Source organism: Azospirillum sp. TSH20 (assembly GCF_003115935.1).
Classification (GTDB): domain Bacteria; phylum Pseudomonadota; class Alphaproteobacteria; order Azospirillales; family Azospirillaceae; genus Azospirillum.
Window position 1 is genome coordinate 1 of sequence record NZ_LGQU01000013.1, and the last position, 57,671, is coordinate 57,671.

Genomic DNA, 57,671 nt, shown 5'->3' on the forward strand with positions numbered 1-57,671 from the left:
TGATCAGCGCCACGAAGGCGCCGATCATGTAAATCTCGCCATGGGCGAAGTTGATCATGCCGATGATGCCGTACACCATCGTGTAGCCGATCGCGATCAGGCCGTAAATCGCCCCAAGCGACAAGCCGTTGATCAATTGCTGGAGAAAATAGTCCATGTCCTCATCCCACCTTCAGCGCGGCGCAAAGGCAGGGTGCGGCGGCACGGGCACACTCGGCACACCGGTCTCGCAACAGCAGCCCCCTGTCTGGTGCAGCCCGTCCAGTCACCAAACGGAATGCCGGTTCATCGGGAGTTCCGTCTACTGGTCTGACGGACCATGATTTTTCCTGTTCGGAGGATGCCCCTGCAATCCGGCCGGGCCGTCGGGCAGGTGCCCCTCCTGACCTTTTCGGTAGTACCAGCCTGACGGATTTTTGCAAGACAGATTTGTGCTGTCCGCATGCGTGATCCTCCGGGACAACCGGAGCCTGAAATGAGAAACGCCCCGCCGGCGGTTGCCGGCAGGGCGTTTCTCGCAACGAACCAGAGATCGTTGAAGCGTCAGCGCACGGCGACCGACTGCTTGGCCGGGGCGGCGGCGACCTTCTGCTTCGGCTTGGCCGCAGCGGCGGCCTTGGCCGGCTTCGCCTTCGCGGTCGTGGCCTTGGGCGCCGCCGGGGCGGGCGTGGCTGAAGCGACAGCGAAGACGGGATCCGGATTGCTGACCGTCTTCACGTCGCAGAGCGGACGGCTGGCCAGATGCATCAGGCCGGCGCCCTTCTCGTCGGTGGTCAGGGTGCGCAGGTCGTCGGGCGTCAGGTCCTTGGCGGCGACCGAACGATCGACGAAATTGGCGCAGTATTGCGGAATGCCGATGGTGGCGGCGCGGCGGCTGATCTCGTTCGCCAGCTCCGTCCGGAACATGTCGAACTGGCGCGTGGCGTTGCCGCCGCCCGACCGCTTGTAGAAGGCGATCAGCGACGCTTCCGAGTTGGACAGCATGGCGCGGTTCTTGACCGAGAAGTCCTGGTAAAGGTCGAAGGGCTTCTTGTCCGGCGTGACCGTGCGGCAGGTCAGGCCGACGATCATCATCTCCGTGTGCAGGCGCATCATCTGCTCGGCCGCATATTCGGAGCGGTTGTAGCAGGCGGGCGTGGCCGGGCCGCTCGACTTGGCCGGGCGCGCCTTCGCGGCAGCCGGCTTCGCAGCGGCCGCCTTCGCAGCCTCCTTGGCGGCGGCACTCGTGGGCGCGGGCAGGGCGAGCAGCGCGCCGAGGACGGCGGCGCCGGTCAGGGCTTTCAGGGACAGGCGGAGGGCGGCGCGCTGGCGACTCATCAGGGGCTCCGGTGGCGCGGTACGATAGGACGGGTTCGGGCGGAGATGGGCGGCGCCCGACAGTCGGCGACCTTCTACCCGAACGCCCGGGCTGGTCAATGGGATTTGCCCGCCGCTCGCGTTTTGTCCCATCACCGCGGCGGAGAGGCAACGCAGGTCCGGGCGGCTCCCGGCGACAGGGTCATGCCCCTCCGGACAGGGGTGGCGCCCGCCGCTGGACGCGGCGGGTCCGGCGACGCTATGGATGGACGTAGGACAGTTGGACAGGTGACAGGGCATGGCAGCCACCGGATCGCAATCGGTCCGAACGGGGTTCGGAACAGAAGAGTATGCGGGCGGGCACCGCATCGGCATCGACCTGGGCGGGACCAAGACCGAGGGCATCCTGCTCGACCGACAGGGAAACCAGTTGGCGCGCCATAGAGTTCCCACGCCGAAGGGAGATTACGACGGCACGGTCGCGACCATCCGCGATCTGGTCGCCCGCCTGGAAGATAAAATCCCCGGCGGGCACAAGGCGACGGTCGGGCTTGGCATTCCGGGCACCATCTCTCCGGCGACCGGGCTGGTCAAGAACGCCAACTCCACCTGGCTGATCGGGCGCGATTTCACCCGCGACCTGACCCAGGCGCTCGGCCGGCCGGTGCGGATCGAGAATGACGCCAATTGTCTGGCGGTTTCGGAGGCGACCGACGGCGCCGGGGCCGGCTGCGGCGTGGTGTTCGCGGCGATCCTCGGCACCGGCTGCGGTGCCGGCATCGTCGTGCATGGCCGGGTGCTGGGCGGACGCAACGCCATCGCCGGGGAATGGGGGCACAACCCGCTGCCCTGGCCGACCGATGCCGAGCGGCCGGGACCGGCCTGCTATTGCGGCAGGCACGGCTGCCTGGAGACCTTCGTGTCCGGACCCGCTGTGGCGGCGGACCATCTCGCGGCGACCGGCGAAAGGCTCGACGCCGCGACGATTCTCGCCCGCGCAGCCGATCCGTCCGCCGCCAACGACGGATGCAGGTCGACGGCGGACCGGCTGGTCGGCCGCCTCGCCCGTGGTCTGGCGGCGGTCGCCAACCTGCTGGACCCCGACGTCATCGTGCTGGGCGGCGGCCTGTCGAACGCCGAGCTGCTGTACGAGCGGCTGCCGGCGGCGATGCAGCCCTGGGCCTTCAGCGACCGTCTGGACACGCCGGTGCGCCGCGCCCGCCATGGCGATTCCAGTGGCGTGCGCGGCGCTGCATGGCTGTGGCGGCCCGGAGAGCTGCCGGACGGGACCTGACGGAAGGAGCTTAGTCGGTCCGCGCGGTGCGCGGGGCCGGCGGGACATCGGCGCTGCGCGGCGGAGCAGCGCCGCGCCGGGCGGCGGCGGGGTCCACCGGCGGCGGCGTCAGCGAGTGGGAAGCGGAATAATGCTGAGTCGTCCGCTTCACATCGGTGCCGTAGCGCGTCATGCCGGCGCGGTCCTTGCCCGCCTTGATCGCCCCCCAGTGGGACGGGGCCGGGCCGGGGATCGGCTGCGCCTGATCCATGTTGCGCAGGAGCGGGCCGGTCGGGACCATCTGGTCATACACCCAGGGTGCATACTCCTGCTTCTGGGCATGGGCCGGCAGCGACAGCGTCACCATCGCCAGCGTGGCGGCCACGGCGGAGAGGGCGAATTTGACGGCGGTTTCGGCAGAGGAGGCAACGCGGGTCATCGAACAGGCGCCTTTCGTCCGGAAAAACGGATCGGAAGGGTCAGTCGAGCGGAAAGCGCCCGCGCCGTCCAATGCGGAGGCGCGTTACCCACCCCGGTTGCGGCATCCCCAAGCGGAGCAAACCCCCGTCCTTCCGATACGGATCGGAAGGCGGGTTATTGCGCCGGCAGCCGGTAGAGCGTCAGATGCAGGCGCTTGCCGGTGTTGTAGTTGAAGCCCGACAGCTCCGCCAGCGGCAGCGGCGTCGCCGTGCCGAGGCTGTCGAGGAAGGCCGGCGCCTCCCGGTCCTCCACCAGGGCCAGCCCGCAGGCGCGGTCCGCCGTCAGATGCGCCGCCGCCGCCGGCCCATGGACCAGCTTGGTCGGCGTGCCGAGCAGGAAGACCAGGCTCGGCTCCGAATAGCCGGCGGAAGCCACCACGCTGTCCGGACAGGGCCGGACCTGCGCCACCGCGCGGGCGGCCTGCCGGCTGACCCACACGCCGTCAATGTTCGGCAGCACGGCGGCATAGGTCCCGGCATAGAGCAATGCCGCGGCGCCGACCCCGGCAGCCAGCCCGGTCCGCCGTTCGCCCCGCAGAAGCGAGCGCAGGGCAAGGGCGAAGAGGCCGCCCACCGCCGGCACCAGCGCGACCCCGACCGGATCGATCCGGCGGTCGACCAGCCAGGGGATCACGGCAACGGCCAGGGTGAGGGCGCCAAATCCGATCACGCCCAGCGCCACCGCGGCGGCGACCAGCCAGCGGCGCGGCCGTTCCCGGCTGCGGTCGAAATTGTCGATCAGGGCCGCGGCGGCGACTGCGGCAATGGCCGGGAAGACTGGCAGGGTGTAGTGCAGGAGCTTGGTCGGCACCGCTTCGAACACCAGCCAGCTCGGGACGATCCAGGCGATGCAGAAGCGCACCGCGTCCAGCCGGCGCCGCGCCCACACCCAGGGAACCGCCAGCAGCGCCAGCAGCGACCAGGGGGCGAAGGTCACCCAGAAGGTGCCGAGATAATAGCCGGGCGGCAGCCCCTTGCCCTCCTGCCCGCCCGACACCTTGCCCAGCATGTCGTGGCCGACGGATTCGGCGAAGAAGGCGCCCTTGCTCTTGATGGCGATGGCGATCAGCCAGGGGGCGGCGATGGCGACGACGATGCCGAGCCCGGCCAGCGGTTTCAGCCGCTTCAGCCACCCGGCCTCGCGGTCCCACAGGGCGAGCACCAGCGCGGTGGTGCCGGACACCAGCAGGACCATCGGCCCCTTGACCAGCACGCCGACGCCGGCGGCGATCCAGAAGACCAGCGGAACCGTCCAGGCGGCGCGCCCGGCGGGGACCGGATCGCGGCGGCCGAGATAGAGATGGGCGAGCGCGGCCTGTCCGATCACCACGGTGGCGAGCAGGACGGCATCCGTCTTCCCCATCCGCGCTTCGACCCCCAGCACGACGCAGGACGCCATCATCAGCCCGGCGATGAAGCCGGCCGGGCCGCCGAACAGGCGCGCGGCCGTCCAGGCGCTGGCCAGAACCGCCAGGATCGCTCCCAGGAAGGAGGGGATGCGGTAGGTCCAGATGACCTTGTCGGCCCCGACCGGAATCCCGCGCAACGCATCGGCCGCCGCGGTGGCGGCGCTCTGCAGCCAATAGATTCCGACCGGCTTCTTGTAACGCGTCTCGTCCTGGAAGCGGATGTCGACGAAGTTGCCGCTGTCCAGCATCTGGGAGGAGGCCTGGGCGAAGCGGGCCTCGTCACGGTCGAAGGGCGGCAGCACCGTGAAGCCGGGCAGGAACAGCGCCGCGGCGATCAGCGCCAGCAGTGCGTAGGCCCAGATCGGCAGACGGCTGGGCCGCGGAGAAATTGCGGTCACGATTTGCTCGGCACCGCGCCGTCGGCGCCCTGCGACTTCTTGTGGCTCCAGACGAAATAGACGTTGCGGGCGTAGATCACCAGACCCATGCCCTGCCCCAGCATGAAGACCGGGTCGAAGCGGTAGAAGGCATAGGCGAACAGCAGAACGCCGCCGCCCAGCGAGAAGTACCAGAACAGCTCCGGCACCACGCTGCGGCGCGCCTTTTCGCTGGCGATCCACTGCACGAGGAAGCGCATGGTGAACATGATCTGCGCGAATACGCCGACCCCGACCCAGATCAGGTCGGTGGTGCTTTGCCCCTGGAACCACGCTGCGGCGCGCTCGATCATCGTAAAATCCTGTCCCGAAAGGGTCGCTAGACGTCAATCAGAGGCGTTCGGAGACCGGGGACAGCTTCGTCCGCCGCTTCAGCCAGTAAACGCCCAGCAGATCGACCACGCCGATCAGCCCGCGCCGCCAGTTGTTGTATTTCGACACGCCACGCTCGCGCGGGCGATGGTTCACCGGCACATAGGCCACCGGATGGCCGTGGGCGCGGAACAGCGCCGGCAGGAAGCGGTGCATCGCCCCGAAGAAGGGCAGGTCGAGGAAGGCGTCGCGGCGGAACAGCTTCAGCCCGCAGCCGCTGTCGGTGCAGCCGTCCTGCAGGAAGGACTGGCGCACCGCATTGGCGATCTTGGAGGCCCATCGCTTCGACAGCGTGTCCTGCCGCTTTTTGCGCAGGCCGCCGACCAGGACCGGCGCACCGGCCTCCCCGGTCGACACCAGGGCGTAGAGCGCCGGAATGTCGGCCGGATCGTTCTGGCCGTCGCCGTCCAGCGTCACGACGAACTCGCCACGCGCAGCCTTGACGCCGCTGCGCACCGCCGCGCTCTGGCCGGAGCGGCGGACATGGCGCAGCACGCGCAGCCGGCCGGCATCCACCGCCGCGGCAAGGCGCGCCTGGGTGTCGTCGTCCGACTGGTCGTCGACGAAGATGATCTCGAAACCGCCGACCGGAATCAGCGCCCGCTCGATCTCTTCGAGCAGCGGCAGCACATTCTCGGCCTCGTTGAAAACGGGGACAACGACCGACAGCCGCACCGGCTGGCCGTTCTCCGGATAAATGCTCACGGTTTGCCATCCCATTCGCCGAACGGGCGGCAAATTACTCTCGCGGCGCGGCGAACGGTAGCGGAAAAGGATGAGACGGAAGCGGGGCAGATCCCCGCTTCCGTCCGATCCGGTTCCGCAGCGGCCGGATTACCCCTTCCGCCCACTGTTGGAGGGGGACAGCGGAAGCGGGACATAGCGCAGGTCGCCGCCGCGGCTGACCAGCATCAGCAGGGTCTTGCGCCCGTCTTCCTTCGCCTTGGCGATGCGGGATTCAAGGTCGGCGGGGGTCGCCACCGGCTCCTGCCCCGCTTCGACGATGACGTCGCCGAGATCGAGCCCGCGCTGGGACGCGGCACTGTCGCGGTCGACCTCCGTCACCACCAGCCCGTCGACATCGTCCGCGATGGAGAAGGTCTGGCGCAGGCCGGGGGTCAGCGGAGCGAGCTTGAGGCCCAGCGCCGACTTGCTCTCCTCCGGTTGGGCGGAGCGGGGGGCGCCGCTCGATCCGGACAGCGCCACCTGCTGCGGCTCGTCGCGCAGTTCGCCGATCGTCACCTGGACCGATTCCTCCTTGCCGCCGCGCAGCAGGGTCATCGGAACGGTGCTGCCGATCCCGGTGGAGGCGACGAGGCGGGGCAGCTGGCGCATCTGTTCCAGCGGATCGCCGTTGAAGGCGGTGATGACGTCGCCCTGGCGCAGGCCGGCCGACGCGGCCGGGCTGTCGGGGGACACGCTGGTGACCAGCGCGCCGCCGGTGCCGTCCACGCCCAGGCTTTCGGCGATGTCCGGCGTCACGCGCTGGACCTGGACGCCCAGCCAGCCCCGCCGCACCTTTCCACCGTCCTTCAACTGGTCGATGATCGGCTTGGCCAGCGAGGACGGAATGGCGAAGCCGATGCCGACCGACCCGCCGGTCGGCGAATAGATGGCGGTGTTGATGCCGATCACCGCGCCGTTGGCGTCATAGAGCGGACCGCCGGAATTACCGCGGTTGATGGCGGCGTCGGTCTGCAGATATTCGTCGTAGGGACCTTGCTGGATGTCGCGGGCGCGGGCGGACAGGATGCCGGCGGTCACCGACCCGCCGAGACCGAAGGGATTGCCGATGGCGACCACCCAGTCGCCGACCTCCACGGATTCGCTGTCGCCCCAGTGGGCGGCGATCAGCGCCTTGTTGCTTTCGACCTTCAGGAGCGCAAGATCGGTCGGGGCGTCGGACCCCACCAGCTTCGCCGGCAGCTTGGTCCCGTCATGCAGGGTGACGGCGATCTCCGCCGCGTCGGCCACCACATGGCTGTTGGTGACGATCAGGCCCGACGGATCGATGATGAAGCCGGAGCCGAGCGCCATGCTCGGCAGGCCGTTCGGGCTTCCGTTCGGCGCGCCGTCGGGCGGGGCGTCTCCCTGCCCTCCCCTCTGGCGGTTGCGGAATTCGCGGAAGAACTCCTCCAGCGGCGATCCCGGCGGAAGGTCCAGCCCCTCCGGCAGCCGGCCGCCGCCGGCCGAGGCCTGGGGCGCCTGGGTGCTGGAGATGTTGACGACCGTGTCGATTTGCGTCCGGGCGAGGTCGCGGAAAGACGGCGGCGAATAGGTCCTGCTCGCCCCCGGCTGCGCGGAGGCATCCTGTGCAGCCGCAGGCAGCACCGGCAAAAGGACCGTGCCGGACAGCAGCGCGCACAGCGCCGCGGCCGGAAGGCGTCGGAAGATCGGATACGAGCGCGGCACGGACGCATGCGGCATGGACGGTCTCCGCAAAAAACGGTTGGGGCTGTTCTGCAACTGAAAACACGCCAGCCCCCGTCCGGGGTCCATCGCACTTTTCAAAAGTCGGCAATCGAAAGATGCCGGTGGCCGGATGCTGCGACCGGGGGTTTACGGCCGCTTGCGTATTTTAAAACACCCGATCTCCACCAAGCGTCGTACGCTGTTGTGACACCGGATACAAAATCACGATTCCGTGCAAAGTTATGCTGGCATTTTTGAGAAGAGTTTCCGATAGTCGTCCATACCGAAAACATCGCCCGCCAGCGTGAAGCCTCGATGCTGCTGACGCACGCGCCCGCGTGGTCCCGCGTCGGAAGCGTGCGGTCCGGGTAGACATGCTGACGAATGACTGAAAATTCACTTTGGCAACCGAGCGATATAATGAACGCAGAAACCGGGAGCGAACCGGAGTCTCCCAAGAAGCGTGGGCGCATTCCGCAGTCGGCGTGGCCCCAAATTCTTGAACGTTACCGCAGTGGCGCAACCCTTTCGGCCATCGCGCGCGAATTCGAATGCACGCCCAGCGCCATCTCCTACATCATCAAGAAGGCGGAGGCTGCGAGCGGCCAGGGCGATGCCGCTCATGGTGATGCCGGCGCCGAAGGGATGGGCGCCGAAGGGATGCAGGACGAGGCGCAGGCCGCCGCCGACACCTCTTCCGCAGCGCCGGAAACGGTTGGCGAGGCGGCCGCTCCGGTGACTCCGGCGGTCCCGGAAACGCCGGCACCCGCCGCTCCCGCCGCCGCGGAGGCCGGAACCCCGGCCGAACCGCGCCGCGCCGCCGGCCGAACCGGCCGCACCACGCTGACCCGTGCCCCGCGGACCGAGCCGGCCACCGAGCAGGCTTCGGCCGAGACGCCGGCTGCCGCGCCGGCTCCGACGGAGACGCTGCGCCTGAACCGGCCGGAGCCCGCCGCGGCTCCCGCGCCGGCTCCGGTTGCCGCCCCTGCTCCCGCCCAGTCTCCCGCTCAGGCTCCCGCCGCGCCGGAGACCCCGCGTGCCCCCGGCCAGCCGACGCCGCCGGTGGATGCGGTGGAAGGCCGTCTGCGCGACACCGCCAAGGCCTGCATTTCCGCTTATCGCGGCTGGCGTCAGCAGCCGAGCGAGGCGACGATCCAGGCGCTGTCCGAAACCGTGCACGAACTGCGCAAGGCCCTGGCCCGCGTGGAGATCGACATGTCGGCCAGCCGTCGCGAGGAACAGGCGATCCGTCCGATCCCGATCCCCGCGCACCGGGCGTCGCGCCGCCCGAACTGAGCGGTCTTTGAAAAGGGGGTTTGAAAAAGCCCCCTTTGAAAATCCGCCGTCTGAAAAAACCTCCGTTCCCACCCGGGGCGGAGGTTTTTTCATGGCCGCGTCTCCGCTTGCACCATCCACGCAAAAGGGGCTTGACGGCCCCCCGATCGAAAGGCTAATCCTCTGCGCCCCGATGGAAGGGTGGCCGAGTGGTTAAAGGCAGCAGACTGTAAATCTGCCCGCGTTAGCGTACGCTGGTTCGAATCCAGCCCCTTCCACCATCGCATTCAAATCGAGCGCGTCCGGCGAACGGAACAGCCCTCGCGAATGTCGAATCCCCCCTCATCGTCTTTTTAAAAATCTGCCGCCTACAGCGGCAGCGGTTCGGCCGGAGTCACGCGCGGGAAGCGCAGCGTGAAGGCGGTCCCCGCCCCCGGTGCGCTGTCCAGCCGCAGCCGGCCGCGCAGGGTCCGCATGACCAGCGTGTAGACGATGTTCAGCCCCAGCCCGCTGCCACCGCGGTCGCGGCTGGTCGTGAAGAAGGGCTCGAACACCTTGCCGTGCAGCTCTGCCGGAATGCCGCGTCCGTCGTCGGCATAGACCAGCTCCACCTCTCCATCCATCGCCGTGACGGTCACCGTCAGTTGGCCGCGCACCCCCGGGTCGTAGCCATGCAGAAGCGAGTTGATGACGAAGTTGGTCAGGATCTGGCTGAACGCCCCCGGAAAACTGTCGATCGTCAGATCGTCCGGGCAATGGACGGCAACTGTATGGCCGCTGCGGCGGATGCGCATGCCCAGGCTGCGCAGAACCTCGTGGATGTAGTTGTTCAGTTCGAAGACGCGGCGCTCCTCGCTCGCCTGGTCGACGGCGATCTGCTTGAAGCTCTGGATCAGTCGGGTGGCGCGCTCGATGTTCAGCAGCATCAACTGCGTCGCCTCGTCGGCGATGTCGATGAACTCGGCGAAATCGCCCCGCCGCAGCGCACCGGCCTCGAACAGGTGGCGCAGCGCGCGGGTCTTCTCCGCCAGCAGCGAGGCGCCGGTCAGGGCGATGCCGACCGGCGTGTTGATCTCGTGCGTCACTCCGGCCACCAATGAGCCCAGCGCCGCCATCTTCTCCGCCTGGATCAGTTGGACCTGCGCCTCCTTCAGGTCCTGCAGGGCGCGTTCGGCCTCTTCCTTGGCGGCGCGCACGGCTTCGGCCGCGCGCACGCTCTCGGTGACGTCGGTGTGGGAGCCGACGATGCGGAAGGGCTTGCCGTCGCCGCCCGCCACGGCGAGCGTTCGCGTCTCCAGGAAGACCGTGGCGCCCGAACGGTGGTGAAAGCGCTGCAGCAGCCGGCCTTCCGACCGCCGGCCGGCCGCCAGATCCCGTTCCATCTCCAGTGCGGCGCCGAGATCCTCGACGTGGATCAGTTCCTCCCAGCGGCGGCGGCTGTTGTCCATCTCCGCCTCGGAATAGCCCAGCAGGCCCCACCATTGCGGGGAGAACCACACCTCGCCGGTGCGGAGATCCCATTTCGAGATGCCCTCGCGCGCCGCTTGGATCGCCAGTTCCAGCAATTCCCGGCTGGAGGCGACCTCGCGCTCGGCCTGCTTGCGCTGGGTGATGTCGGTGTAGGTGGTGACGAACCCGCCGTCGGGCAGCGGCAGGGTCACCGTTTCGATGACGACGCCGTCGGGCCGCACGCGCTCGTTGTAAAAGGGCCAGGAGGCCTTGCGGATATAGTCCAGCCGCTGCGCCACCAGATCATCGACTTCGCCGCGGCCATAACCGCCCTGCTCCGCGATGTGGCGGACCACCGCCTCATAGGGCTGGGCATAGCGCGGAAATCCAGGATCGATGTAGAGCAGTTCCAGCACGCGCCGGTTCCAGGCGACCAGCCGCAGGTCATGGTCGAAGGCCATCACCCCTTGGCTAAGGCAGTCCAGCACCGAACTGGTCTTCGCCCAGGGCTCCTGCTCGGCCGGCGTCGCAACCGCATCGATCGCCGTCAGCAGCCATTCGTCCGCCCCGCCGGCCCCCAGCGCAAGGGTCACGGCGCTGCCGTCGGGGAGCCCCCGCGTCAATGGACAACCGCGGCGCAGGTCGGCAACGGCGGCACAACCCAGCAGGCCGCCGAACAGCCCCTCCAGCGTCGCATCGGCCGGCACGGCGAATCGGGCCGCGAAGGCGGCATTGGCCCATACCAGGCGTTCGTCGGCGTCAAAGCGGGCGAACCCGGTCTCCCCCATGCCCGTGCCTACTCCCTCCGCTGAATGGCGGGTTGAATTCACGGCCGGCATCCAACCGACGGGAGAAACCCGGCGACAGGACACGCGGCGTGACCCGCGATCGCATTCTTGTCTCTTGACGGTTGACGGGCAAGCGTCATTCCGCACCTGCCGGCGCCGGACCCGGCCGGGAGACCGGTTGTTTTTACGAAACAGTGAAGCGTAATCCTGCGCCTGTCCAGGGGCCGTGGCGGCCAAGCCGTTGTCCAGGATAAGGATTTGCACGATGGCAGATGCGGCGGCCTGTGGAAGCACGTTCCTGGCGGAGCCGGCCGCCGCGACGATTTTTCCCGCCCGGTCCGCGCTTCGGCCGGCCGGACCGCATGCATCGGCCAACCATCACGACGTTATCCTGACACTGGTGGCCGACATCCTGCGCATCGGCCTGCGACTGTCCCTCCTGCCCGTAACCGTCGGCTAGCTCAAACGGTGCGTTTAGCTGATTGCTTTGCTGAGATACAGTGTAGTCTCAGTATTATACGTGATACCTTTATTGTCGAACAATAATCAGCTTGTGGATTGGCCACCCGCCACAGTATTAACGGACCCCGAAACGCGGATCCCTCGAACCGGTGAAAAGCCTTAGATCTGGAATGGCTTTTCGGAATATCGACGTTGTTTGACAGAGGTCAAACACGCCGCACTGGTGGTCGAATATGCTCCGCGCCAACGTGGAACCGGAAATCAGGCGCATCGACATGCCAGACGGAAGCATCGTTCAGCAGGGCTCTGCCCAACCCGCCAAGGTCCCGCTGTACGAAAGCCATAAGACGATTCATCCGAAGGCGGTCAAGGGCCTCTATCGCCGCCTGAAGACGGTCACCTTCTCCGTTCTTCTGGCGCTGTTCTTCATCGCTCCCTGGATCCGATGGGAACGCGGTCCCGACGCGCCGGCCCAGGCGGTGCTGTTCGACCTGACCACGCCCCGATTCTTCCTGTTCTGGATCGAGATCTGGCCGCAGGAAATCTACTACCTCACCGGCATCCTGATCGTCGCGGCGCTGGGCCTGTTCCTGGCGACGGCGCTGGCCGGCCGCGTGTGGTGCGGCTTCGCCTGTCCGCACACGGTGTGGACCGACCTGTTCGTCTGGATCGAGCGCATCTTCGAAGGCGACCGGGCGGAACGCATCCGCATGGAAAAGCAGCCCTGGACGACGCGCAAGGCCCTGCGCAAGGCCGGCAAGCATGCGGGCTGGCTGACGCTCAGCCTCGTCACCGGGTTCGGCTTCCTCGCCTATTTCACCGATGCCCCGGCCCTGCTGCATGATCTGCTGACCTTCCAGGCCAGCTACGAGGCGGTGTCCTTCTTCGCCATCTTCGTCGGCATGACCTATGTGATGGCCGGCTGGGCGCGCGAGCAGATGTGCATGTACATGTGCCCGTGGCCGCGCATCCAGACCGCGATGCTGGACGAACATTCGCTGATCGTCACCTATCAGGCCGACCGCGGCGACAACCGCGGCCCCAAGCGCAAGTCGCAGAATTGGGACGAGCGGCGCGCCCAGGGCTTCGGCGACTGCATCGACTGCGGCCAGTGCGTGCAGGTCTGCCCGATGGGCATCGACGTCCGCACCGGCGAGCAGGCGGACTGCATCAATTGCGGCCTGTGCGTCGACGCCTGCGACAGCATCATGATCCAGCAGGGGCTGCCCACCCGCCTGATCGCCTTCGACAGCCTGGCCGCCCAGGACACCCGGGCCTCCGGCAAGACCTATCAGTGGCGTCTGATCCGCCCGCGCATCATCGTCTATGCCCTGCTGATGCTGGTCATCGGCGGCGCCATGGCCTGGAGCTTCGCGCTGCGCCCCAGCCTGAACATCACGGTGCTGCGCGACCGCGCCCCGCTGTTCGTGACGCTGTCGGACGGCTCGATCCGCAACGCCTACACCTTCAAGGTCGCCAACAAGACCCGGCAGGACCGCTCCTACACCCTCAGCGTCGCCGGCTTGCCCAATGCCGAGATCAAGGTGATCGGCGAGGCGGAGGATGAGGCCGCCGCCCACACCGCCACCATCTCCGCCGCGCCGGACAGCGTCGCCACCTACCGCGTCTATGTGACGGCCCCGCGCACGGCGGTCTCCGCCACGTCGCTGCCGCTGACCTTCCAACTGTCCGACACCGGAACGAACGAGAAGAACAGCCACGACAGCGTCTTCATGGGTCCGGCGAACTAGCGTCCGAACCCTCCTTGGCACGAGCGCGAAAGGCGGGGGCCGGCGGATCGGCCTACCGCCTTTCGTGTTTCTGCGCAAAGGGAGGGCACCCGCATGGGCAGTTTGCGCGAGCTGGCAAGCCACTCACCTGACTCAGGCCAACGAAGGCTGGACCGCGGCGACGCCGGGCCGGCCTGCAGCGAGGTGAGAGACCCATGCTTTTCGACTTCGAGCCATCGGGCATCAACGACACCTACCTGCGCCTGACGCGGAGCGGGCTGTCCTGCATCGTCGCTCCGGCCGGCGCGTGGAACGGGCTTTTGCGAGTCAATTACATCGTTGCCGGCACCCCCGGCGGCGGCGAACCGCACATGATCTTCCGCAGCCTGGATGTCGGCTGGGATGATGGCCGCTTCTGCTGGAAGGGGCGGGCGGCGCCGGTGATGACCAGCTCCGGCATGGTCGACATCCTGCTGGAACGCGGGCTGGTGACCGACTCGGAGGCGGAGCGGCTGCTGTTCGGCATCAACACGCCGGCGGCCGGCGCCACCTCGGACGAGGCGCTGATGATCCGCGCGCTGCTCAGCGGCTGCAGCTTCACCCCCGTCTACGACCAGCCACCGCTCAGCAGCGAGCCGCCGGTGGTCGCCGGATTCGCCATGCGCACCCTGGCCGATCCCGGCGCCTACATGCTGGAGGCCCGCAACGGCTTGCCGGTTCTGGACGGCGAAGCCCGCGATGCCCTGCGCCGGCTGGTCGGTCTGGTGATGTGACGCCCTCCTTCTTTGGTCGAAGACCGGGACGAAATCGACCGAATCCCACCCCTATGGCGTAGGGACTAGACCTTCGGGCGATAGAAACTGTCACGTTGCCGGGACATTCTTATTGCAACTGCTCACAGGAGCCATGCTGCCGCCGACCCCGATCCCTTGCGAGAGAGCCCGACCGCCATGAACGCCACTCTGTCCCATCGCTGCACCGCCCTGATCGACCGCGCCCGCGCCGCCTGGCTGAGCCAGCCGCTGGCCCGCAAGCTGGCGTTCCGCAACGCCGCCCGACACACGTCTACGGGGCGCCGCCGGATGTCGATGGAACTGTTGGACCTGGAACTCTTCCGCATCGACATCGGTGGCCGATAAGGGCGGCCTAAAAGAGACGGCTGAAAGAATCCGCCCTATTTCGCCAGCAGGTGTTCGTACCGCGAGTCGGTCAGCGTCTTCATGAAGGCGACCAGCGCCTTGACGCGGCGGGTGTCCAGCGCCGGCGCCGATTCCAGTTCCTTCGTCGACAGATTCGCCGCCACCTCCGGCGGTCCCCAGGGCTTGCCGGTCTCCGGATTGATCGCGGCCTTTTCCGTCCGGTTGTTGTAGTGGTCGTAGAAGCGCACGACCGTCTCCAGATCCTTGAAGACGCCATTGTGCATGTAGGGGCCGGTCACCGCGACGTTGCGCAGGGTCGGCGTCTTGAACTTCCCCTCATAGGCGGGCTCGGCCGCCGCCGGATTGTCGTGCAGCCCGCGGTCGGCGAAACCCGGTTTGCCGGAGGCCTCGCGCAGGGCGGGATTGGCGGGCACGCCGATGTTGTGATGTTCGTAGTTGGTGAACATCTCCCCCTCCGCGGCCGGCATCGCCTTCAGCTTGTGGCACTGGTTGCAGTTGGTGAACTGGGTGGAGAAGAACAGGGTCATGCCCAGATCCTCCTCCGGCGTCATCTTGTAGTCGCCGCGCAGATAGCGGTCGTACTTCGAATCGAAGAGCGCGAAGCGGTCGGTCTTCTCGAAGGCGGCGAGGCTGTCGGTCATCGCGTCATAGGCGCGCCCGGCATCATCCAGCACCCCGGCGCCGTAGAGCGCCACGAAGGCGCGGGCATAGTCGGGATTCTCCGCCAGCCTGTCTCGCGCCTGCTCCTTGGAGGTCAGCCCCATCTCCGCAGGGTTCAGCGGCGGGCCGCCGGCCTGATCCTTCAGCGTCGCGGCGCGGCCGTCCCAGAACTGGCCGCCGACCGCCTTGCCGTCCGCCTTGATGTGGAAGGCCGGCGTGAAGGCCGCATAGGCCGCCGTCGGCGCGTTGCGGTCGCCCACCGACTTGCCGTTGTCGCCGACCGACGCCGCCCCGCCCGCACCGCCGGTCCGCGGATCGGCAAAGCCGAAATCCGGGTTGTGGCAGTCGGCGCAGGATTGCGTGCGGTTGGCCGACAGCGCGGTGTCGGAAAACAGCGCCTCCCCCAGCTTCTCCTTGCTCGACAGATTCGCGGCAAGAGCGGCCCCGCCCCCGGCCAGCCCGGCCGACAGCAGAACCAGCGCAAGCGCGTGGCGGAACAGGGGAGAAAGGCGGACGGACATGACGACGCTCCTGGCAACGGCCGCTGACTGGGGTCACAGACTGGGGCCAACACTGAGCGTCAAAGGTTAATCGAGAGTGAGAATCGTTATCAATCCGCCCGCGCATAAGGAGGGTGGGGCGAAAGGTCGCTGGCCCGCAAAGGGCGATGGCCGGTCAGGCCGGCTTGCTCCCCTCCCCCTCCGTCAGCAGCCGGCGGATGGCGGTGACCAGCGGCTTCATGTGGAAGGTCGAGTCCGGGGAAACCGCGACGGTGCCGCCGGCCGCCTCCACCGCTTCCGCCACCACCGGGCCGACGGCTGCGATGCGCGTCCTGGCGAATCCCTGGCGGAAGGCGTCGCCGAGGCCGCAGGCCTCCGCCACCTCATGCAGGCGCCGCACCTGGGGCGAGGCAGTGAAGGCGACGAAATCGATGCGCCCGTCCGCCATGTCGCGGATCGCGGTCTGGACGGCGCCGGTCTCCGAATCATTGGCGTAGCGGTAGGGGGTCACCGCCACCGGGATACCGCCGCCGGCCCGCACCGCCTCCAGCAGAGGATCGTTCGGGTTGTCGGGGTAGAGTTGGATGCCGACGCGGCGGCCGGCGAGATCCTCCTCACCCAGCATGGCGATGACGCCCTCGGTGGTCGGGGCCGGGGCGGATTTGTAGGGGGCGCAGCCGATCTCGCGCAGAGCCTTCACCGGCTTCGGCCCGCGGACGAAGACGCGCGCGCGGCCGATGGCGGCGACCACGTCCGCCTCGCGCTCCATGGCGCGGGCGACGGTCATCAGCCGCCGCAGACCTTCGCCGGTCAGCAGGACGATGTCGTCGAACCCTTCGGTCAGCAGCCGCTCCAGCCATTCCCGTGCCGGCGCCGGATCGTCGAGGTCGAGGATCTTGACCAGCGGGCAGCGGATCGTCTCGGCGCCATGCTGCTCCATCATGCCCGCGAACAGGTCGAGGTCCCGGCTTTCCGGCACCAGAATCCGCTTTCCCGCCAGATCGCCGCCCTGTTCGGCCATATCCCCGCTCCCATGGTCGCGTGTGTGGTGACGGCGAGACTAGATCGGATCGCGTAAAATCGGAATCGATTTGGAGCGTGAATCCGATCGCCAACCATAAGGCTACAGCAGGCGACCGGCGCGTTCACGCGGGATGGACAGGCGCTCCTATCCCCGCCGGCAATGCAGCAGGCTGAACAACCCGAAGGGCGGCAGGGTGCGGATGCTTTCCACTGCCAGCCGCGAGCCGGCCATCATCGCGTCCAGCGTGAAGTCGGGCCGCCAGCCGAGCTTCTTCGAAAGCGGTGACAGCCAGCCCTCCACCGCGCGGCGGACGCCGGGGCGGGGGGCGGCGAAATGGTTGACGATGACGATGTCGCCGCCGGGTTTGCAGACGCGCTCCAGCTCCGCCATCGTGCCCTGGGGGTCGGGAACGACGGTCATCACATACATGGCGACCACCACGTCGAAGCTGCCATCGGCGAAGGCCAGCTTGCCGGCATCCATTTCCAGCAGCCCTTCGACATGATCGAGCTTTTCGCGTTCCACCCGCTCCTGCGCCACCTTCAGCATGTCGGTTGACAGGTCGATGCCGACGACGCGGTTGTCCTTGCGGTAGTCGGACAGCGACAGGCCGGTGCCAACGCCGACCTCCAGGATGCGCAGGCCACCGCGGCGGTTCAGCCACTCCACCGCCGCATGCCGGCCAGAGGCCAGCAGCACGCCGAACACCCGGTCGTAGAATCCGGCATAGCGGCGATAAGCGGCGCGAATGGATTCGGCGTCCATGATCCTGTCTCCCCCGTTTCGATCCCGTTGCCTGCATGTGCCGCAAGGTCCAGCCCAAGCCGGCAGCGGCGCACCATACCCGCCTTTTGCATGCCATGAAAGTGACGCAAACAACAGATGCCCGCCAAAGTCACCGCTGGTGAGCCCATTCATTTGTCATATCCGTTTGGTTGATTTGTGTTCGCACGACTCCTCGATATTCTTGATTGGACGTTCATTCAAGAACCCTGACCGTTTTACCAACCCTCCCGGCGGCGGCAAAAGGCGCTGGACAGTATCGCCCCGGCGGTCCCATAGACAGGCCATGGCCGACACCGTCTCATCCCGTTCGCTGCGCCACCGCCGACTGGCGATCCTCATCGCGGCGCTGGCCGCGGTGACGGCGCTGGCCTGCTGGGGCGCCTATCGCTGGGCGGAGGCGGAGGCGCGGGCGGCGCTGACCCTGAACGGCGACCAGCGGCTTGGCCTCTATGCCAGCAGCATCCGCAACGCGGTCGGCCGTTACGATTACCTCCCCTTTCTGGTCGCCCGCGACCATGAGGTGCTGGACCTTCTCGATACGCCGTCGGAGACGCGGCGCGACGTGGTGAACCGCCGGCTGGAGACGGCGAACGCGGCGGCGGGATCGGCGGCGCTCTATGTGGTGAACCGGTCGGGCCTCGCGCTGGCGGCCAGCAACTGGGCCGATCCGGCGCAGAGCTTCGTCGGCCAGACCTATGACTTCCGCCCCTATTTCCGTCAGGCGGTGGAGTCCGGCAGCGGCCGTTACTTCGGCATCGGCGTCACCACCGGCCTGCCCGGCTATTTCCTGTCGCACGCCGTCCATCGGGGGGAGGCGCTGATCGGCGTCGCCGTGGTCAAGATCGACCTGGAGCCGCTGCAGCGCGATTGGGCCGCCGGTGGCGAGCGGGTGCTGGTGACCGACGAGAACGGCATCGTTTTCCTGTCCAGCCACGCCGACTGGAAATACCGCGCCTTGCGCCCGCTGCCCGACGTGGTGAAGGCCCGTCTGGCACAGACCCGCCAGTATGACCGCAGCGAGCCGGCCCCGCTCGGCCTGCGCGACGGCCCGCTGGCGGAAAACGGCGCGCGGCTGGTCAGTCTGCCCGATCCGCTCTCCCACGGCGCCCGCCACGCCTACCTGATGCAGGAACTCCCCCTGCCGGAATTCGGCTGGACCATCCGATTCCTGTCGGATCTGGAGCCGGTGAAGGCGCAGGCGGCGGGTGCCGCCGTGCTGACCGCGATGGGCATCCTGCTGCTGGCCGCCGCCCTGGCGCTGGGCTGGCAGCGGCGCCAGACCCTGCGGCTCCAGCAGGAGGCGCGCGTGACGCTGGAACGCCGTGTGGAGGAGCGCACGGCCGAACTGCTGACCGCCAACCGCGTCCTGCGCGAGGCGCAGGAGGAGCTGGTGCAGGCCGGCAAGCTGGCGGCTTTGGGCCAGATGTCGGCGGCGCTGGCGCACGAGATCAACCAGCCGCTGGCCGCCATCCGCACCTTCGTCGCCTCCACCCGGCTGCTGGCCGAGCGGGGCGAGACGGCGATGGTCCGCGACAACCTCGCCATGATCGGCGATCTGGCGGAGCGGATGGCGGTGCTGTCCGGCCATCTGAAGGACTTCGCCCGCAAAGGTCCGGCGCGGGTGGAGGCGGTTCCGGTCGCCCGCGCCATGGACCGCGCGCTGGCCCTGCTGGCGTCCCGCCTGCGCGAGGAGGAGGTGCAGGTGGAGCAGAGCATCCCGCCCGACGCCCGCGTTCGCGGCGACGCGGTGCGGCTGGAACAGGTCTTCGTCAACCTTCTGCGCAACGCCGCCGACGCCATGGCCGAGTGCGAGGAGCGGCGCCTGACCCTGACGGCCGACCGGAGTAGCGAGGGCTGGGAGATCCGCATCCGCGACACCGGCACCGGCATCGCCGAGGCGCACCAGTTCCAGCTGTTCGACCCCTTCTTCACCACCAAGGAGGTCGGACAGGGGCTTGGCCTCGGGCTGTCGCTGTCTTATGGCATCGTGCGCGACTTCGGCGGCACGCTGCGGGCGGAGAACAATCCCGAAGGCGGCGCCTGTTTCGTCGTCCAGTTGCCGGAAGCACAATGAGGGGCAGATGATTACCGATCCGCATGCCACCCCCGTCCTGTTCATCGACGACGAGCTGGCGATGCGCGTGTCGGTGACGCAATGGCTGCAACTGGCCGGCTTCGCCGCGCAAGGATTCGAGACGCCGCAGCTGGCGCTCGACCTGCTGGCACCCGACTTTCCCGGCGTGCTGGTCACCGACGTGCGGATGCCGCGGATGGACGGCATGGCGGTGCTGGAGCGGGCGCTGGAGCGTGATGCCGACCTGCCGGTGATCCTTGTGACCGGCCACGGCGACGTGGCGCTGGCGGTGGAGGCGATGCGGCGCGGCGCCTACGACTTCATCGAAAAGCCCTTCGAACCCGACCATCTGGTCGCCGTCATCCGCCGTGCGGCGGAGAAGCGGCGGCTGGTGCTGGAAAACCGCGGCCTGCGCCGCCGGGCCGGCGGTGGCGGGATCGAATCGAAGCTGATCGGCACCTCCCCCGCCATCGCCGAGCTGCGGCGCGACCTGATCGACCTCGCCGCCACCAGCGCCAGCGTGCTGATCCATGGCGAGACCGGCACGGGCAAGGAGCTGGTCGCCCGCTGCCTGCATGATTTCGGCCCCAGGGGTGCGAAGGGCGCCTTCGTCGCGGTCAATTGCGGCGCCATCCCCGACAGCATGGCGGAAAGCGAGCTGTTCGGGCATGAACCCGGCGCCTTCACCGGCGCCACCCAGCGCCGCGCCGGCAAGCTGGAACATTCCAGCGGCGGCACACTGTTCCTCGACGAGATCGAGAGTATGCCGCTGGCCATCCAGGTCAAGCTGCTGCGCGCCCTGCAGGAACGCACCATCGAACGGCTGGGCTCCAACAAGCAGGTTCCGGTCGATCTGCGGCTGGTGGCGGCGACCAAGATCGACCTGCTCGACCTCAGCGAGGAGGGGCGGTTCCGTGCCGACCTCTATTACCGCCTCAACGTGGCGGAACTGCACATCCCGCCGCTGCGGGCGCGGGCGGAGGACATTCCGCTGCTGTTCGACTATTTCACCGCCGAATTCGCCGCCCGCCATGGCCGTGAGCCGCGCCCGCTGGAGCCGGCCGACATCGACGCGCTGCTGGCGCATGACTGGCCCGGCAATGTGCGGGAACTGCGCAATCTGGCCGAGCGCCATGTCCTGTCGGTCGGGCGCAGCGGCGTCGCCGGCCTGCTGCGCCGCCGTCCGATCGGTGGAGAGGCGGCTGCGTCACCGCGGGCGCTCGCCGATCAGGTCGACGCCTTCGAGAAGCGGGTGATCGAACAGGCGTTGGACCGCTGCAAGGGCGACATCAAGGCGGTGATGGACCTGCTGGACATCCCGCGCCGCACCCTGAACGAGAAGATGGCCCGCCACGGGCTGGACCGCACGCGCTTCCTGCCCCGCGGCTGACCACGGTCGCCGATCACCAATGCCGCTGGTGGCGGCCGGTGCGCAGGCGGGCCATTTCGACAGTTGTTTCCGCCGGCTCCGCCGGCTTGCGCATATCCTTCACCACCGCCAGCAGGGCGCCATCGCGTTCGACCTCCGCCACCGTCGGACCGGTCATCAGCGCGTCGCAATCCTCCTGCGTCGGCGCGATGAAGAAGTCGGCTCGATTCCAGTCGTTGACCCAGCGCATGTTGGCCGGTGCCAGCTTTTCGAAGGCCAGCGGCTCGGCGCAGACGGCGACGCTGTAGGTCCTGTGATGGTGGGTGCGCGCTTCCTCCGCCGCGATCACCTCCGACAGATCCTCCACCGCTTCCGGCAGGCTGTTGACCCAGTAATCGACATCATACTTGCGCACCGCGCCGGCGACGCCGCCGACCAACTCGTTGAAATAGACATATTCGTCCGGATGCAGCGACTCCAGGACCGTCGCCTCGCGGCCCAGCACCAGCGCCAGCGCGACCCCGGCCAGGACCGCCGCCGACAGCCCGCGTCCGGTCCGCTGCGACACGCCGAACCTCCAGGCCCCGGCCCAACCGAGCAGCCGGTCGAGCCCGATGCCGCCCAGCACCGCCAGCGGCGGCAGCACGAACAGGAAATGGCGGATCGCGGTGTAGCCGGGGGCATGGGTGATGGTGAACCAAGCGACCGGGAACAGCGCCGCCAGCACCACCAGCCCGCAGCCGACCGCGCGGACCCGCCCCTCCTCGCTCATCAGCCGGTCGCGATACATCATCGCCGGCAATACCAGCAGCCCCAGCGCAACCCCGCCCAGCATCACCAGCGGCAGCTTGACCCCGAGATACCAGACCAGATAGCTGCGCGGCACCTCGTACATCCAATATTCGGTGCCGCCCAGCATGGTGCGGATCGGATAATGGAAATGCGAGAAATCGGCCAGCGCCCGCAACGGGTTCAGCGGCTCCAGCACCGCCCAGGGCCAGAATACCGCCATCAGCCCATAGGCGACCGGCAGCGCCGGCAGCAGCCGCAAGGCCCCCCGGCCGGCTTCGCGCAGCCGTCCGGCAGAGACTCCGCCCACCAGCACCCAGCCCGCCAGCGCCGCCGCAGCGTAGCCGGCCACCAGCAGCGCCCCGACCCGGATGCCCAGCGCCAGCCCGGCGACCACGCCGAATCCCAGCACCGTGCCCCAGCGGGGCCGCGGCATCTGCCCGACCAGCCGGATCAGCATCGCCACGGCGGCCATCATCAGCACGCCGAAGGGCACGTCCTTGGTGTGGTTGAACAGCCCGCCATACCAGGGACCGCACAGCGCCAGCAGCGCCCCGGCCAGGAACCCGGCCCGCGGCCCGGCGACCCGGCGGCCGACGCCCCAGACCACCGCGATCCCCGCCACCCCGATCAGGGCGCACAGCAGGTGCCGCGTCTCATAGGGATCGAAGGGCAGCAGCGGCGCCAGCGCCACCGCCGCCATGTCGAACAGCCCGCCATAGAGATAGAGGTTCTTGTAGGTGAAGGCCGAATCGTCGGTGAAGCCGCTGCGGTACCAGTCGATCAGCTTGGCGCCATAGACATGCTGCACCTCCTCGTCGTTGGAGATGCCGTATTGCCGGAAGGTGACGGCGACCAGCACGATCAGGGCCAGCAATCCCAACGCCGCGGCAAGATCCCACGGCTCGCCGATCAGCCGGCGCAAAACGCTGCTCTTCCCCCGCACGCCCGGCTCCCTCGCTTCCCGTCCGCAAGCCCCCCAAGGCCGATCTGCAGAAAGCACCGGCCGCCGCGGCTTGTCATGTGAAATCTCTGACATGACCGTGGATGCGCGGACCGGGCGTTCGGACACCGTGAGAAGGTAGGCGCGTCGGGCGCATCGCACATCACCGAGAACGGGAAAGACGCAAAGATCCTCAATCAATTTTCAGAATACTGGCGAATTATCTAAAATACTCGCACTTGTTGCACGGCCGCTTTTCCAAGCCTCTGCATGCGACACTCTAGCGCGCGTCCTTTGTAAGGATTTGGTTCACTATTCGCGCAACAATTCGCCGCAAGACAAGGCGTGTAAAGTGCGCCGAAAGGTGGTGAGCCATGACAGGAACTTCTCTCTCGATCCGTGCGAAACTGCTGATGCTGGTTGCAACAGCCAGTCTCGCCTGTTTGGCAATCGCCGGTGCCGGGCTTTATCTCAGCTATAATCGGATGTACCAGGACCGCGTCGATGCCCTTCGTTTCATGGTCGAGGCGGGACACAGCATGGCGGCACGGTTCGAAGGCGAGGTCGCCACCGGCCACCTGACCCGTGAGGAGGCGCAGGCCCGCTTCAAGGAAGCCTTCCTCGCCATCCGCTACAGTGGGGAGGAGTATCTGTTCGCCCACACCTATGACAGCATCGGGTTCGCCCATGCCAACAAGGCTTTGATGGGCAAGGACGTCTCCGGCATCAAGGACGCGGCGGGTCTGCCCGTCATCCCGGCGCTGATCGACATCGTGAAGAAGAAGGGCGAGGGCACCTACGCCTATGACTGGCCGCGCACCGTCGGCGGCACCGAGACGGCGGTGAAGCTCGCCTATGTGAAGGGGTTCGAACCCTGGCGGATCTTCATCGGCACCGGCGTCTTCATCGACGACCTGTGGTCCGCTTTCCTGTCGCAGCTATGGACCCTGCTCGGCGTCATCGGCGGGCTGGCCTTGCCGGCCATCCTGCTGCTGGCGCTCGTCGGGCACAACATCAGCGCCACCATCCGCTCGCTTGCCGGGCGGATGCGGGCGATGGCCGACGGCGATCTGACTGTCGGCTTCCCGGAAACCAGCCGCGGCGACGAGCTGGGCGACATGAGCCGTGCCACCCAGGTGTTCAAGGAGAATGCGCTGGCCAAACAAAGGTTGGAGGCCGAACGGGCCGAGCAGGCCCGCCGCGCCGAAGAGGACAAGCACCGTGCCGTCGCCGCGATGGCGGACCGCTTCGAACAGGCGGTCGGCGGCGTGATCCATGCCGTGGTGGAGGAAGCCGCCGGCATGGAAAGCCGCGCCAGCGCCGTGACCAGGGCCGCGGACCAAACCGGCAAGCTCGCCGGCGACGTGGCGGTGACCACCGGTCAGACCTCCGCCAACGTCCAGACCGTCGCCGCCGCGACCGAAGAACTGACCAGTTCCATTGGCGAGATCAGCCGGCAGGTCGGCCAATCCTCTGAGATCGCCCGCGAGGCGGTCGGGATCGCGGAGCGCGCCAACGTCAAGGTCGGCGGTCTGGCCGAGGCGGTCGAGCGGATCGGCGCCGTGGTCGAACTCATCAACTCCATCGCCAGCCAGACCAACCTGCTGGCCCTGAACGCCACCATCGAAGCGGCGCGGGCGGGAGAGGCAGGGCGCGGATTCGCCGTGGTGGCGAACGAAGTGAAGGCGCTCGCCACCCAAACGGCCAAAGCCACCGACGATATCGCCGTCCAGGTCGCCGACATCCAGTCGATGACCGGTGACGCAGTGGGCGAGTTGCAGGAAGTGGTCCGGGTCATCGGCCACATCAATGAGGTCGCCACTTCCATCGCCTCCGCCGTCGAAGAGCAGGGTGCCGCCACCCGCGAGATCAGCCGCAACATCCAGCAGGCCGCCCAAGGGACGCAGACCGTTTCCGACAGCATTGGCGGCGTCAATCGGGCGGCGAGCGAAAGCGGCAAGGTCGCCTACGAAGTGCTGGCCTCCGTCCGTCAACTGTCCAGCCACACCGACTCGCTGAGCCAGGAGGTGAACCGCTTCCTCACGCAAGTGCGCGCGGGCTGACGGCACGGTTGCACATAAAGCCCGCTTTAGCTCATTGACGTTGACTTCCCCCTGCGCCCGTGGCGAAATCGCTGGCGCGGGGGATTGTCCATGGCCGAACGGGATCGGGTGTATGGCGTGACGGAGCTGGCGGCGGAGTTCGACCTCACGCCGCAGGCGTTGCGCTTTTACGAGGAAAAGGGACTGCTGGCGCCGCAACGGGCCGGGGGACGGCGGGTGTTCACCTACCGCGACCGCGCCCGGCTGAAGCTGATCCTCAAATTCCGGCGGGTCGGCTTCTCGCTGGAACAGATCGCCGAATACCTTGCCCATTACCGCTCTGGCCGGCCCAGCGCCGGGCAGTACCGCGACGGCCTGCGGAAGATCCGCGCCCGCCTGACCGAGCTTGAACGCATGCAGTCGGAAATCGCCGAGGTGATCGTCGAGTTGAAGGCGATGGAGGGCGATGCCGAACGGCGGCTCGCCGCCTGCTTGCCTGACGCCTGCTTGCCTGACGAAGACCCAAAACAGACCGTGCCCACACAGAAGAGAAATGAACCGGGAGTGAAACGATGCTGCGCGGAATGATGATGAATGGCCCGCTGCTGGTGACGTCGATCCTGCGTCACGCGGCGCTCTACCATGCCGACACCGAGATCGTGTCGCGCACCACGGAGGGGCCGATCCACCGCTACACCTATGCCGACGCCTGGGTCCGCGCCCAGAAGCTGGCGAATGCGCTGGCGGCGCTGGGGATGCAGCCGGGCGACCGCATCGGCACGCTGGCCTGGAACGGCTACCGCCATCTGGAATGCTATTACGGCATCGGCGGCTCGGGCATGGTCTGCCACACCATCAACCCGCGCCTGTTCCCGGAACAGATCGCCTACATCGTCAACCACGCCGAAGACCGGCTGCTGTTCACCGACCTGACCTTCGTGCCGCTGCTGGAGGGCATCGCCCACGAGCTGACCGGGCTGAAGGGCATCGTCGTGATGACCGACCGGGCCAACATGCCGGCCTCCAGCCTGCCCAACCTGCTGTGCTACGAGGATCTGCTGGCCGAACAGCCGGACAGCTACGAGTGGCCGGAGCTGGACGAGAACACCGCCTGCGGTATGTGCTACACCTCCGGCACCACCGGCAACCCGAAGGGCGTGCTGTACAGCCACCGCTCCTCCTACCTGCATGCCATGGCCGCCTGCATGCCGGACGTGTTCGGCCTGTCGGCCGCGGACGTGGTGCTGCCGGTGGTGCCGATGTTCCACGTCAACGCCTGGGGCGTGCCCTATGCCGCGCCGATGGTCGGCGCCAAACTGGTCTTCCCCGGCGGCAAGCTGGACGGCGCCAGCCTGTACGAACTGTTCGAAAGCGAAAAGGTCACCAACACCGCCGGCGTGCCGACCGTCTGGCTGGCCCTGCTGAACTGGCTGGATGCCAACAGGAAGAAGCTCACGACGATGCGCCGCATCGCCATCGGCGGCTCCGCCTGTCCGCCGGTGATGATCCAGCGCTTCCAGGAGATGGGCGTGGAGGTCCTGCATGCCTGGGGCATGACGGAGACCAGCCCGCTCGGCCTCGCCAACATGCCGAAGGGCAAGCATCGTGGGCTGGACGCCGACGCGGCGCTGGCGCTCGCCTCCAAGCAGGGTCGGCCGATCTGCGGCGTGCAGTTCCGCGTGGTCGACGGCTCCGGCAACGACGTGGCCCGCGACGGCACCAGCTTCGGCCGGCTGCTGGTGCGCGGGCCCACAGTCTGCTCCGGCTATTTCGGCGTGACGGAAAGCCCCGCCCATCAGACGGTGCCGGGCTGGTTCGAGACCGGCGACGTGGTGACGATGGACGCCGACGGCTATGTCCAGATCGTCGACCGCACCAAGGACGTCATCAAGTCCGGCGGTGAATGGATCAGCTCCATCGACCTGGAGAACATCGCCGTCGGCCATCCCGGCGTCCAGGAAGCCGCCGCCGTCGCGGTTCCCGACGAGAAATGGGGCGAGCGCCCGGTGCTGGTCGTCGTCCGCAAGCCGGACTCCACCCTGACCCGCGAGGAACTGCTGGCGGTCTTCGACGGCAAGGTGGCGAAATGGTGCATCCCCGACGACGTCCGCTTCGTCGACAGCCTGCCCCACACCGCAACCGGCAAGCTGTTGAAGAGCGAGATCCGCCACATACTGACCAGCCCGGACGGAGTGTGATCCAAAAAGAAAACGGGCCGGACGGCATGAACCGTCCGGCCCAGTGTCCTCGCGGGATTGGCGAGGACGACGCACCCGAGGGAGGAGCGCGCAACCAAGGTCAATCTACCGGCCGACGAAGACGGCGACTTGTTCGTCTGCGCCACAAACTCAGCAATTTCACGCCATCGAAGCTGCTTCAGCGCTCCGACCGCACCCGCGCCACGGCGTCGCGCCAGCCGCCATAAAGGCGGTCGCGCCTGTCCTGCTCCATGCGCGGTTCGAACCGGCGCTCGCTGCGCCAGGCATCGGACACCGAGTCCAAACCGTCGAACACGCCGACCCGCAGCGCCGCGAGGCAGGCGGCGCCCAGCGCCGTGGTCTCGATCACCTTCGGGCGTTCGACCGGCATGTTCAGCAGGTCGGCCAGGAACTGGCAGAGCCAGTCGTTGGCGGCCATGCCGCCGTCGATGCGCAGCGCGTTGATGGTGCCGCCCCAATCGCCCGCCATCGCCTCCATCAGGTCACGGGTCTGATAGGCGACCGCCTCCAGCGCCGCGCGGGCGATGTGGGCGGGGCCGACGTCCAGCGTCATGCCGAAGATCGCGGCGCGCGCATCCGAATCCCAGTGCGGCGCACCCAAGCCCACGAAGGCCGGGACGAAATAGACGCCGTGGCTGTCGGGTACGCGGGTCGCCATGTCGTCGGTCTGGCTGGCATGGGTGATGATGCCGATGCCGTCGCGCAGCCACTTGATGGCGGCCCCTGCCACGAAGATCGAGCCTTCCTGCGCATAGGCCGTCTTGCCGTTCAGCCGGTAGGCGACGGTGGTCAGCAGCCGGTTCTTCGACACCACCGGCGTCTCCCCGGTGTTGATCAGCGCGAAGCAGCCGGTGCCGTAGGTCGATTTCGCCATGCCCGGCGTCAGACAAGCCTGCCCGAAGGCCGCCGCCTGCTGGTCACCCGCCACCCCGGCGATCGGGATCGGCCGGCCGAGCAGCTCCGGCTCGGTGGCGCCGAAATCGTCGGAGCTGTCCAGAACGCGCGGCAGCATGGCGCGCGGCACCCGGAACAGCGCCAGCAACTCGTCGTCCCAATCCTGGGCATGGATGTCGAACAGCATGGTGCGCGAGGCGTTGGTCGCGTCGGTCGCATGCACCTGACGCCCGGTCAGGTGATAGATCAGGAAACTGTCGATGGTGCCGAAGCACAGCTCGCCGCGTTCGGCCCGCGCGCGGGCGCCCGGCACATGGTCGAGAATCCAGGCGATCTTGGTGGCGGAAAAATAGGCGTCGATCAGCAGGCCGGTCTTGGCGCGCACCAACTCGGCATTCCCTGAAGCGACCAGATCATGGCAGAGCGACGCGGTGCGGCGGTCCTGCCAGACGATGGCGCGGTGGATCGGCTCGCCGGTGGCGCGGTCCCACACCACGGCGGTCTCGCGCTGGTTGGTGATGCCGATGGCGGCGATGGCGGCGACATCGACCCCGGCCTTCTCCACCGCCTCGCGCGCCACGGTGCGGATGTCGCGCAGGATGTCGGCGGGATCATGCTCGACCCAGCCGTCGCCGGGATAATGCTGCGGGAACTCGCGCCGCGCCTCGGCCAGCGGAGTCCCCCTGCCATCGAACAGGATCGCCCGCGACGAGGTGGTGCCCTGGTCGATGGCGAGGATATGGCTGGCCTTGGTCATGCTGCGTGTCCCCCAGTTTTCCAATTATCGCGCGTCTCCCCCTCTCCCCCCCGGGGAGAGGGTCGGGGTGAGGGGGACGCATGGCGTGATTTTTCAAGGAATGCGGAGCGGCTTCAACAAACGAAGCCCACGCCGCGCACCCCCCTCACCCTAACCCTCTCCCCGGGGGGGAGAGGGGATTGGCTAGTGGTCGTATAAAGAAAAGGGGCGACGGCATGCCGCCGCCCCAGGGTCACCTCCGGCGCAACCAGGACGCCCGCCGGAAGAGCGAACCCGTCACCGCATCCCGGATCAGCGGGCGCGGCCTTCCTTCCAGGCCTTCAGCAGGTCGTCATAGGCAACGGTCTCACCCTTCGGCTTCTCGTTGGCCAGCTTCGGCTTCGGCGCGCCCGGCTTGTCGAACCAGATCTTGGCGTCCTCCGGCTTGTTCAGCTGCGGGGCGCACTCGCCGCCGATCTTGGCGCGCTCCATGCGGGCCATGACCTGCTCCATCTGGTCGGCCAGATTGTCCATCGCCTGCTGCGGGGTGCGCTCACCCGTGACCGCCTCGGCGATGTTCTGCCACCACAGCGGGGCCAGCTTCGGATAGTCCGGCACGTTGGTGCCGGTCGGCGTCCAGGCGACACGGGCCGGGCTGCGGTAGAACTCGACCAGACCGCCCAGCTGCGGCGCAACCTTGGTCATCGCCTCGGACTGGATGTCGCTTTCGCGGATCGGCGTCAGGCCGACCAGCGTCTTCTTCAGCGACGCGGTCTTCGACACGGTGAACTGGGCATAGAGCCAGGCGGCCTTGCGGCGTTCCAGCGGGGTGGACTTCAGCAGCGTCCAGGAGCCGACGTCCTGGTAGCCGAGCTTCATGCCCTCTTCCCAGTACGGGCCGTGCGGCGAGGGGGCCATGCGCCACTTGGGCGAGCCGTCCTCGTTGACGACCGGCAGGCCCTTCTTGGTCATGTCGGCGGTGAAGGCCGTGTACCAGAAGATCTGCTGCGCGACCGCACCCTGGGCCGGCACCGGGCCGGCTTCGGAGAAGGTCATGCCAGAGGCTTCCGGCGGCGCGTACTTCTTCAGCCAGTCGATGTACTTGGTCAGCGAATAGACGGCGGCCGGACCGTTGGTGTCGCCGCCGCGCTTGACCGAGGCGCCGGCCGGGCGGCAGCCCTCGACGCGGATGCCCCACTCGTCCACCGGCTTGCCGTTCGGCAGGCCCTTGTCGCCGGCACCGGCCATCGACAGCCACGCGTCGGTGAAGCGCCAGCCGAGCGACGGGTCCTTCTTGCCGTAGTCCATGTGGCCATAGACGCGGGTGCCGTCGATCTCCTTCACGTCGTTGGTGAAGAAGTCGGCGATGTCCTCATAGGCCGACCAGTTCTGCGGCACGCCCAGATCGTAGCCGTACTTGGCCTTGAACTTCTCCTTCAGGTCCGGACGGGCGAACCAGTCGGCGCGGAACCAGTAGAGGTTGGCGAACTGCTGGTCGGGCAGCTGGTAGAGCTTGCCGTCCGGGCCGGTGGTGAAGCTGGTGCCGATGAAGTCCTTCACGTCCAGCGTCGGCAGGGTGACGTCCTTGCCCTCGCCCGCCATGAAGTCGGACAGCGCGACGGCCTGACCATAGCGGACGTGGGTGCCGATCAGGTCGCTGTCGTTGACGTAGGCGTCATAGACGTTGCGGCCCGACTGCATCTGCGTCTGCAGCTTCTCGATGACGTCGCCTTCCTGGATCAGGTCGTGCTTCAGCTTGATGCCGGTAAGCTCGCTGAACAGCTTGGCGAGAGTCTTCGATTCGAACTCGTGCGTCGTCAGCGTTTCGGAGACGACGTTGATCTCCATGCCCTTGTACGGCTCGGCCGCCTTCACGAACCATTCCAGCTCCTTCATCTGCTCGTCCTTGGAGAGCGTGGAGGGCTGGAGTTCCTCGATGATGCGCTTGGCGACGGCTTCCTGGTCCGGCGTCATGGCGGCGGACGGACCCGCCGAGGCCATCGCCAGCAGAACGCCGATGCCGCCGGCCATCACGGCCCCGGTCAGGCGGCGCCGCAGAGTCTGGTGCTGAAGCATGCTTCCTCCCACTTGTCGACTTGGTGTCTGGTTGACGTTTGATTGTTGAGCTACCGGCGGAAACCACCGTTCTTCCCGTATTCCCCGCAGCCCCGCGGAGGAACGGATCCCTTGAAAACCTCTGGCTCCCCCCTCAGCCGAAGCGGATCACGAAAGCGATCCACAGCAGCGAGACCGCAAAGGCGCCCCACAGCGACACGTCGGTCGCGGCGAGCCAGCCCAGATGGATGAAGGCGCTGCCGAGCAGGCCGATGAACAGGCGGTCGCCGCGGGTGGTGCGCATCGGCAGGAAGCCCTTGGCCTCCACCGTCGGCGACAGCACCTCCCACACCGTCATGCCGGCCAGCATCAGGGCGATGCAGACGAAGAAGATCGCGGTCGGCGCAGTCCACGCCATCCAACCCATATCCATGACGCGGCCTCCCTCAGACCCGGCCCAGGGCGAAGCCCTTGGCGATGTAGTTGCGGACGAACCAGATCACGAGCGCGCCCGGCAGGATGGTCAGCACGCCGGCGGCGGCCAGCAGGCCCCAGTCCATGCCCGACGCGCTGACGGTGCGGGTCATGGTGGCGGCGATCGGCTTGGCATCGACCGAGGTCAGCGTGCGGGCCAGCAGCAGCTCGACCCAGCTGAACATGAAGCAGAAGAAGGCGGTGACGCCGACGCCGGCCCGGATCATCGGCAGGAACACCGTGCCGAAGAAGCGCGGGAAGCTGTAGCCGTCGATGTAGGCCATCTCGTCGATCTCGCGCGGCACGCCCGACATGAAGCCTTCCAGGATCCAGACCGCCAGCGGCACGTTGAACAGGCAGTGGGCGAGCGCCACGGCCAGATGCGTGTCGAACAGGCCGACCGTCTGGTAAAGCTGGAAGAAGGGCAGCAGGAACACGGCCGGCGGCGCCATCCGGTTGGTCAGCAGCCAGAAGAACACATGCTTGTCGCCGATGAAGCGGTAGCGCGAGAAGGCGTAGGCCGCCGGCAGCGCCACCGTCAGCGAGATCACCGTGTTCAGCGTGACGTAGTAGATCGAGTTGATGTAGCCGCTGTACCAGCTGGGATCGGTGAAGATGGTGACGTAGTTCTGCAGCGTCGGATTGCGCGGGAACAGCGTCAGGCCGGACAGGATCTCCTCGTTCGTCTTGAAGGACATGTTGACCATCCAATAGATGGGCAGCATCAGGAAGACGATGTAGCAGACGAGAACGATCGTCCTGTTCGACACCCTGGCGGAGGACCGGCGGACATTGGCCGGAGCGGCCAGCGAGCCGGGAGCGAGAACCGCAGCCTTGCTCATTTCTTCTCTCCCGATCCGGAGTTGGTGATGACGGTGTAGAAGATGAAGCTGAACAGCAGCACGATCAGGAAGTAGACGATGGAGAAGGCCGCGGCCTTGCCGATATCGAACTGCCCCACCGCCATCTGCGTCAGATACTGGCTGAGGAAGGTGGTGGAGTTGCCGGGACCGCCGCCGGTCAGCACGAACGGCTCGGTGTAGATCATGAAGCTGTCCATGAAGCGCAGCAGCACCGCGATGATCAGGACGCCGCGCATCTTCGGCAGCTGGATGTAGCGGAACACCGCCCATTTCGACGCGCCGTCGATCTTGGCCGCCTGATAGAAGGCCGGCGGGATCGACTGCAGCCCGGCATAGCACAGCAGCGCCACCAGACTGGTCCAGTGCCAGACATCCATGACCAGCACGGTCATCCAGGCATGGGCCGAATTGTTGGTGTAGTTGTAATCGATGCCGAGAGCGCGGAAGGTGGCGCCCAAGAGGCCGATGTCGCCGCGCCCGAAGATCTGCCAGATGGTGCCGACCACGTTGAACGGGATCAGCAGCGGCAGAGCCAGCAGAACCAGCGTCAGCGACGTCTTAGCGCTGCGACCGCCGGGCATGCCGAGAGCGATCAGGATGCCCAGCGGGATCTCAATCGCCAGCACCGCCAGCGAATAGATGATCTGGCGGACCAGAGCGTCATGCAGCCGGTCGTCGGTCAGCACCGCCTCGAACCATTCGGTGCCGACGAAGAAGGTCTGGCCGGGGCCGAAGATCTCCTGCACCGAATAATTGACCACCGTCATCAGCGGGATCACCGCGCTGAAGGCGACGATCAGAAAGACCGGGATGATCAGGAACCAAGCCCGGTTGTCCTGGACCTTATCCATGGCTTGTGCCTCCTTCAACCGACCAGATGGCTGTCGCGGTAGAGCTTGGTCCACCGGGTGGGGAAACGGATGGCGGCGTCCAGCGCCGGGATCTCCTGCTCCTCGCTCAGCCGCGCCTTCAGCGTGTGGCTGCCCAGCCGCACCGTCGCCAGCTTGGAGGTGCCGAGATCGTCGACACCGGTGACCTGCACCGGGATCGATCCGGCGCTGCCGCTGCGGGTCAGCTCCAGGAATTCCGGCCGGATGCCCAGCTCGAACTTGCCCCCCACCGCGGGCACGGCGCGGTCGGGCAGCGGGATGGCGATGCCGTCGACCAGCGCATGGTCGCTGCCCAGCGTGCAGGGCATCAGGTTGATGCCGGGGCTGCCGATGAAATAGCCGACGAAGGTGTGCTCCGGGTTCTCGAACAGCTCCTGCGGGGTGCCGAGCTGGACCATGGCGCCCTCGTACATCACCGCGACCTTGTCGGCGAAGGTCAGCGCCTCCACCTGGTCGTGGGTCACATAGATCATGGTCAGGCGGTATTCCTCGTGGATCTGGCGCAGCTTGCGGCGCAGGATCCACTTGGTGTGCGGGTCGATGACGGTCAGCGGCTCGTCGAACAGGATGGCCGCCACGTCCGAGCGCACGAGGCCCCGGCCCATCGAAATCTTCTGCTTGGCATCCGGCGTCAGCCGCTGGGCGCGCTTCTTCAGATCGTCGGTCAGATCCAGCGCCTCGGCCACCTGCCGCACGCGGCGGTCGACATCGGCGGCCGGGACCTTGCGGTTGCGCAGGGGAAAGGCGAGGTTCTCGTACACCGTCATGGTGTCGTAGATCACCGGGAACTGGAACACCTGGGCGATGTTGCGCTCCTCGGGCGTGCAGCGGGTGACGTCCAGTCCGTCGAACAGCACCCGCCCCTCGCTGGGCACCAGCAGGCCGGAGATGATGTTCAGCAGCGTGGACTTGCCGCAGCCCGAGGGCCCCAGCAGCGCATAGGCCTTGCCGTCCTCCCACTCCTGCGACAGGCGGCGGAGCGCATAATCCTCCGGCTTCGTCGGGTGCGGGTGATAGGAGTGGCCGAGATTGTCGAATTGGATGGTCGCCATCGCTCCCGCCCCCCTTAAGCGATGTTGCGCAGCGCGCCGCGCCGCCAGTTGGGTGCCGCCACCAGCTGCCCGGCGGTGGAGAAGACGAAGATGCGGTCGGGATCGGCATAGACCTGGATGTCGCTGCCGATGGGATGGCTGTGCACCCCCTCCTCCCGCGCGATCAGCGTGGTGTCGCCGTGGCGCAGATGGACGAAGGTCTCCGACCCGCTGATCTCCGACAGGGCGACGCGGCCCTTGATCGGCACCAGCCGCTCGCTCCGCCGCAGCACCGTCAGGTGGTTGGCGCGGATGCCGACCTTGCAGGGGCCGGCCGGCAGGTTGCGGTCATGGGCCGACAGCGGCAGGCTGGTGCCGTCGGACAGCGCGACGCGGTCGTTGGTGAGGATCGCGTCCATCACGTTCATCGGCGGGTCACTGAACACCTGCGCGCATTCCAGCGAGGCGGGCGTGTGGAACACGTCGCCGGTCGCCCCGGTCTGCAGCATCCGCCCCTCGTGCAGCACCGTGACGTTGCCGCCGAGGATCAGCGCCTCCTGCGGTTCGGTGGTGGCGTAGACCACCGTGGTCTTGCCGTCGGCGAAGATGTCGCGCAGTTCGGCGCGCAGCTCCTCGCGCAGCTTGTAGTCCAGATTGACCAGCGGCTCGTCGAGCAGAAGCAGGCCGGCGCCCTTCACCAAAGCCCGCGCAATGGCGCAGCGCTGCTGCTGACCGCCCGACAGTTCGGCCGGCAGGCGCTCCAGATAGGGCTCGATCCGCAGCATGGCGGCGGTGCGCCGCACCTTGGCATCGATCTCCGCCTTGTCCTTGCCCTGGCGGCGCAGCGGCGAGGCGATGTTCTCAAAGACCGTCATCGCCGGATAGTTGATGAACTGCTGATAGACCATCGCCACGTCGCGATGGCGCACCGACGTGCCGGTGACGTCCTTGCCGTTTTCCAGCACGCGCCCGGCGGTCGACTTGTCAAGACCGGCCATCAGCCGCATCAGCGTCGTCTTGCCGGCCAGCGTCCGTCCCAGCAGGACGTTGAAGCTGCCGGCTTGCAGCTCCAGCGACAGGGGGTGGAGATGTTGCTCGGCGCCGACGCGCTTGGCCACGCCTTCCAGTGTGAGTGTCACCGCATTCCTCCCATCGACCGGCCCTTTTCAACCAACTGGCCGGCGGTGTCGCCGCCCAATTCCCTGTTGGCCGTAGCTTCGCGGCGCCGGTCGAACCAGCCGCCGATGGCGTCCCGGATCGCAGCGTCCAGGTGCAGCCCAAGTTTGGAACGCCGCCACAGGAAGTCGTCGCCGGTCATGGCGAACTCCTCCCGCGCGGCATAGTCGAGTTCGGCCTCATAGACGCCGCCCCCGAAATCGATGCCCAGATCGTCCAGCCCCTTGGCGTCGCCCAGCAGCCGCTCCACCCGCGTGCCGTAGGCCCGCGCCAGCCGGAGGGCCAGCGCCTCGGGCAGCCAGGGCCGGCCGCGCTTCAGACCGGCCAGGAAGCCGGCGAAATCGGCGTTGGCGATGTCGCCGCCGGGAAGCGCCACGTCGGCCGTCCAGGTGGCGCCGCCCTTGCCGAGCGCCTTGCCCAGCTTCTCCGTCGCCTCCTCCGCCAGCCGGCGGAAGGTGGTGATCTTGCCGCCGAAGATCGACAGCATCGGCGCCTCGCCGGCCGGCTCGTCCATCTCCAGCACATAGTCGCGGGTGACGGCCGAGGCGTTGCCGCTGGCGTCGTCGAACAGCGGCCGGACGCCGCTGTAGGTCCACACCACGTCGCTCTCGCGCACCGGCTTGGCGAAGTACCGCGACACCGCCCGGCACATGTAGGTGATTTCGTCTGGGGCGATCGCCACCGCGCCGGGATCGCCCGAATAATCGAGGTCGGTGGTGCCGATCAGGGTGAAATCGCGCTCATAGGGAATGGCGAAGACGATGCGGCGGTCATCGTTCTGGAAAATGTAGGCGTGTTCGCCTTCGAACATCTTCGGCACGACGATGTGGCTGCCCTTGACCAGACGCACCGACTTGTCGACGGTGACGCCGGTGCGCTTGGCGATCATCTCGCGCACCCAGGGGCCGGCGGCATTGACCAGCGCGCGGGCGCGGACGGTGCGGGTGGCGCCGGTGGTCACATCGACCAGCGTCGCTTCCCACAGACCATCGCGGCGGACCGCTTTGTCGCAGCGGGTGCGGGTCAGGATTTCCGCTCCGCGGGCCTTGGCGTCCATGGCGTTCAGCACGACCAGCCGGCTGTCCTCCACCCAGCAGTCCGAATATTCGAACGCCTTGGTGAAGCCGCCCGCCAGCGGCTTTCCCGCCGGCGCGCTGGTCAGATCGACCCCGTGCGAACCCGGCAGCAGCTTGCGCTTTCCCAGATGATCGTAAAGGAACAGCCCGATGCGCACCATCCAGGCCGGGCGCATGCTGCTGTCATGGGGCAGAACGAAACGCAGCGGCCAGATGATGTGCGGAGCGGCGCGCAACAGAACCTCGCGCTCTTGCAGCGCCTCGCGCACCAGACGGAATTCGTAATATTCGAGATAGCGCAGGCCGCCGTGGATCAACTTGGTGCTTGCCGACGAGGTGGCGCCCGCAAGGTCGCCCTGTTCGCACAGCACCACCGACATCCCGCGCCCGACCGCATCGCGGGCGATGCCCGCCCCGTTCACGCCGCCGCCGACGATCAGAAGGTCAGCCACCACGGAACCGGCAGCCCCGGGTCCGCCTGCACCGAGCCGGCCGTCCGTTCCTGCAGGGCTCGCGTTTGCCATTGGGTTCCTCTCCGTACCGCGCCGGTTCCTTGCGAACCCGGCCGCTTTCGTTTCGGAACATAGAATGTTCGTTCGCGTTTGAAAAGGAAAATGTTTGTTCAGCGGACCATGTTTTTGAGGCTACGCCGGATCGCACCTCTTTCCTATCGGAAATATGGCTGATCCAGCGCAGTCCGTGCGAAAGCGCTCACGCCGCGCGGATGCCGCCCAGCAGGCGGTCGATGTCGTTGCTCAGGCTTTCGGAGCGTTGCGAAAGCGCGCGGGTGGCGTCCACCACCTGGGCGGCGGCGCTGCCGGTGCGGTTAACCGCATCATCCACCGACACCACCGTATCGGCGATGCTCTGCACCGCGTCGGAGGCATGGTTGATCCTGCGCGCGATCTCGTCGGTGGCGGCAGACTGCTCCTCCACCGCGGCGGCGACCATGGCGGTGATCTCGTCGATACGGCTGATGGTGCGGCCGATGTCGTCGATGGCCGACACGGCCCCCTGCGCCGTGCTGCGCACCGCCTGGACCTGCTGGGCGATCTCCTCGGTCGCCTTGGCGGTCTGGCCGGCGAGGCTGCGCACCTCCTCCGCCACGACGGCGAAGCCCTTGCCGGCCTCCCCCGCCCGCGCCGCCTCGATGGTGGCGTTCAGCGCCAGCAGGTTGGTCTGTCCGGCGATGGCGTTGATCATGCCGACCACGTCGCCGATCTTCTGCGCGGCGGCGGCCAGCGCCACCATCAGCTCGTTGGTGCTGCGCGCCTCATCCACCGCGCTGCGGGCGATCTGGCTGGAATCGCCGACCCGCCGGGTGATCTCGCCGATCGAAGCCGAAAGCTGGCTGGCGGTGGCCGCCACCGTCTGCACGTTCGTCGCGGTGTCGGCGACGGCGCAGCGCACGTCGGTCATGCGGCGGCAGGTCTGCTCGGCGGTGGCCGACATCCCTTCCGACGCCTCGCGCATATCGGCCGACGCGGCGGCGATGTGGCGCGAGGCCTCCTTCACGCTGGCCTCGATGCTGGCGGTGATGGACTGGATGGTGCGCGACCGCTCGGCATCGGCGGCCTGCTTCATCGCGGCCTGCTCCTCCTGCAGGCGGGCGATCTCCGCGCTCTTGTCGCGGAAGACGCCGACGATCCCGGCCATTTCCGCGATCTCGTCGCGCCCGCGGACCCTGGCGTCGGCCGTCAGATCGCCGGCGGCAACGGCTCGCATGGCGTCGATCACCCGCAGCAGCCGGCGGGTCAACCGGTTGCGGACATAGAACCAGGCGATCAGCAGGCTCGACAGCACCACGACGGCCGCGGCGCCGCCCTGGACGGCGACGGCCCCGGCAATCGCGCTTTCGGTCCGCGTCACGTCGGCGCCGGTGCGCTCCTGCTGGTGGGCAACCACCGTGTCGATGGTCCCGTTCAGCTCGGTGGTCAGCCGCACCGTCTCGGCCAGAGCGCTTTCGATGTCGGCGGTGATGCGCGCCTGATCGTCGCGCAGGCGGAAGACGCTGCCGGCACCACTGCCGAAGGCGGCCAGCCCGTCACGCGCCTTGACCAGCGACGGCCGGTCGGGGCTGTCCTTCGGGTAGGCCTCGATGGCGTTGTCGACGCGCAGCAGCGCCCAATTGTATTTCGACCGGATGTTGTTCAGCGTCGCGCCATAGGGCACGCTGGACGCGGCGGCGATCATGCCGAAGGCAAGGTTGCCGTTGGCCTGTACGTTCATCAGTTGGGTGATGACCGGCAGTTCCTCCTGCGCCAGCCGGCGGCCCAGCCCGGTGGCGGCATCGACCGTCTGCGCCGCCGCCAGATCGCCCACCACGTTGTTGACCGACAGGGTCGAAACCTCCAGCAGGGGCGCCACCAGATCGGTGAAATCCTCGTGCGCCATCACCGCGTCGGCCATCAGCGTGTTGAGCTTCTCCTCCAGTTCCAGCCTCTCGGCGGTGCGCTTGCCCAGCGTGTCCAGCGCCGCCCCCATGCGCTCCGCCAGCCCGGCGACCGCATCGGCATCCGCCGCCATTCCTCCGGCGCCCGTTCCCGACTGGTTGCGCATCGCCGCGATGCGGTCACGCAGACCCACCAGCCGCTTGGTCAGGCCGTCCATCCGCTCCGTCAACTCGGCCGTGTCGCGCGATGCCGCCACCGCCGGCGCATCGGCGGCGATCGCCGTGCTGTCCTTCGCCAGATTGAGCGAGCCGACGATGGCCGGCACGCTGCTGCGGCCGATCTGGTCCATCGACCGCCCGGTCTCGGTCAGTGACCACCAGGCCATGACGCTGGCGAAGGCGGCGAGCATCGCCACCCCGCCGAAGGCCAGGAACAGCCGCCCCTGAATGCCGAGCCGAATGCCCCGCCGCTCCCCTTCCGGCGTCAGTTGCGTCATATTCCTCTCCTATACGTTAATTTATTGTCAGCAGGCCGGACCGTTTGGAGTCACGACAAGTTTGAAGAATGGCGACGATGGCCGTCAGTCGCGGCAAACCCTGATCGGGCGCATGGAACCGCGCGCATCCTCTCTTAGCATGCGCGTTCATTTTCGTAAAGAAACATGCTTGTGTTGCGAACAATATCCGGCGTACATATTTGCCGTACGGGGCCGTAGGTTTGCCGGCCGGCGGAATCGCCCGGCCCGCCTGGATCGGAACCGCCGCCCAGTTGCCGTTTTCGCTTTGACCCATTCCGCGCATCTGATTCACTGACGCCCCACCCGACCGGAGACAGCCCCCCGATGGATGCGCGCCTGGACGCCGAACGCCGCCAGCAGGAAATCGTGGCCCTGGTCCATGCCAAAGGCATGGTGCAGATCCAATGGCTGGCCGAACATTTCGACGTCACGCCGCAGACCATCCGCCGCGACATCGAACATCTGGCCGGGCAGTCCGCCGTCCGCCGGTTCCGCGGCGGCGTCACCGTGCCGTCCAGCGTGGAGAACATCGCCTATTCCACCCGCCAGACCCTGATGGCGGAGGAAAAGCGGCGCATTGCTGAAATGGTCGCCCGCCATGTGCCGGAGGACGCCTCGCTGTTCCTCAACATCGGCACGACGACGGAGGCGGTGGCCCAGGCGCTGCTCGGCCACAAGCGGCTGCGGGTGCTGACCAACAACCTGAACGTCGCCACCATCCTGCACAAGAACACGAACTTCGCCCTGTCCATCGCCGGCGGCTTGGTCCGCGAGCGCGACGGCGGCATCATCGGCGAGGCGACGGTGGAGTTCATCCGCCGCTACAAGGTCGACATCGGCATCATCGGCATCAGCGGCATCGACGCCGAAGGCGACCTGCTGGATTACGACGAGCAGGAGGTCCGCGTCGCCCGCGCCATCATCGAAAGCTCGCGCCGCGTCTTCCTGGTCACCGACCACACCAAGTTCGGCCGCAACGCCATGATCCGCATGGCCGACGTCAGCGTGCTCGACGCGCTCTTCACCGACCGCCTGCCGCCGCCCGAACTGATGGAGGTGCTGAGCAACGCCGACTGCCAGGTCCATGTCGCCGACGGCAGCGAGCCGGCGAACGGCGACGGCGAGGATGCGGAGGAGTAAGGGGATACCCCCCGTTTCTGCGAAACTGCTTCAAACGCGGCACCCCCACCCGCGGCCCCGATGTCGCTTGCCGAAGCGGGGCATCGCCTCCACTCTGTGATGTTGGGCCTTGTGAAAGCGGTTGGCCCGGCAAACAGATATCAGCAGGTGTGCGGTGATCATCGAAAGCGACCTCAAGCTCGACTTCAAGGATGTGCTGATCCGGCCGAAACGCAGCACGCTGCAGAGCCGCAACGACGTGGACGTCAACCGGACCTTCACCTTCCTGCACACCCAGCGCGACTGGACCGGCTTCCCGCTGATCGCCGCCAACATGGACGTCACCGGCAGCATGGGCATGGCCCGCGCGCTGTCGCGCTTCGGCGCCATGACCGCCCTGCACAAGCATTACAAGGCGGAAGAACTGGTTGCCTTCTTCCAGGCTGAGGCGGAATCCGCCGTCCAGTCGAACGTCTTCTATTCGATGGGCATCGCCGACGCCGACCATGACAAGTTCCAGGCGGTGAAGGCCAAGGCGCCGGTGGGGAAGATCTGCCTGGACGTCGCCAACGGCTATACGGAGCGCTTCGTCGAGGTGATCGCCCGCCTGCGCGAGGAGAACCCGGAGACCGTCATCATGGCCGGCAACGTCGTCACCGGCGACATGACGGAGGCTCTGCTGCTGGCCGGCGCCGACATCGTCAAGGTCGGCATCGGACCGGGGTCGGTCTGCACCACCCGCAAGATGACCGGCGTCGGCTATCCCCAGCTGTCGGCCATCATCGAATGCGCCGACGCCGCCCACGGGCTGAAGGGTCAGGTCTGCGGCGACGGCGGCTGCACGGTGCCGGGCGACATCTCCAAGGCCTACGGCGCCGGCGCCGACTTCGTCATGCTCGGCGGCATGCTGGCCGGCCATGACGAATGCGAGGGCGAGATCCGCTATGAGGACCGTGACGGCGACCGCGTGCCGGTGGCCATGACCTTCTACGGCATGTCGTCGGACACCGCGATGCACAAATACTCCGGCGGCGTCGCCTCCTACCGCGCCTCGGAAGGCAAGACGGTCGAGATCCCCTATCGCGGCCCGGTGGAGAACACGATGCAGGAGATCATGGGCGGCGTGCGCAGCATGATGACCTACATCGGCGCCACCCGGCTGAAGGAGGTGCCGAAACGCACCACCTTCGTCCGGGTCGGCGCCCAGCTGAACACGGTGTTCGGGGGCTGACCCAGCCCCTTGCCGCATGGCAGATCCCTGCCGGAAGCCTCGTCCGAATCTTGTCTCTTGGACCCGTTCCGTTCTACTGCTTGGGTGAGCGGCGAATCGGAGCTTTGCGGGAACGAGAGAGCTTATGGACGGGGTGCCCGGCAGCGGAGCGGACGTCATCCGCGCCCAATTGCCGACCCTGCCGGACACGCCCGGCGTCTATCGGATGCTGGCGGCCGACGGGTCGGTCCTTTATGTCGGCAAGGCGAAGAACCTGAAGCGCCGGGTGGCAAGCTACACCCGGACCGACGGGCTGCCCAACCGCACCCGGCGGATGGTGTCCCTGACCCGCGCCATGGAATTCGTCACCACCCACACCGAGGCGGAGGCGCTTCTGCTGGAAGCGAACCTGATCCGCAGCCTGTTGCCGCCCTTCAACATCCTGGTGAAGGACGACCGCTCCTTCTCCTACATCGTCATTGGCAAGGGGCATGACTTCCCCCGCCTGATGCAGCATCGCGGCAGCGCCGAGCGGCGGGGAACCTCAGGCAAGGGCAACCGCAGGGATTCCGACCTGTTCGGCCCCTACGCCTCGCCGCATCTGGTCGGCATGACCATCGCCGCCCTGCAGCGCGCCTTCCTGCTGCGCAGCTGCGACGACGGCGTTTTCGCCTCACGCACCCGCCCCTGCCTGCAACACCAGATCAAGCGCTGCTCGGCCCCCTGCGTCGGCCGCGTCAGCGAGGAGGAGTATGCCGATCAGGTCCAGGGCGTGCGCGACGTGCTGTCCGGCCGCAGCGCGGAGGTGCAGGCGGAGTTCGCCCGCCACATGCTCGACAGCTCCGACCGGCTGGAATATGAGGACGCCGCCCGCTGGCGCGACCGCATCCGCGCGCTGACCGCGCTGCAGAGCCGCCAGGACATCAATCTGGAAGACACGCTGGGCGACGCCGACGTGCTGGCCCTGCACCGGGAAGGCGGTGCGGCCTGCGTCCAGGCCTTCTTCTTCCGCGGCGGCCGCAACCAGGGCACCCGCGCCTTCTTCCCGCGCATCGACGCGGAGGAGGAGCCGGGTGACATCCTCGCCGCTTTCGCCGCGCAACTCTATGCCGACACCCCGCCGCCGGCCCTGCTGCTGCTGAGCGACCCGGTCGACTCACCGGACCTGCTGGCCGACGCGCTGAGCCTGTCCGCCGGCCACCGCGTCGCCGTGGAATGCCCCAAGCGCGGACCGAAGCGCCGCGCGGTCGAACACGCGCAGACAAACGCCCGCGACGCTCTCGGCCGCCGTCTGGCCGAGCGCTCCACCCAGGCGACTCTGCTGGAGGGGGTGGCGCGCGTCTTCGGCCTGCCGGCCGCCCCGCGTCGCATCGAGATCTACGACACCTCGCACATCCAGGGCTCCTTCCCGGTCGGCGCCATGGTGGTGGCGGGGCCGGAGGGGTTCCAGCGCAACGCCTACCGCCGCTTCTACATCCGCGATCCGGAGGCGGCCGGCGACGATTACGCCATGCTGCGCGAGACTTTCACCCGCCGCTTCCACCGCAGCAGCGAGGCCGGCCGCGATTCCGGGCAATGGCCCAACCTCGTCCTGATCGACGGCGGCCTCGGTCAGTTGAATGCGGTGAAGGACGAGCTGGCGATGCTGCAGATCACCGACATTCCGCTGGTCGCCATCGCCAAGGGTCCGGACCGCAACGCCGGGCGAGAGCGCTTTTTCCGCCCCGGACAGCCGCCGCTGACGCTGGAGCCCAACGATCCGGTGCTGCATTTCCTGCAAAGGCTGCGCGACGAGGCCCACCGCACCGCCATCGACAGCCACCGCGCCCGCCGCATGAAGGCGATGTCGCACACCCGCATCGACGGCATTCCCGGCATCGGCCCCGCCCGCAAGAAGGCTCTGCTCCACCATTTCGGCAGTGCCACAGCCGTCGCTTCCGCCGGCCTGAAGGACCTGGAGGCCGCACCCGGCATCAGCGAAGCCATCGCGCGAAAGCTCTACGAACACTTCCACGGATAGAGGATTACGGCACCGTCTTTCCCGTGAATGGGTTCCAGCCGACCGCCGCCAGCGCCGCCCAGGCGGTGGCGCCCAGATGGGGGCGGCGGTAATAGAGGAAGTCGTCGGTCTTGCTGTCCGGCCCGATGGCAAGGCCGGTGGACAGCACCTGCGGCCGGGTGGCGTAGAGATAGCCGCCGGGGCTGATCTCCTTCAGCAGTTCGCCGAACAGCCGGTCGGCATCGCCGCGGCGGCCGACGGCGCGGTAGGCGAGCGCCGCCTGCGCCGTGCCCTCCACCCACATGCCGTCGCGATCGTCGTTGAAGTCGAAGCCGCCGTCGGCGCCATGGGCGCGCTCCGCATAGGACAGGGCGGCACGCCAGGCCTCCGGCGCCTTCGGCAGCAACAGCGGCCAGAGCTGCGCGTCGAGGCCGGAGGTGGAGGTGCTGACCGTCACCCCGTCCGGCGCGGTGCCGATGGGGAAATGGTCGCCGCCCGCCGTCCACATTTTATCGAGGAAATCGCGCGCCTCCTTCTCCGGCCCGGCGAAATCGCCGCCCATATCTCTTGCCAGCCAGCCGAACAGCGCGACCAGATCGGTGTTGTGCTCGGTCGATTTCCAGGTCAGCGGCTGCGGTGCGTCGTCGAAGCCCTGCAAACCGCCGTTGAAGCCGCCGGGGCCGCGCGGATCGCGGGTATGCTCGACCACCCAGCGCGCCAGCTCCGCCGCTCCGTCGCGGAAGCGCGTCTCGCCGGTCGCATCGGCCAGCGTCAGCAGGGCCAGCCCGGCCCAGGCGACGTTGCCGGTGGCGGTCCCGACCTGATAGGGGTCCTCGCCCCAATGGTTGCCGACGGCATCCCACCAGCCATTCGGCGGGATCGGCCGCTGTTTCTGCGCGCCGGCCCGATAGGTGTTGCGCAGCCGCCCCTTCCAGCCAGCGCGGTCGAGCGACACGGCGTCCAGCAAGGCCTCGCCGATGCGCAAGGCCTTGTCGCGCTGGCCGCAACCGGTCAGCGCCATGATCGCCAGCGCGTTGTCGTAGGTGAAGGCGGCGTTGGAGAGCGCCGGTTCCGAGGTCGGGCCGGGCGCGTATGAATTGTCGTAGCTGCGCAGGAACAGCGGCCCCCGCCCTGACACCGCATCGACCCGCGACGCGAGCGTGCCGCAGGTCTTCTGCGCCAGCTCCTTCGCCGGAGGAGCGGGTGCGGCGGAAGCGGGGGCGGTCATGAGGACGGAAACCCCAAGTGCGACTGCCGCCAGCGCGGCACGGCCGAACCGCCCACCCCGCCGGGAGAGCATTCGCTTGACGCTGACACGCTTGGACATCGACACCGCCGGCCAGTTCCAGAAAGCCCCAGATATGGCCCCTTCGCCGGCCGACGGCAACCAAACGGGATGGCGTAGCCCTCGTTACAGCGGCGCCAGCCCGGCCATGATGTGCTTCTTGCGATCGTCATAGGCGCCGCCCAACTCGGCCGCGCGGTCGTCGTCGAGGACGTCCCTGGCCTCCTCGAACAGTTCCTCTTCCTCTTCGTCCAGATGGTGGCGGACGAGTTCGCCCAGCACCTGCAGCTTTTCCTTCCAGCCGCTGTCGGTGGTCTTCATCGCGTTCAGCTCGTCGAGCAGGCCGTTGATGAGGTGATGCTCGTTCAGCCCCTCGACGGTTTCCGACTTCGCTTCCTTGGCCTTCTTCAGAGAGGCGTAGAAGACGCCTTCCTCCACCTTCGAATGGGCCCACAACTCGCGCTGCAGCTCCTCGAACACGGCGCGGCCGCTGCCGTTGGCCTTCTCGGTCTTGTCCAGAAGGCTGCGGATGGTGTCGTGATCGGTCTTGATGCGGGCGAAGATGTCGGTCTGGGTGCCGGTGGTCTTGCTGGCCATCGTCGGGGTCCTTGGAGGTCGTTAAAAGGCAATCGTTGAACGGTTGCCATTAGAACCCCGCCGCGGCCGGACTGTTCCCGCCCCCTTGACCTCAGCCCTGCGGATGCGTCTCCACGAATTCCCGCAGGGTGTGCATCAATTCCACCGCATGGTCGACATGCCCGTGGGCACAGGCGTCCGCGATGTCGTCGGCGATGATGTGGGCGATGCGGTCGGGTCCGCCGGGGCAGTGGGCCAGGCAATAGCCCATCTCCACCGCCACCATTTCCGGCAGATGTTCGTGTTCGGCGATCGCGTCGATCTCGGCTTCGGTGAGATCGCTCAGAGCGATGCAGTCCTTGATCGTCAACATGGCGCGTTCCTCCCGGGAACGGCCGGGCTGCAAATGCCGGCGCCGCACGGGATCCCCGCCGGAACAGGCGGCAGGGAAACCCGCGCGGCCGAAGACCGCAAAGATCAGTGGGCCATAAGAACCGGCAGCCCGGCGTGGTTCAGCACGTAGCGCGTGACACCGCCCAGGATCATTTCCCGCATCCGGCTGTGGCCATAGCCGCCCATAACCAGCAGGTCGGCGCCCAGCTCCACGGCTTTCTTGGTGACCGTCTCCCCAACGGGTTCCGATCCCGGATGCAATATAGTTAACTCAGGGTTAACACCCTGCCAAGCGAGATATTGGGCAATGCGGCGTCCTGTCGCGCCTTCCGTCACCGAAGTTTCGGCGGTCAGCACATGGGTGCGCTCGGCGCTGCGCAGGAAGGGCAGGGCCGCGGCGACGGCGCGGGTGGCCTCCGTCTTGCCGTTCCAGGCGACGGCGACGGTGTGGCCGATCTCCGCCGGCAGGGTCTTCGGCACCAGCAGCACCGGCCGGGCGGATCCCAGCAGCGCCGTTTCCATGGTGGTGTAGCCCTGCGTGTCCGCCTCGATCGAGGTGTGGGCGCAGACGATCAGGTCGGCCAGACGACCCTCGGCCGGCACCACGTCCTCGATCCGGCCGACGACCTCGCGCCAGGAGGCGGACGGCGCCTCGACCCCGCCGGGGACCTCGCGCATCTCAAAGCCGGCCTCGGCGACGGCGGCGTCGAAGGAACGGCGGGCGGCGGCGCGATGGTTTTGCGATTCGGTCTCGGCCGCGCGCATGATCTCGTCCACCATGGCGCCGGACATGCCCTCGCCCAGCATCGGAACGGCATCGCGCGGGTCGAGGCTGACGAACAGGCCGACAAGGTGGGCGTCGAAATCGCGCGCCACCGAAATCGCGCCCTTCAGGGCCACCGGATCGTTCTCACTGCCGCAGAGCGGCACTAGGATGGTCTTGTAGGTCATGGACTCCTCCCGGACCGGTTCGAGCGGCCCTTCCCGGACGGCGGCGGTCCGTCCGCCGGTGCGGCGGGCGATTCTCACCGGGCCATCATTCGCCCCATCGTCGCTGCGGTCCGCGGTCCGGGGCAAGGGCCGCAAACCTTGAAGATTCAGTCCATAAGATGCTGTCACTCCTGGAATTAGGCCAAGCTTGCGCGGGCGTCGTCCAGCACATCCGCTGCAACCCTGCCAGAATCCAGGCGCGTCCAATCGATTGTACCCAAATCATAGGATTCCTGCCGTTCCACCACGTCGGCGGTGGCGTCGGACGCATCGTTGCGACGATTGGTCACACGCTCCACCCGTTCCGACAACGGCGCCTCCATCCAGATCCCGTCGAACCGCACCCCGGCATCCGCCGCGACCCCTTCGATCCGGCGGCGCTCGTCCGGCCGGGCGCTGACCGCATCGACCACCACGGCATGCCCGGCGGCCAGAACCGCCGCCGCCCTCCGGTACAACTCATCATAGACCCGTTCCGTCACCGCCGGGGCATAGCCGTCGACCGGCAGCCGGTCGGTGTCGGCGACTCCGCACAGCCGCTTGCGCAGCACGTCGCTGCGCAGCACCACCGCACCGGGCGACGGACCCAGATCGGGCGCGATCCCCTTGGCCAGTTTGGTCTTGCCGGTGCCGGACAACCCGCCGACCGCCACCAGCCGCGCCGGCGCCGGGTCCAGCGCGGCGAGCGCTTGGTCCAGATAGCGCCGCGCCTCCTGCGCCAGCCCCTCCGCCTTTCCGCCAAGCCGCAACGCCGCGGCCGACACCTTGGCCCGCACCGCCGCGCGCAGCGACAGGAACAGCGGCAGCGCCGCCAGCCCGCCGTAATCCTCCGTCTCCTCCAGATAGCGGTTCAGCACCGCGTTGCCCAGCGGCCGCAGCCCGCGGTGATCCAGATCCATCAATAGGAAGGCGAGGTCATAGAAGACGTCGGCCACCGCCAGCGTCTCGTCGAATTCGATGGCGTCGAACAGGGTCGGCTCGCCGTCCAGCAGGACGATGTTGCGCAGATGCAGGTCGCCATGGCCGTGCCGGACGAATCCGTCCTGCCGCCGCGTCTCCAGCAGCGGCGCCAGCCGGTCGAGCTCCTCCCCGGTGCGCTCCGCCAGCCGGGCCACAGCGTCGGCGGGAAACAGATCCGGCGCGGCGCGCAGGTCCTCCAGATTGCCGTCCGCCACTGTGCGCAGCGCTTCCGCCCCGCCGCCATCCGGCCGTGGAGCGGCGTCGCGGTGGAAGGCGGCGATCCGCTCGGCCAGCCGGCGCATCAGGGCAGGGGTCAGGCCGCCCCGCTCGGCCTTGCGATCGAACAGCGCCTCGTCGGGGAAGCGCGCCATCGACACCAGCCAGTCGATTGCGTCCCCCGCCGCCTCACCGCCCTCTTCGTCCAGCCGCAAACGGCCATCGGCCTCGCGGCGGATTGCGACCACGCCCCGATAAAGCGTCGGTGCGGTGCGACGGTTGATCGCCAGCTCCGCGACGCAGGCCGCATGGCGCTTCGCAACCGTCGAGTAATCCAGATAGGGATAGCGCACCGCGCGCTTCAGCTTCAGCGCCCGGTCACCGGCCAGGAACACCAGGGCGGCATGGGTGTCGATCCGCTCCACCGGCTTCCCGCCATGGGTGCGCGGATCGCCCAGGAAGGCGATCGCCTCCTCCTGCGGCCCAGGGCCGGACGCTGGCTCGGCGGGATGCGCGCTCATGAGCATATGGTAACAGACAACCGTCCCGCACCGCTCATGCTTTCATGGTTGAAACGCGGATGGCGATCACGACATCCTAGGGGTAGTGCCGATACTCCATGGGTCAGTCGCCACGCCCCATCGTTATAGTGGCCGGACCGCGTGGTGCGATCCGACGCGTCACCGGGAGGGGGTGCCCGTGAACCGCCTGTTCAGCCGCCAGGGAAATTGCCGCCATAGGATTTGCCGGCCGGCCGTCTTGCCCGCCTGCCTGCTCGCGCTCGCCGTCACTCTTCTGGGCGCCGGATCGGCGCGGGCGGAGTCGATCGACGCGGACGGCCGGTTCGGCAACTGGGCGGTCGGCGGCCTCGCCTACAGCCTGCAGCCGCCGGCGGAAAGCAACCTCACCATCCTGAACAGCAAGATGCGGATCGGGTCTTCGCTGATCCCGCAGGTCGAACCCTATGTCAGCATCCAGCCCTGGATCGGGCCGGGCAGCGGCAGCAGCCTGACCCCGCGCGGCGCCGTGACCGGCGTCGGCCCGGGACTGACTGGGGGACTGACCGGCGGCCTGAGCGGCGGCGTGCTGGTGGACGTGCCGCTCGGCTCCTTCGTCTTCACCCCCAGTTTCGGCGCCGGCACCCTGCCCACCGCCCGGCGCGAGGGCGCCCCCACCACCGAGTTCCGCTCTCAGCTGGAATTGGGATACGAGTTCGACAACAAGTCACGCTTCAGCCTGGGCTACAGCCGCATCGTCAACGATGCCGCGGCGGGCGATCCGGCGGCCGGCACCAACAACGTCTTCGGCTTTTACTATCGCTTGCCTTTCGGCGGCCCCTGACTGGTCGCCGAGCTCAGGACATCGTGTCGCGGCGTCTGGCGCCGGCAAAAGGCGCGCAAGGGTAGCGTCTTAACCACATCTTAAACATGGTTGGTTCAAGTGGACGCGGACCGAACGCTCCCCGGGGAACCCACCATGGCCACCAAGCGCAAGACCGCCTCTTCCGCCGCTCCCGCAACCGCTCCTGCCGCCGCTGCCGCCGCCGCGCCGGTGTTCGAGGCTCCGGTGGAAAGCTGGGCCGACACCATCCTGCGCACCAACTTCGCGTCGGTGGAACAGGACAGCATCGTCCTGCTGCAGGCGGCCAGCACCCTGCTGGAATCGGATGTGCCGGAAAAGGTCAACCTCGCGCTGGACCAGAACCTGAAGCTGTGGATCGCCATCAAGACGGTCCTGCTGAACGACGACTGCCCGGTCGAGCCGGAGGTGAAGGCCAACCTGCGCAATCTGGCGCAGTATGTCGTCTCCACCACCATGCTGGCGACCCAGGGCGCCATCGAGACGCGCAAGCTGGTCTCGCTGGCCCGCCTGAACATGAACATCGCCGAAGGCCTGCTCAGCGGCCAGCGCAACCGCATGATCCAGGAACGCGCCTATCAGATCTGGCAGGAGGAAGGCTGCCCCGAAGGTCGCGAGCAGGAGCACTGGCTGCGCGCCGAGGCCGAAATCTCCGGCCTGTTCAAGGTCTGAGCGAAGGTCGGATGTTCCGGGCCGAGCGCCCGCGCGGGTTTACGCAACACCGCCATACCGCCCCGACATGACCGCCCGCGTCGCGACACAGTGACGCGGGCGGCAACGCTTGGTAGGCTCGGCGCACCGTGACTGTCCCGCCGCAAACCATCCCCAAGCCGCACAAGCGCGTCGACAACACCCCGCTCGGCATCGCCTCGATGCTGATTTCCGTGCTGTTCTTCTCGCTGATGAACGTCCTGGCGAAGCTCCTGATGGACCGCTTCCCGGTGACCGAGGTCATGTTCTTCCGCAGCCTGTTCGCACTGATCCCGGTCTGTCTGGCGATCCATTTCGGCATGGGCTTCGTGACGACGCTGCGCACCCGCTATCCCTGGGGCCATCTGGGGCGGTCGCTGATCGGGCTCAGTTCCATGGCCGCCATGTTCTGGTCCTTCCACCTGCTGCCGCTGGGCGACGCCATCTCGCTGAATTTCGCCGCCCCGCTGTTCCTTACCGCGCTGTCGGTGCCGCTGTTGAGCGAGAAGGTCGGCATCCACCGCTGGAGCGCGGTTCTGGTTGGCTTCGTCGGCGTGCTCATCATCGTCCGGCCCAGCGGCGACGTGCTGAATCTGGGCGCGCTCATCGCGCTGTTCGGCGCGCTGACCAACGCGCTGGCGATGATCGCCATCCGCCAGCTGAGCCGGACGGAAGTTCCGAACACCATCGTCTTCTACTTCACCCTGCTGACCACCGTCCTTCTCGGCCTGACCCTGCCCTTCTCCTGGATCACGCCGGCCCCGATGGACTGGCTGCTGCTGCTGGGGACCGGCCTGTGCGGCGGCGGCGGCCAGTTGATGCTGACCCGCGCCTATTCGCTGGCCCCGGCCGCCCTGGTGGCGCCGCTGAACTACACTTCGCTGCTGCTGGCGGTCGGCTTCGGCTGGCTCCTGTGGGGGGAGGTGCCGACCACGACCATGGCGGTCGGCGCCGCCGTGGTGATGGCGAGCGGCCTCTATATCCTGCACCGCGAAACCCGGCGCGGCACGGCCGTGACCAAGCCGCTCCCGGCCGGCGAAGGCGACTGACGGCACCCCGCGCGCCCCGAAATTTCGGCGGATCGCCGCGCGTCATAGTTTCGCCATGGCGCAATGATGGGCTGTAGCATTGCGCCGGTGAACAAGTCGGTGGGCAAAAACCGCAGGCGGCACCTATATGATTGGCTCGCGCAGCATGACCGGTCGGCGGCGCCAAGCGAACCGCCGGACCGGCGGCATTTCGGCGCGGAGGGGGCGGCATGAAGCAGAACGAGCGACGCGGCGACTCCGGACTCGGCCAGAATCAGGCTGCCCAGAACCGGGCCGCCGATGATCGTGGCGACAGCGACGGCGTGACCGAACCGCGCCTCCGCCTTGCCCAGGCGCGCGCGGCGCTGCTGTGGGAACGGCTGGGGCCGGCGCTGTGGGCTCCGCTGTCGGTGCTGGGCGCCTTCCTGGCGCTGGCGCTGCTGAATCTGCTGGTCCTGCTGCCGGGCTGGCTGCACGGGCTGGCCCTGCTGGTGCTTGCCGCCGCCTTCCTGCTGTCGCTCGTCATCGGGGTCCGGCGCTTCCGCAGCCCGGCCGAGGATGAGGCCCGCCGCCGGCTGGAACGGGACAGCGGTCTCGCCCACCGTCCGCTGCACACCCTGCGCGACCGGCCCGCCGGCAACGACCCGACCGCCCAGGCGCTGTGGCGCCTGCATCAGGAGCGCACACGCGCCGCCATGCGCGGCCTGCGCGTCGCCTGGCCGGGCACCGAGGTGCCGTCGCACGACCGCTATGCCCTGCGCGCCCTGGTGATCCTGACGCTGGTGGTCGCCGGTGCAGCATCCTGGGGTGACTGGCGCCCGCGCATCGCCGCCGCGCTGACCCCCCATTTCGCCGGCGGCACCGTCACGGCGGCGGCGACGCTCGACCTCTGGATCAACCCGCCCGACTATACCGGCCTGCCGCCGGTCTTCCTGAAATCCGGCTCCACCGCAAAGCCGGCAAGCCAGCAGACCGCCGGTTCCCCCACCGCCAACCACTCCGGCGACCACCCCGCCGACCAACCGGTGAAGGTGCCGCAGGGCAGCCTCGTGCTCGCCCGCGTCACCGGCGGCGGCGGCACCCCCAGCCTGGAGGCCGGCGACCAGACCGGCCCGTTCGAGGCGGTGGATTCGACCAATTTCCAGGTGCAGAAGCCGGTGACCGGCGGCACCCGCATCGCCGTCACCCAGGGCGGGCGCACGCTGGGCTCCTGGCCGATCGAGGTGGTGCCCGACCGCGCGCCCATCATCGCCCATGCCAATCCGCCCGCCGCCGGAGAGCGCGGCGCGCTGAAGCTGGACTATGCCGCCCGCGACGACTACGGCCTGACCGAGGTGAAGGCGCAGATCCGCCGCGCACCCGATGTTCCCCCGCCCCCCGGCGCCGCAAACAATGGCGCCGCGAAGACCGAGGCGCCGAAAACCGAGGCCGACCCGGTGCTGGAATTCCCGCTGTCGCTGCCCGGCGTCCGGCCGAAGGAGGCGCACGCCACCGCCTTCCAGGACCTGACCGCCCATCCCTGGGCCGGCATGCCGGTGACGGTTCGGCTGACCGCGACCGACGGCGCCGGCCAGACCGGCCGGTCGGAGGATGCGGCGATCATCCTGCCGGAACGGACCTTCAACCATCCCGTCGCCCGCGCCATCATCAACCAGCGCAAGGTCCTGACCCGCAATCCGCAGGAGTCGCGGGTCCAGGTCGCCCGCGCGCTGGCGGAGATCTCCGCGCGCCCCGGCACCTATGGCGACGACATCGTCGCCTTCCTGTCGCTGCGCACCGCCATGGCCCGGCTGATGCTGGACCAGAGCGCCGACTCCGTCCCGGCCCTGCAGCAGCTTCTGTGGGAAACCGCGCTCCGCATCGAGGATGGCGGGCTGTCGCTGGCGGAGAAGGACCTGCGCGACGCCGAGAAGCGGCTGTCCGAGGCGCTGGACAAGAACGCCTCCGACGAGGAACTGAACCGCCTGATGGACGAGCTGCAGGCCGCGCTCGACAAGTTCATGGACGCCATGGAACAGCGGATGATGGAGGCGCTGCAGCGCGGCGAGAAGATCCCGATGGTCCCGCCGGAAATGGCCGACCAGATGACCGACCGCAACGACCTCCAGCAGATGCTCGACAAGATGCGCGAGATGGCGCAGACGGGGTCGCGCGACGCCGCCCGCCAGATGCTGTCCCAGCTTCAGCAGATGCTGGAGAACATGCGCTCCGGCGCCATGGCCCAGATGAACCAGCAGCAGGCCCAGCAGCAGAACCAGGCCTGGGAGATGATGCAGCAGTTGCAGAAGCTGGCGCAGCAGCAGCAGCAGCTCCTCGACCAGAGCTTCCGCCAGTCGCAGGAGTCGATGGATCAGCAGCAGCAGGGGCAGCAGGGCGAACAGCCCCGCGGCCGCCAGCCCAACCAGCGCCGCAACCAGAACGGCCAGCAGCAGAATCCGGGCAGCCCGACCCTGCAGAAGCAGGCCGAACAGCAGGAGGCTCTCCGTCGTCAGCTGGGCGAGCTGATGCGCCGCATGGGCGAACAGCAGGGCGGCGAAATCCCGCAGCCGTTGGGCCGTGCCGAGCGCGCCATGCGCGACGCCGCCCAGGCGCTGCAGCAGGGCGCCCCCGGCGCCGCGGTGCCGTCGCAGACGGAGGCGATGGAGCAGCTGCAGCAGGGCATGCAGGGCATGGCCGAACAGATGGCCCAGCAGATGATGGGCCAGGGGGGGCAGGCGATGATGGGCCAGCAGGGCCAGATGCCCCGCCAGGGCCGGGGACGCGACCCGCTGGGCCGCCGCCCGTCCGGCTACGGCATGCAGGATTCCAACGACGTGAAAATCCCCGAACAGTCGGAACTCCAGCGCGCCCGTGAAATCCTGGACGAACTCCGCCGCCGGTCCGGCCAGTACGGCCGCCCGCAGGAGGAACGCAACTACATCGACCGGCTGCTGAAACAGTTCTGATACCTGTCGGGGAATTCCGGCGATTCGGGCCGGAATTCCCGCCCGCCGAACCGCTTCGACTTGCAACGCTCCGCTCCCGCCGTCATTTCCTCAAATTCCGGCCAAACCGGAGCGGAGCGGTCGGCAAGTGGGGGAGAGCGGGCGTATGAAGGTCATCATCTGCGGGGCGGGACAGGTCGGGGCCAGCATCGCGCGGCATCTCGCGCTGGAAGACAACGACATCACGGTCATCGACACCTCGACCGAGCTTGCCCAGCGGATGGACGAGAGCCACGACGTGCGCGGCATGGTCGGCTATGCCTCGCACCCCGACGTGCTGGCCCAGGCGGGGGCGCGGGACGCCGACATGCTGATCGCCGTCACCCACTCCGACGAGGTCAACATGGTGGCCTGTCAGGTCGCCCATTCGGTGTTCGACATCCCGCTGCGCATCGCCCGTATCCGCAAGCAGGCCTATCTCCAGCCGGAATGGTCGAAGCTGTTCGCCCCGGAGCATCTGCCGATCAGCGTCGTCATCTCGCCGGAGGTGGAGATCGCCCACAGCATCGCGCGCCGCCTGCGCTCCCCCGGCGCGTTCGAGATGGTGCCGCTCGCCGACGGCAAGGTGCATCTGATCGGCGTCCACTGCACCAACAGCTCGCCACTGCTGAACACGCCGCTGCGCCGCCTGACCGAGATGTTTCCCGACCTGCGCGCCGCCGTGCTGGCGGTCTTCCGCGACGGCACCGGCTTCGTGCCGAAGGGCAACGACCAGCTGCGGCTGGGCGACGACGTGCATCTGGTCTGCCGTACCGCCGACATCGTCCGCGTCGTCGCCCTGTTCGGCCACAGCGAGGCGCCGGCCCGCCGGCTGGTCATCGCCGGCGGCGGCAATGTCGGCTTCAATCTGGCGCAGATCGTCGAACGCCACATGCGCGGCATCTCCATCAAGATGATCGAGGGCAACGCCGACCGGGCGGAGCTGATCTCGCGCTCGCTGCGCTCCAGCACGGTGGTGCTGAACGGCGACGCGCTCGACCATGAGATCCTGGAGGAGGCGCAGGTCGGCCGGGCGGAGACCATCGTCGCCGTCACCAACGACGACGAGACCAACGTCTTCACCTCGCTGCTGGCCAAGCGCGCCGGCTGCGGCCGGGCGATCACGCTTCTGAACAAGACCTCCTACGCGCCGATCGTCGCCGGGCTGGGGATGGATGTCGTCGTCAACCCGGCGGCGGTCACCGTCTCTTCCATCCTGCGCCATGTCCGGCGCGGCCGGGTGGCGGCGGTGCAGACCATCGGCGACAATTTCGGCGAGGTGGTGGAGGCGGAGGCGCTGGAGACCTCGCGCGCCGTCAGCGGCCCCATCGGCACCATCGGCCTGCCGGCCGGCATGATGATCGGCGCACTGGTCCGCGGCGGCGAGGTCATCATTCCCACCAGCCAGACGGTGATCGAACCGCGCGACCGCGTCATCGTGATGGCGACCGCCGATCTGGTGCGCAAGGTCGAAAAGCTGTTCGCCGTCGGGCTGGAGTTCTTCTGATCGGCCGCTCCCTCCCGTTGAGAATTCGCAGCCGCCCCATTCCGCCGTCCAGAGACATCATGCCGAATTTCAGGCCGATCCTGTTCATCATTGCCATCGTGCTGCTGGCGCTCGCCGCGACGATGCTCATCCCGGCCGCGGTCGACTATGCCTATGGGAATCCGGATGCGCGGGTCTTCCTCTATTCCGCCGCCTTCACCGGTGCCTGCGGCGCGGCGCTGGCGTGGTCCGCGCGCTGCCACCTGCACGGCGGGCTGTCGCTGCGGCAGGCCTTCCTGCTGACGCCGCTGACCTGGACCACCACCGCGGCCTTCGCTGCCTTGCCGTTTCAGTTCGGCCATTTCCCCGACCTGTCGCTGAACTACGCCAACGCCTTCTTCGAGACGATGTCGGGGCTGACCACCACGGGATCGACCGTGCTGGTCGGGCTGGACCTGACGACGGAGGGGATCCTGCTGTGGCGGGCGCTGCTGCAATGGCTGGGCGGCATCGGCATCATCGGCGTCGCCATCGCGGTGCTGCCGGCGCTCAGGGTCGGTGGCATGCAGCTGTTCCGCACCGAATCCTCCGACCGCTCGCAGAAGGTGCTGCCGCGCGCCCAGCAGATCGCCAAGGCCATCACGGCGGTCTACACCGGATTGACGGTGATCTGCGGTCTCAGCTATTGGCTGGCCGGCATGACCCCGTTCGAGGCGGTGGTGCATGCGCTGACCAGCCTGTCGAGCGGCGGCTTCTCCACCTCGGACGCTTCGGCCGGGCATTTCAGGAATCCGGTGCTGCATTGGCTGATGACGCTGTTCATGCTGGCGGGCAGCCTGCCCTTCGTCCTCTATGTCCGCACCCTGACCGGCCAGCGCGACGCGCTGTGGCGCGACAGCCAGGTGCGCACCTACCTGACCTTCCTGGCGGCGGTGATCCTGCCGCTCAGCCTCTGGCTGACGCTCAAGCACGACTACGGCTTCGCCGATGCGCTGCGGCTGGTCGCCTTCAACGTGGTGTCGGTCGTCACCACCACCGGCTACGCCTACACCGACTACAGCCTGTGGGGAAATCTGGCGGTCGGCGTCTTCTTCGGCCTGACCTTCATCGGCGGCTGCACCGGATCGACCGCCGGCGGCATCAAGATCTTCCGGTTCGAGGTGATGGCGACGGTGCTGCGCACCCACTTCCTCCACCTGATCTATCCCCGCGGCGTCTTCCCGCGCCAGTACGGCAACCGGCAGCTGGACGACGACGTTCTGGGATCGGTGATCGTCTTCTTCGCGCTGTTCTTCACCGCCTACAGCGTCACCACGATCGCGCTGATGGCGCTGGGGCTGGACTTCATCACCAGCGCCAGCGCCGCGGTGACCGCGCTGGCCAATGTCGGCCCCGGCCTGGGCGACGTCATCGGTCCGGCCGGGACCTTCGCCCCGCTGCCGGATTCGGCCAAATGGCTGCTGTCGCTGGCGATGCTGCTGGGCCGGCTGGAGCTGTTCACCGTGCTGGTGCTGTTCATGCCCCAGTTCTGGCGGGGCTGAAACGGCGACGGGACCGGCTTTCGCACGGTCCCGTCCCGAAACACCTCAACCGGTGCCCGGCATCATTCGTCAGGATTGTGGTTGGCGACGTGGTCCTGCATCTGTTCGGTCTGCACGGCCTTGCTGTCCAGGCCGCGGGCGTCGGAATGACGGGACTTGTCACGGTTCGACAGCACTTCGTTGTCGCCGATGGAGCCGGCGGGCAGGTCGGTGGTGGCGCCGGTGCCGGTGCCCTTGCCCTGTCCACTCGGGCTCATGTGCTTCTTGCTGGCGTTCGCCATGGCGTTATCTCCGTCGGTTGGCCGTGTCGTTTGGCTGTACGGGGCCGCCGGGAAGACGGTTCCCGGCGGCCGACGGCTGGATGCGGGATCAGGAGTGACCGTCAGGCCCACCCAATGTTACTGCGGCTTGCTCACTGCGGGTTGCGCGGCTTGGTGCTGTCCAGGCTGTTGGCCGTGCCATGGGCCGCATCGTCGGACATGCCGCTGTGGTTGGCATTGCTGCCGGTGCTGCCGGTGTTGTGGTCGCCGTTGCGCTTGCCCAGCGAGACGGTGTTGTCGTCGTACTTGAACTCCGCCATCTGCTTGACCTGATCCTCGGTCACCTGACGGGCGACGACGCGGTCGCCGTCGGTCCGCAGCAGGTTGTAATCCAGCGCCACCTGCTTGGCGCCGATACCCAGCACGCCGCCGCGGTTCAGGATCACCTGGGTGGCCTTGCCGCTCTGGGCGTCGAGGATGATGTCGGCGACGTCGCCCAGCTTCTTGCCGTTCTCGCCGTAGACGTCCTTGCCCATCATCTTC

The 57,671-nt window shown here is 67.8% G+C and carries 47 protein-coding genes, 1 tRNA gene and 1 pseudogene (1 of these 49 running past the window's edge); 21 read left to right on the top strand and 28 right to left on the bottom strand.

What is annotated here, in order from left to right; all coding sequences use genetic code 11:
• Together TSH20_RS03480 and TSH20_RS03485 are read right to left on the bottom strand one after the other, a co-directional pair.
• A pseudogene (locus tag TSH20_RS03480) lies at positions 1-157 on the bottom strand (branched-chain amino acid ABC transporter permease LivH); the annotation flags it as partial.
• 386 nt (positions 158-543) lie between these two features.
• Complete coding sequence (locus TSH20_RS03485; protein WP_247871633.1) at positions 544-1,317, bottom strand: hypothetical protein; 774 nt, start codon at positions 1,315-1,317, stop codon at positions 544-546.
• 277 nt (positions 1,318-1,594) lie between these two features.
• Here TSH20_RS03485 and TSH20_RS03490 point away from each other — a divergent pair, with 277 nt between their 5' ends.
• Positions 1,595-2,590: an ROK family protein gene (locus tag TSH20_RS03490; protein WP_109073420.1), complete on the top strand. Its 996-nt coding sequence runs from the start codon at positions 1,595-1,597 to the stop codon at positions 2,588-2,590.
• A 10-nt stretch (positions 2,591-2,600) separates the two neighbouring features.
• Here TSH20_RS03490 and TSH20_RS03495 read toward each other — a convergent pair whose 3' ends face one another.
• The 5 genes from TSH20_RS03495 to TSH20_RS03515 all read right to left on the bottom strand — a co-directional run bounded on the left by TSH20_RS03495 (position 2,601) and on the right by TSH20_RS03515 (position 7,693).
• Positions 2,601-3,008, bottom strand: a complete 408-nt coding sequence (locus TSH20_RS03495; protein WP_109073421.1) for a hypothetical protein — start codon at positions 3,006-3,008, stop codon at positions 2,601-2,603.
• A 155-nt stretch (positions 3,009-3,163) separates the two neighbouring features.
• Positions 3,164-4,855, bottom strand: coding sequence for a glycosyltransferase family 39 protein (locus tag TSH20_RS03500; protein ID WP_109073422.1), 1,692 nt, complete (start codon positions 4,853-4,855; stop codon positions 3,164-3,166).
• Entirely contained in the window at positions 4,852-5,187 is a 336-nt protein-coding gene (locus TSH20_RS03505) for a lipid-A-disaccharide synthase N-terminal domain-containing protein (RefSeq protein WP_109073423.1), read from the bottom strand. The genes TSH20_RS03500 and TSH20_RS03505 overlap by 4 nt, the downstream gene beginning before the upstream one ends.
• A 37-nt stretch (positions 5,188-5,224) precedes the next feature.
• Entirely contained in the window at positions 5,225-5,986 is a 762-nt protein-coding gene (locus tag TSH20_RS03510; RefSeq protein WP_109073424.1) for a glycosyltransferase family 2 protein, read from the bottom strand.
• 114 nt (positions 5,987-6,100) lie between these two features.
• On the bottom strand, positions 6,101-7,693 hold the full coding sequence (locus TSH20_RS03515; protein ID WP_109073425.1) for a DegQ family serine endoprotease: 1,593 nt from the start codon (positions 7,691-7,693) through the stop codon (positions 6,101-6,103).
• A gap of 405 nt (positions 7,694-8,098) precedes the next feature.
• Between TSH20_RS03515 and TSH20_RS03520 the strand changes: the two genes are divergently transcribed.
• The gene (locus TSH20_RS03520; RefSeq protein ID WP_109073426.1) at positions 8,099-8,974 is read left to right on the top strand and encodes a hypothetical protein; all 876 of its coding nucleotides are present in this window, start codon (positions 8,099-8,101) and stop codon (positions 8,972-8,974) included.
• Between the two features lie 174 nt (positions 8,975-9,148).
• A tRNA-Tyr gene (locus TSH20_RS03525) sits at positions 9,149-9,234 on the top strand.
• 87 nt (positions 9,235-9,321) lie between these two features.
• Here TSH20_RS03525 and TSH20_RS03530 read toward each other — a convergent pair.
• Positions 9,322-11,190, bottom strand: coding sequence for a PAS-domain containing protein (locus tag TSH20_RS03530; protein WP_109073427.1), 1,869 nt, complete (start codon positions 11,188-11,190; stop codon positions 9,322-9,324).
• 265 nt (positions 11,191-11,455) lie between these two features.
• Between TSH20_RS03530 and TSH20_RS03535 the strand changes: the two genes are divergently transcribed.
• The 4 genes from TSH20_RS03535 to TSH20_RS03550 all read left to right on the top strand — a co-directional run bounded on the left by TSH20_RS03535 (position 11,456) and on the right by TSH20_RS03550 (position 14,521).
• A complete protein-coding gene (locus tag TSH20_RS03535; RefSeq protein ID WP_109073428.1) occupies positions 11,456-11,650 on the top strand; it encodes a hypothetical protein in 195 nt (64 codons plus the stop codon).
• A gap of 277 nt (positions 11,651-11,927) precedes the next feature.
• Positions 11,928-13,403 carry a cytochrome c oxidase accessory protein CcoG gene (ccoG, locus tag TSH20_RS03540; RefSeq protein ID WP_247871449.1) on the top strand — a complete coding sequence of 492 codons (1,476 nt, stop codon included), beginning with the start codon at positions 11,928-11,930 and terminating at the stop codon, positions 13,401-13,403.
• Positions 13,404-13,597: 194 nt separating this feature from the next.
• Entirely contained in the window at positions 13,598-14,155 is a 558-nt protein-coding gene (locus tag TSH20_RS03545) for a hypothetical protein (protein ID WP_109073430.1), read from the top strand.
• A gap of 177 nt (positions 14,156-14,332) precedes the next feature.
• Entirely contained in the window at positions 14,333-14,521 is a 189-nt protein-coding gene (locus TSH20_RS03550; RefSeq protein WP_109073431.1) for a hypothetical protein, read from the top strand.
• 35 nt (positions 14,522-14,556) lie between these two features.
• On the opposite strand, the gene TSH20_RS03555 is transcribed toward TSH20_RS03550, so the two are convergent.
• The 3 genes from TSH20_RS03555 to TSH20_RS03565 form a co-directional block, all read right to left on the bottom strand.
• Entirely contained in the window at positions 14,557-15,723 is a 1,167-nt protein-coding gene (locus TSH20_RS03555; RefSeq protein ID WP_109073432.1) for a cytochrome c peroxidase, read from the bottom strand.
• 154 nt (positions 15,724-15,877) lie between these two features.
• On the bottom strand, positions 15,878-16,723 hold the full coding sequence (locus tag TSH20_RS03560; protein ID WP_109073433.1) for a uroporphyrinogen-III synthase: 846 nt from the start codon (positions 16,721-16,723) through the stop codon (positions 15,878-15,880).
• Between the two features lie 147 nt (positions 16,724-16,870).
• Positions 16,871-17,491, bottom strand: coding sequence for a class I SAM-dependent methyltransferase (locus TSH20_RS03565; protein ID WP_085091122.1), 621 nt, complete (start codon positions 17,489-17,491; stop codon positions 16,871-16,873).
• Between the two features lie 304 nt (positions 17,492-17,795).
• Between TSH20_RS03565 and TSH20_RS03570 the strand changes: the two genes are divergently transcribed.
• On the top strand, positions 17,796-19,586 hold the full coding sequence (locus TSH20_RS03570) for an ATP-binding protein (protein ID WP_109073434.1): 1,791 nt from the start codon (positions 17,796-17,798) through the stop codon (positions 19,584-19,586).
• Positions 19,587-19,593: 7 nt separating this feature from the next.
• Entirely contained in the window at positions 19,594-20,976 is a 1,383-nt protein-coding gene (locus tag TSH20_RS03575; protein WP_109073435.1) for a sigma-54 dependent transcriptional regulator, read from the top strand.
• 13 nt (positions 20,977-20,989) lie between these two features.
• Here the strand turns inward: TSH20_RS03575 and TSH20_RS03580 are convergent, their stop codons facing one another.
• Entirely contained in the window at positions 20,990-22,690 is a 1,701-nt protein-coding gene (locus tag TSH20_RS03580; protein ID WP_158281945.1) for a glycosyltransferase family 39 protein, read from the bottom strand.
• A 371-nt stretch (positions 22,691-23,061) separates the two neighbouring features.
• Between TSH20_RS03580 and TSH20_RS03585 the strand changes: the two genes are divergently transcribed.
• From TSH20_RS03585 to TSH20_RS03595, 3 genes are all read left to right on the top strand, one after another.
• Entirely contained in the window at positions 23,062-24,750 is a 1,689-nt protein-coding gene (locus TSH20_RS03585) for a methyl-accepting chemotaxis protein (RefSeq protein WP_109073437.1), read from the top strand.
• Between the two features lie 90 nt (positions 24,751-24,840).
• The gene (locus tag TSH20_RS03590; protein ID WP_109073438.1) at positions 24,841-25,317 is read left to right on the top strand and encodes a MerR family DNA-binding transcriptional regulator; all 477 of its coding nucleotides are present in this window, start codon (positions 24,841-24,843) and stop codon (positions 25,315-25,317) included.
• A complete protein-coding gene (locus tag TSH20_RS03595; RefSeq protein ID WP_109073439.1) occupies positions 25,302-26,927 on the top strand; it encodes a 3-(methylthio)propionyl-CoA ligase in 1,626 nt (541 codons plus the stop codon). Before TSH20_RS03590 ends, TSH20_RS03595 begins: the two co-directional genes overlap by 16 nt.
• Positions 26,928-27,105: 178 nt before the next feature.
• Here the strand turns inward: TSH20_RS03595 and glpK are convergent, their stop codons facing one another.
• The 9 genes from glpK to TSH20_RS03645 form a co-directional block, all read right to left on the bottom strand.
• Positions 27,106-28,599: a glycerol kinase GlpK gene (glpK, locus tag TSH20_RS03600; RefSeq protein WP_109073440.1), complete on the bottom strand. Its 1,494-nt coding sequence runs from the start codon at positions 28,597-28,599 to the stop codon at positions 27,106-27,108.
• A gap of 291 nt (positions 28,600-28,890) precedes the next feature.
• A complete protein-coding gene (locus tag TSH20_RS03610) occupies positions 28,891-30,654 on the bottom strand; it encodes an ABC transporter substrate-binding protein (protein WP_109073442.1) in 1,764 nt (587 codons plus the stop codon).
• Positions 30,655-30,787: 133 nt separating this feature from the next.
• Positions 30,788-31,060, bottom strand: a complete 273-nt coding sequence (locus TSH20_RS03615) for a DUF2160 domain-containing protein (RefSeq protein ID WP_109073460.1) — start codon at positions 31,058-31,060, stop codon at positions 30,788-30,790.
• A gap of 19 nt (positions 31,061-31,079) precedes the next feature.
• On the bottom strand, positions 31,080-31,877 hold the full coding sequence (locus tag TSH20_RS03620) for an ABC transporter permease subunit (protein WP_208621288.1): 798 nt from the start codon (positions 31,875-31,877) through the stop codon (positions 31,080-31,082).
• Between the two features lie 68 nt (positions 31,878-31,945).
• Positions 31,946-32,821: a sugar ABC transporter permease gene (locus TSH20_RS03625; protein WP_109073443.1), complete on the bottom strand. Its 876-nt coding sequence runs from the start codon at positions 32,819-32,821 to the stop codon at positions 31,946-31,948.
• A gap of 14 nt (positions 32,822-32,835) precedes the next feature.
• A complete protein-coding gene (locus tag TSH20_RS03630) occupies positions 32,836-33,912 on the bottom strand; it encodes an ABC transporter ATP-binding protein (protein ID WP_109073444.1) in 1,077 nt (358 codons plus the stop codon).
• A gap of 14 nt (positions 33,913-33,926) precedes the next feature.
• On the bottom strand, positions 33,927-35,030 hold the full coding sequence (locus TSH20_RS03635) for an ABC transporter ATP-binding protein (RefSeq protein ID WP_109073445.1): 1,104 nt from the start codon (positions 35,028-35,030) through the stop codon (positions 33,927-33,929).
• On the bottom strand, positions 35,027-36,667 hold the full coding sequence (gene glpD / locus TSH20_RS03640; RefSeq protein ID WP_109073446.1) for a glycerol-3-phosphate dehydrogenase: 1,641 nt from the start codon (positions 36,665-36,667) through the stop codon (positions 35,027-35,029). Before glpD ends, TSH20_RS03635 begins: the two co-directional genes overlap by 4 nt.
• A gap of 187 nt (positions 36,668-36,854) precedes the next feature.
• The gene (locus TSH20_RS03645) at positions 36,855-39,032 is read right to left on the bottom strand and encodes a HAMP domain-containing methyl-accepting chemotaxis protein (protein WP_109073447.1); all 2,178 of its coding nucleotides are present in this window, start codon (positions 39,030-39,032) and stop codon (positions 36,855-36,857) included.
• A gap of 357 nt (positions 39,033-39,389) precedes the next feature.
• Between TSH20_RS03645 and TSH20_RS03650 the strand changes: the two genes are divergently transcribed.
• The 3 genes from TSH20_RS03650 (at position 39,390) to uvrC (ending at position 43,402) form a co-directional block, all read left to right on the top strand.
• Complete coding sequence (locus TSH20_RS03650; RefSeq protein ID WP_247871454.1) at positions 39,390-40,193, top strand: DeoR family transcriptional regulator; 804 nt, start codon at positions 39,390-39,392, stop codon at positions 40,191-40,193.
• A gap of 154 nt (positions 40,194-40,347) precedes the next feature.
• Complete coding sequence (locus TSH20_RS03655) at positions 40,348-41,403, top strand: GMP reductase (protein ID WP_109073449.1); 1,056 nt, start codon at positions 40,348-40,350, stop codon at positions 41,401-41,403.
• A gap of 124 nt (positions 41,404-41,527) precedes the next feature.
• Complete coding sequence (gene uvrC / locus TSH20_RS03660; protein ID WP_109073450.1) at positions 41,528-43,402, top strand: excinuclease ABC subunit UvrC; 1,875 nt, start codon at positions 41,528-41,530, stop codon at positions 43,400-43,402.
• Between the two features lie 4 nt (positions 43,403-43,406).
• Here the strand turns inward: uvrC and TSH20_RS03665 are convergent, their stop codons facing one another.
• From TSH20_RS03665 to TSH20_RS03685, 5 genes are all read right to left on the bottom strand, one after another.
• A complete protein-coding gene (locus tag TSH20_RS03665; protein ID WP_247871451.1) occupies positions 43,407-44,609 on the bottom strand; it encodes a hypothetical protein in 1,203 nt (400 codons plus the stop codon).
• Between the two features lie 183 nt (positions 44,610-44,792).
• Entirely contained in the window at positions 44,793-45,263 is a 471-nt protein-coding gene (locus TSH20_RS03670; protein ID WP_109073452.1) for a hemerythrin domain-containing protein, read from the bottom strand.
• Between the two features lie 91 nt (positions 45,264-45,354).
• Entirely contained in the window at positions 45,355-45,615 is a 261-nt protein-coding gene (locus TSH20_RS03675; protein ID WP_109073453.1) for a hypothetical protein, read from the bottom strand.
• A 104-nt stretch (positions 45,616-45,719) separates the two neighbouring features.
• The gene (locus tag TSH20_RS03680) at positions 45,720-46,586 is read right to left on the bottom strand and encodes a universal stress protein (protein WP_109073461.1); all 867 of its coding nucleotides are present in this window, start codon (positions 46,584-46,586) and stop codon (positions 45,720-45,722) included.
• A 176-nt stretch (positions 46,587-46,762) separates the two neighbouring features.
• Positions 46,763-48,322, bottom strand: coding sequence for an AAA family ATPase (locus tag TSH20_RS03685; protein ID WP_109073462.1), 1,560 nt, complete (start codon positions 48,320-48,322; stop codon positions 46,763-46,765).
• 178 nt (positions 48,323-48,500) lie between these two features.
• On the opposite strand from TSH20_RS03685, the gene TSH20_RS03690 reads away from it, so the two are divergent.
• The 6 genes from TSH20_RS03690 to TSH20_RS03715 all read left to right on the top strand — a co-directional run bounded on the left by TSH20_RS03690 (position 48,501) and on the right by TSH20_RS03715 (position 56,868).
• Positions 48,501-49,142, top strand: coding sequence for a hypothetical protein (locus TSH20_RS03690; RefSeq protein ID WP_247871452.1), 642 nt, complete (start codon positions 48,501-48,503; stop codon positions 49,140-49,142).
• 135 nt (positions 49,143-49,277) lie between these two features.
• Complete coding sequence (locus TSH20_RS03695) at positions 49,278-49,832, top strand: DUF2934 domain-containing protein (RefSeq protein WP_109073454.1); 555 nt, start codon at positions 49,278-49,280, stop codon at positions 49,830-49,832.
• A gap of 128 nt (positions 49,833-49,960) precedes the next feature.
• Positions 49,961-50,899, top strand: a complete 939-nt coding sequence (locus TSH20_RS03700) for a DMT family transporter (protein WP_247871453.1) — start codon at positions 49,961-49,963, stop codon at positions 50,897-50,899.
• 209 nt (positions 50,900-51,108) lie between these two features.
• On the top strand, positions 51,109-53,823 hold the full coding sequence (locus tag TSH20_RS03705; protein ID WP_109073455.1) for a TIGR02302 family protein: 2,715 nt from the start codon (positions 51,109-51,111) through the stop codon (positions 53,821-53,823).
• 145 nt (positions 53,824-53,968) lie between these two features.
• Positions 53,969-55,348, top strand: a complete 1,380-nt coding sequence (gene trkA / locus TSH20_RS03710; RefSeq protein ID WP_109073456.1) for a Trk system potassium transporter TrkA — start codon at positions 53,969-53,971, stop codon at positions 55,346-55,348.
• Positions 55,349-55,407: 59 nt separating this feature from the next.
• Complete coding sequence (locus tag TSH20_RS03715; protein ID WP_109073457.1) at positions 55,408-56,868, top strand: TrkH family potassium uptake protein; 1,461 nt, start codon at positions 55,408-55,410, stop codon at positions 56,866-56,868.
• 62 nt (positions 56,869-56,930) lie between these two features.
• Here the strand turns inward: TSH20_RS03715 and TSH20_RS03720 are convergent, their stop codons facing one another.
• Together TSH20_RS03720 and TSH20_RS03725 are read right to left on the bottom strand one after the other, a co-directional pair.
• The gene (locus tag TSH20_RS03720) at positions 56,931-57,149 is read right to left on the bottom strand and encodes a hypothetical protein (RefSeq protein ID WP_109073458.1); all 219 of its coding nucleotides are present in this window, start codon (positions 57,147-57,149) and stop codon (positions 56,931-56,933) included.
• 131 nt (positions 57,150-57,280) lie between these two features.
• Positions 57,281-57,671: the 3' portion of a DUF4142 domain-containing protein gene (locus TSH20_RS03725; protein WP_109073459.1), read on the bottom strand. 584 nt of this gene lie beyond the right edge of the window; 391 of the gene's 975 nt are visible here — the last part of the coding sequence; its start codon lies beyond the right edge, outside the window — the gene reads right to left on this strand; its stop codon occupies positions 57,281-57,283.

Coding starts and splice junctions, on each gene's coding strand:
- TSH20_RS03485 (WP_247871633.1), bottom strand. CDS start 1,317: ATGAGTCGCCAGCGCGCCGCCCTCCGCCTGTCCCTGAAAGCCCTGACC.
- TSH20_RS03490 (WP_109073420.1), top strand. CDS start 1,595: ATGGCAGCCACCGGATCGCAATCGGTCCGAACGGGGTTCGGAACAGAA.
- TSH20_RS03495 (WP_109073421.1), bottom strand. CDS start 3,008: ATGACCCGCGTTGCCTCCTCTGCCGAAACCGCCGTCAAATTCGCCCTC.
- TSH20_RS03505 (WP_109073423.1), bottom strand. CDS start 5,187: ATGATCGAGCGCGCCGCAGCGTGGTTCCAGGGGCAAAGCACCACCGAC.
- TSH20_RS03510 (WP_109073424.1), bottom strand. CDS start 5,986: ATGGGATGGCAAACCGTGAGCATTTATCCGGAGAACGGCCAGCCGGTG.
- TSH20_RS03515 (WP_109073425.1), bottom strand. CDS start 7,693: ATGCCGCATGCGTCCGTGCCGCGCTCGTATCCGATCTTCCGACGCCTT.
- TSH20_RS03520 (WP_109073426.1), top strand. CDS start 8,099: ATGAACGCAGAAACCGGGAGCGAACCGGAGTCTCCCAAGAAGCGTGGG.
- TSH20_RS03530 (WP_109073427.1), bottom strand. CDS start 11,190: ATGGGGGAGACCGGGTTCGCCCGCTTTGACGCCGACGAACGCCTGGTA.
- TSH20_RS03535 (WP_109073428.1), top strand. CDS start 11,456: ATGGCAGATGCGGCGGCCTGTGGAAGCACGTTCCTGGCGGAGCCGGCC.
- ccoG (WP_247871449.1), top strand. CDS start 11,928: ATGCCAGACGGAAGCATCGTTCAGCAGGGCTCTGCCCAACCCGCCAAG.
- TSH20_RS03545 (WP_109073430.1), top strand. CDS start 13,598: ATGCTTTTCGACTTCGAGCCATCGGGCATCAACGACACCTACCTGCGC.
- TSH20_RS03550 (WP_109073431.1), top strand. CDS start 14,333: ATGAACGCCACTCTGTCCCATCGCTGCACCGCCCTGATCGACCGCGCC.
- TSH20_RS03555 (WP_109073432.1), bottom strand. CDS start 15,723: ATGTCCGTCCGCCTTTCTCCCCTGTTCCGCCACGCGCTTGCGCTGGTT.
- TSH20_RS03560 (WP_109073433.1), bottom strand. CDS start 16,723: ATGGCCGAACAGGGCGGCGATCTGGCGGGAAAGCGGATTCTGGTGCCG.
- TSH20_RS03565 (WP_085091122.1), bottom strand. CDS start 17,491: ATGGACGCCGAATCCATTCGCGCCGCTTATCGCCGCTATGCCGGATTC.
- TSH20_RS03570 (WP_109073434.1), top strand. CDS start 17,796: ATGGCCGACACCGTCTCATCCCGTTCGCTGCGCCACCGCCGACTGGCG.
- TSH20_RS03575 (WP_109073435.1), top strand. CDS start 19,594: ATGATTACCGATCCGCATGCCACCCCCGTCCTGTTCATCGACGACGAG.
- TSH20_RS03585 (WP_109073437.1), top strand. CDS start 23,062: ATGACAGGAACTTCTCTCTCGATCCGTGCGAAACTGCTGATGCTGGTT.
- TSH20_RS03590 (WP_109073438.1), top strand. CDS start 24,841: ATGGCCGAACGGGATCGGGTGTATGGCGTGACGGAGCTGGCGGCGGAG.
- TSH20_RS03595 (WP_109073439.1), top strand. CDS start 25,302: ATGCTGCGCGGAATGATGATGAATGGCCCGCTGCTGGTGACGTCGATC.
- glpK (WP_109073440.1), bottom strand. CDS start 28,599: ATGACCAAGGCCAGCCATATCCTCGCCATCGACCAGGGCACCACCTCG.
- TSH20_RS03610 (WP_109073442.1), bottom strand. CDS start 30,654: ATGCTTCAGCACCAGACTCTGCGGCGCCGCCTGACCGGGGCCGTGATG.
- TSH20_RS03615 (WP_109073460.1), bottom strand. CDS start 31,060: ATGGGTTGGATGGCGTGGACTGCGCCGACCGCGATCTTCTTCGTCTGC.
- TSH20_RS03625 (WP_109073443.1), bottom strand. CDS start 32,821: ATGGATAAGGTCCAGGACAACCGGGCTTGGTTCCTGATCATCCCGGTC.
- TSH20_RS03630 (WP_109073444.1), bottom strand. CDS start 33,912: ATGGCGACCATCCAATTCGACAATCTCGGCCACTCCTATCACCCGCAC.
- glpD (WP_109073446.1), bottom strand. CDS start 36,667: ATGGCAAACGCGAGCCCTGCAGGAACGGACGGCCGGCTCGGTGCAGGC.
- TSH20_RS03645 (WP_109073447.1), bottom strand. CDS start 39,032: ATGACGCAACTGACGCCGGAAGGGGAGCGGCGGGGCATTCGGCTCGGC.
- uvrC (WP_109073450.1), top strand. CDS start 41,528: ATGGACGGGGTGCCCGGCAGCGGAGCGGACGTCATCCGCGCCCAATTG.
- TSH20_RS03665 (WP_247871451.1), bottom strand. CDS start 44,609: ATGACCGCCCCCGCTTCCGCCGCACCCGCTCCTCCGGCGAAGGAGCTG.
- TSH20_RS03670 (WP_109073452.1), bottom strand. CDS start 45,263: ATGGCCAGCAAGACCACCGGCACCCAGACCGACATCTTCGCCCGCATC.
- TSH20_RS03675 (WP_109073453.1), bottom strand. CDS start 45,615: ATGTTGACGATCAAGGACTGCATCGCTCTGAGCGATCTCACCGAAGCC.
- TSH20_RS03680 (WP_109073461.1), bottom strand. CDS start 46,586: ATGACCTACAAGACCATCCTAGTGCCGCTCTGCGGCAGTGAGAACGAT.
- TSH20_RS03685 (WP_109073462.1), bottom strand. CDS start 48,322: ATGAGCGCGCATCCCGCCGAGCCAGCGTCCGGCCCTGGGCCGCAGGAG.
- TSH20_RS03695 (WP_109073454.1), top strand. CDS start 49,278: ATGGCCACCAAGCGCAAGACCGCCTCTTCCGCCGCTCCCGCAACCGCT.
- TSH20_RS03705 (WP_109073455.1), top strand. CDS start 51,109: ATGAAGCAGAACGAGCGACGCGGCGACTCCGGACTCGGCCAGAATCAG.
- trkA (WP_109073456.1), top strand. CDS start 53,969: ATGAAGGTCATCATCTGCGGGGCGGGACAGGTCGGGGCCAGCATCGCG.
- TSH20_RS03715 (WP_109073457.1), top strand. CDS start 55,408: ATGCCGAATTTCAGGCCGATCCTGTTCATCATTGCCATCGTGCTGCTG.
- TSH20_RS03720 (WP_109073458.1), bottom strand. CDS start 57,149: ATGGCGAACGCCAGCAAGAAGCACATGAGCCCGAGTGGACAGGGCAAG.